Source organism: Tenacibaculum ascidiaceicola (assembly GCF_047470925.1).
Lineage (GTDB): Bacteria > Bacteroidota > Bacteroidia > Flavobacteriales > Flavobacteriaceae > Polaribacter > Polaribacter discolor.
Genome location: NZ_JAZKJP010000002.1, coordinates 173,015 through 230,685, shown reverse-complemented (window position 1 = coordinate 230,685; position 57,671 = coordinate 173,015). Strand labels below are relative to the sequence as shown.

Annotated in this window: 61 protein-coding genes (1 of these 61 cut by a window edge); 42 read left to right on the top strand and 19 right to left on the bottom strand. The window is 31.1% G+C overall.

All coding sequences use genetic code 11. From position 1 onward, the window contains the following. Window positions 1–67: 67 nt before the first annotated feature. Window positions 68–415: a ribonuclease E inhibitor RraB gene (locus VBY68_RS01425; RefSeq protein ID WP_415268632.1), complete on the top strand. Its 348-nt coding sequence runs from the start codon at window positions 68–70 to the stop codon at window positions 413–415. A gap of 96 nt (window positions 416–511) precedes the next feature. Then, window positions 512–808, top strand: a complete 297-nt coding sequence (locus VBY68_RS01420; RefSeq protein WP_274641415.1) for a DUF2185 domain-containing protein — start codon at window positions 512–514, stop codon at window positions 806–808. A 61-nt stretch (window positions 809–869) separates the two neighbouring features. Here VBY68_RS01420 and VBY68_RS01415 read toward each other — a convergent pair whose 3' ends face one another. Together VBY68_RS01415 and VBY68_RS01410 are read right to left on the bottom strand one after the other, a co-directional pair. Beyond that, window positions 870–1,232: a CPBP family glutamic-type intramembrane protease gene (locus VBY68_RS01415; protein ID WP_415268631.1), complete on the bottom strand. Its 363-nt coding sequence runs from the start codon at window positions 1,230–1,232 to the stop codon at window positions 870–872. Further along, the gene (locus tag VBY68_RS01410; protein ID WP_415268630.1) at window positions 1,232–1,579 is read right to left on the bottom strand and encodes a helix-turn-helix domain-containing protein; all 348 of its coding nucleotides are present in this window, start codon (window positions 1,577–1,579) and stop codon (window positions 1,232–1,234) included. The genes VBY68_RS01415 and VBY68_RS01410 overlap by 1 nt, the downstream gene beginning before the upstream one ends. Before the next feature lie 164 nt (window positions 1,580–1,743). On the opposite strand from VBY68_RS01410, the gene VBY68_RS01405 reads away from it, so the two are divergent. From VBY68_RS01405 to VBY68_RS01390, 4 genes are all read left to right on the top strand, one after another. Beyond that, window positions 1,744–3,261, top strand: a complete 1,518-nt coding sequence (locus tag VBY68_RS01405) for a hypothetical protein (RefSeq protein ID WP_415268629.1) — start codon at window positions 1,744–1,746, stop codon at window positions 3,259–3,261. 112 nt (window positions 3,262–3,373) lie between these two features. Beyond that, window positions 3,374–4,306: a tyrosine-type recombinase/integrase gene (locus tag VBY68_RS01400; protein WP_415268628.1), complete on the top strand. Its 933-nt coding sequence runs from the start codon at window positions 3,374–3,376 to the stop codon at window positions 4,304–4,306. Continuing rightward, window positions 4,299–5,216, top strand: coding sequence for a tyrosine-type recombinase/integrase (locus VBY68_RS01395; RefSeq protein WP_415268627.1), 918 nt, complete (start codon window positions 4,299–4,301; stop codon window positions 5,214–5,216). Before VBY68_RS01400 ends, VBY68_RS01395 begins: the two co-directional genes overlap by 8 nt. A gap of 853 nt (window positions 5,217–6,069) precedes the next feature. Next, on the top strand, window positions 6,070–6,303 hold the full coding sequence (locus tag VBY68_RS01390; RefSeq protein WP_415268626.1) for a DUF2188 domain-containing protein: 234 nt from the start codon (window positions 6,070–6,072) through the stop codon (window positions 6,301–6,303). A 406-nt stretch (window positions 6,304–6,709) separates the two neighbouring features. Here the strand turns inward: VBY68_RS01390 and VBY68_RS01385 are convergent, their stop codons facing one another. Continuing rightward, window positions 6,710–7,504 carry a hypothetical protein gene (locus VBY68_RS01385; protein WP_415268625.1) on the bottom strand — a complete coding sequence of 265 codons (795 nt, stop codon included), beginning with the start codon at window positions 7,502–7,504 and terminating at the stop codon, window positions 6,710–6,712. Between the two features lie 436 nt (window positions 7,505–7,940). Here VBY68_RS01385 and VBY68_RS01380 point away from each other — a divergent pair, with 436 nt between their 5' ends. The 4 genes from VBY68_RS01380 to VBY68_RS01365 all read left to right on the top strand — a co-directional run bounded on the left by VBY68_RS01380 (window position 7,941) and on the right by VBY68_RS01365 (window position 13,998). Continuing rightward, complete coding sequence (locus tag VBY68_RS01380) at window positions 7,941–9,428, top strand: putative toxin (RefSeq protein WP_415268624.1); 1,488 nt, start codon at window positions 7,941–7,943, stop codon at window positions 9,426–9,428. Further along, the gene (locus tag VBY68_RS01375; RefSeq protein WP_415268623.1) at window positions 9,425–9,805 is read left to right on the top strand and encodes a hypothetical protein; all 381 of its coding nucleotides are present in this window, start codon (window positions 9,425–9,427) and stop codon (window positions 9,803–9,805) included. Before VBY68_RS01380 ends, VBY68_RS01375 begins: the two co-directional genes overlap by 4 nt. 386 nt (window positions 9,806–10,191) lie before the next feature. Continuing rightward, a complete protein-coding gene (locus VBY68_RS01370) occupies window positions 10,192–10,848 on the top strand; it encodes an IS1 family transposase (RefSeq protein ID WP_415268622.1) in 657 nt (218 codons plus the stop codon). 174 nt (window positions 10,849–11,022) lie between these two features. Next, window positions 11,023–13,998, top strand: a complete 2,976-nt coding sequence (locus VBY68_RS01365) for a DEAD/DEAH box helicase (protein WP_415268621.1) — start codon at window positions 11,023–11,025, stop codon at window positions 13,996–13,998. Between the two features lie 276 nt (window positions 13,999–14,274). Here the strand turns inward: VBY68_RS01365 and rocD are convergent, their stop codons facing one another. Further along, complete coding sequence (gene rocD / locus VBY68_RS01360; protein ID WP_099216080.1) at window positions 14,275–15,519, bottom strand: ornithine--oxo-acid transaminase; 1,245 nt, start codon at window positions 15,517–15,519, stop codon at window positions 14,275–14,277. A gap of 249 nt (window positions 15,520–15,768) precedes the next feature. On the opposite strand from rocD, the gene VBY68_RS01355 reads away from it, so the two are divergent. The 12 genes from VBY68_RS01355 (at window position 15,769) to VBY68_RS01300 (ending at window position 24,481) form a co-directional block, all read left to right on the top strand. Beyond that, the gene (locus VBY68_RS01355) at window positions 15,769–16,245 is read left to right on the top strand and encodes a lipocalin family protein (RefSeq protein ID WP_415268620.1); all 477 of its coding nucleotides are present in this window, start codon (window positions 15,769–15,771) and stop codon (window positions 16,243–16,245) included. A 15-nt stretch (window positions 16,246–16,260) separates the two neighbouring features. Next, window positions 16,261–16,956, top strand: coding sequence for an OmpA family protein (locus tag VBY68_RS01350; protein ID WP_415268619.1), 696 nt, complete (start codon window positions 16,261–16,263; stop codon window positions 16,954–16,956). Between the two features lie 107 nt (window positions 16,957–17,063). After that, window positions 17,064–18,515, top strand: a complete 1,452-nt coding sequence (rlmD, locus tag VBY68_RS01345; protein WP_415268618.1) for a 23S rRNA (uracil(1939)-C(5))-methyltransferase RlmD — start codon at window positions 17,064–17,066, stop codon at window positions 18,513–18,515. A 44-nt stretch (window positions 18,516–18,559) separates the two neighbouring features. Continuing rightward, window positions 18,560–18,859 (top strand): four helix bundle protein, encoded by a 300-nt coding sequence (locus tag VBY68_RS01340; protein ID WP_415268617.1) that lies wholly within the window; start codon window positions 18,560–18,562, stop codon window positions 18,857–18,859. 87 nt (window positions 18,860–18,946) lie between these two features. Then, the gene (locus VBY68_RS01335; protein ID WP_415268616.1) at window positions 18,947–19,423 is read left to right on the top strand and encodes a DUF6452 family protein; all 477 of its coding nucleotides are present in this window, start codon (window positions 18,947–18,949) and stop codon (window positions 19,421–19,423) included. After that, entirely contained in the window at window positions 19,404–20,129 is a 726-nt protein-coding gene (locus VBY68_RS01330) for a DUF6048 family protein (protein WP_274641277.1), read from the top strand. Before VBY68_RS01335 ends, VBY68_RS01330 begins: the two co-directional genes overlap by 20 nt. A gap of 60 nt (window positions 20,130–20,189) precedes the next feature. Continuing rightward, the gene (locus VBY68_RS01325; RefSeq protein ID WP_073183641.1) at window positions 20,190–21,137 is read left to right on the top strand and encodes an isopenicillin N synthase family dioxygenase; all 948 of its coding nucleotides are present in this window, start codon (window positions 20,190–20,192) and stop codon (window positions 21,135–21,137) included. 5 nt (window positions 21,138–21,142) lie between these two features. Beyond that, window positions 21,143–21,466, top strand: coding sequence for a translation initiation factor (locus VBY68_RS01320; RefSeq protein ID WP_099216085.1), 324 nt, complete (start codon window positions 21,143–21,145; stop codon window positions 21,464–21,466). A gap of 147 nt (window positions 21,467–21,613) precedes the next feature. Continuing rightward, a complete protein-coding gene (locus tag VBY68_RS01315) occupies window positions 21,614–22,558 on the top strand; it encodes a DUF1835 domain-containing protein (protein ID WP_415268615.1) in 945 nt (314 codons plus the stop codon). Next, on the top strand, window positions 22,559–23,428 hold the full coding sequence (locus VBY68_RS01310; RefSeq protein ID WP_273695227.1) for a nucleoside phosphorylase: 870 nt from the start codon (window positions 22,559–22,561) through the stop codon (window positions 23,426–23,428). Continuing rightward, on the top strand, window positions 23,429–24,289 hold the full coding sequence (locus VBY68_RS01305) for a substrate-binding domain-containing protein (protein WP_099216088.1): 861 nt from the start codon (window positions 23,429–23,431) through the stop codon (window positions 24,287–24,289). It begins immediately after the preceding gene. Window positions 24,290–24,307: 18 nt separating this feature from the next. Then, entirely contained in the window at window positions 24,308–24,481 is a 174-nt protein-coding gene (locus tag VBY68_RS01300; RefSeq protein ID WP_167444751.1) for a hypothetical protein, read from the top strand. Between the two features lie 265 nt (window positions 24,482–24,746). On the opposite strand, the gene VBY68_RS01295 is transcribed toward VBY68_RS01300, so the two are convergent. Next, a complete protein-coding gene (locus VBY68_RS01295; protein WP_099216089.1) occupies window positions 24,747–25,388 on the bottom strand; it encodes a protein-L-isoaspartate(D-aspartate) O-methyltransferase in 642 nt (213 codons plus the stop codon). A 219-nt stretch (window positions 25,389–25,607) separates the two neighbouring features. Between VBY68_RS01295 and VBY68_RS01290 the strand changes: the two genes are divergently transcribed. Continuing rightward, a complete protein-coding gene (locus VBY68_RS01290) occupies window positions 25,608–26,567 on the top strand; it encodes a Gfo/Idh/MocA family protein (RefSeq protein ID WP_028892569.1) in 960 nt (319 codons plus the stop codon). Between the two features lie 150 nt (window positions 26,568–26,717). Continuing rightward, window positions 26,718–27,605, top strand: a complete 888-nt coding sequence (locus VBY68_RS01285) for a 3-hydroxybutyryl-CoA dehydrogenase (RefSeq protein WP_099216090.1) — start codon at window positions 26,718–26,720, stop codon at window positions 27,603–27,605. 61 nt (window positions 27,606–27,666) lie between these two features. Here the strand turns inward: VBY68_RS01285 and VBY68_RS01280 are convergent, their stop codons facing one another. The 7 genes from VBY68_RS01280 to VBY68_RS01250 form a co-directional block, all read right to left on the bottom strand. Next, window positions 27,667–28,104, bottom strand: coding sequence for a hypothetical protein (locus tag VBY68_RS01280; protein ID WP_415268614.1), 438 nt, complete (start codon window positions 28,102–28,104; stop codon window positions 27,667–27,669). Window positions 28,105–28,122: 18 nt separating this feature from the next. Next, window positions 28,123–28,569 carry a YybH family protein gene (locus VBY68_RS01275; protein WP_415268613.1) on the bottom strand — a complete coding sequence of 149 codons (447 nt, stop codon included), beginning with the start codon at window positions 28,567–28,569 and terminating at the stop codon, window positions 28,123–28,125. A 1-nt stretch (window position 28,570) separates the two neighbouring features. Next, window positions 28,571–29,524 carry an AAA family ATPase gene (locus VBY68_RS01270; protein WP_415268612.1) on the bottom strand — a complete coding sequence of 318 codons (954 nt, stop codon included), beginning with the start codon at window positions 29,522–29,524 and terminating at the stop codon, window positions 28,571–28,573. 100 nt (window positions 29,525–29,624) lie between these two features. Beyond that, window positions 29,625–31,001, bottom strand: coding sequence for a peptidylprolyl isomerase (locus VBY68_RS01265; protein ID WP_415268611.1), 1,377 nt, complete (start codon window positions 30,999–31,001; stop codon window positions 29,625–29,627). Beyond that, complete coding sequence (locus tag VBY68_RS01260; protein ID WP_099216094.1) at window positions 30,964–31,821, bottom strand: hypothetical protein; 858 nt, start codon at window positions 31,819–31,821, stop codon at window positions 30,964–30,966. The genes VBY68_RS01265 and VBY68_RS01260 overlap by 38 nt, the downstream gene beginning before the upstream one ends. 4 nt (window positions 31,822–31,825) lie before the next feature. Then, window positions 31,826–33,424: a peptidylprolyl isomerase gene (locus tag VBY68_RS01255; RefSeq protein ID WP_415268610.1), complete on the bottom strand. Its 1,599-nt coding sequence runs from the start codon at window positions 33,422–33,424 to the stop codon at window positions 31,826–31,828. 9 nt (window positions 33,425–33,433) lie between these two features. Continuing rightward, window positions 33,434–33,715: a DUF493 family protein gene (locus tag VBY68_RS01250; RefSeq protein ID WP_099216096.1), complete on the bottom strand. Its 282-nt coding sequence runs from the start codon at window positions 33,713–33,715 to the stop codon at window positions 33,434–33,436. Between the two features lie 116 nt (window positions 33,716–33,831). On the opposite strand from VBY68_RS01250, the gene VBY68_RS01245 reads away from it, so the two are divergent. The 12 genes from VBY68_RS01245 to VBY68_RS01190 all read left to right on the top strand — a co-directional run bounded on the left by VBY68_RS01245 (window position 33,832) and on the right by VBY68_RS01190 (window position 45,547). Continuing rightward, complete coding sequence (locus VBY68_RS01245; RefSeq protein WP_099216097.1) at window positions 33,832–34,374, top strand: AAA family ATPase; 543 nt, start codon at window positions 33,832–33,834, stop codon at window positions 34,372–34,374. Further along, window positions 34,367–36,253 carry a RecQ family ATP-dependent DNA helicase gene (locus tag VBY68_RS01240; protein WP_415268609.1) on the top strand — a complete coding sequence of 629 codons (1,887 nt, stop codon included), beginning with the start codon at window positions 34,367–34,369 and terminating at the stop codon, window positions 36,251–36,253. The genes VBY68_RS01245 and VBY68_RS01240 overlap by 8 nt, the downstream gene beginning before the upstream one ends. Next, complete coding sequence (gene fmt / locus VBY68_RS01235) at window positions 36,253–37,197, top strand: methionyl-tRNA formyltransferase (protein ID WP_415268608.1); 945 nt, start codon at window positions 36,253–36,255, stop codon at window positions 37,195–37,197. Before VBY68_RS01240 ends, fmt begins: the two co-directional genes overlap by 1 nt. A 187-nt stretch (window positions 37,198–37,384) precedes the next feature. Further along, a complete protein-coding gene (locus VBY68_RS01230; RefSeq protein WP_099216100.1) occupies window positions 37,385–37,657 on the top strand; it encodes an HU family DNA-binding protein in 273 nt (90 codons plus the stop codon). Window positions 37,658–37,778: 121 nt separating this feature from the next. Further along, entirely contained in the window at window positions 37,779–38,549 is a 771-nt protein-coding gene (locus VBY68_RS01225; protein ID WP_124590004.1) for a pentapeptide repeat-containing protein, read from the top strand. 243 nt (window positions 38,550–38,792) lie between these two features. Beyond that, entirely contained in the window at window positions 38,793–39,065 is a 273-nt protein-coding gene (locus VBY68_RS01220) for a DUF4242 domain-containing protein (RefSeq protein ID WP_121147470.1), read from the top strand. A gap of 178 nt (window positions 39,066–39,243) precedes the next feature. Further along, entirely contained in the window at window positions 39,244–39,819 is a 576-nt protein-coding gene (locus VBY68_RS01215; protein ID WP_415268607.1) for a sigma-70 family RNA polymerase sigma factor, read from the top strand. A 51-nt stretch (window positions 39,820–39,870) separates the two neighbouring features. Next, window positions 39,871–40,770, top strand: coding sequence for a sterol desaturase family protein (locus VBY68_RS01210; protein WP_415268606.1), 900 nt, complete (start codon window positions 39,871–39,873; stop codon window positions 40,768–40,770). A gap of 67 nt (window positions 40,771–40,837) precedes the next feature. Beyond that, window positions 40,838–41,272: a MarR family winged helix-turn-helix transcriptional regulator gene (locus tag VBY68_RS01205; protein WP_099216105.1), complete on the top strand. Its 435-nt coding sequence runs from the start codon at window positions 40,838–40,840 to the stop codon at window positions 41,270–41,272. A gap of 1 nt (window position 41,273) precedes the next feature. After that, window positions 41,274–42,701, top strand: coding sequence for a serine hydrolase (locus VBY68_RS01200; protein WP_415268605.1), 1,428 nt, complete (start codon window positions 41,274–41,276; stop codon window positions 42,699–42,701). 10 nt (window positions 42,702–42,711) lie between these two features. Beyond that, window positions 42,712–44,013 carry a serine hydrolase gene (locus tag VBY68_RS01195; protein ID WP_415268604.1) on the top strand — a complete coding sequence of 434 codons (1,302 nt, stop codon included), beginning with the start codon at window positions 42,712–42,714 and terminating at the stop codon, window positions 44,011–44,013. 91 nt (window positions 44,014–44,104) lie between these two features. Continuing rightward, on the top strand, window positions 44,105–45,547 hold the full coding sequence (locus VBY68_RS01190; RefSeq protein WP_415268603.1) for a serine hydrolase: 1,443 nt from the start codon (window positions 44,105–44,107) through the stop codon (window positions 45,545–45,547). 34 nt (window positions 45,548–45,581) lie between these two features. On the opposite strand, the gene VBY68_RS01185 is transcribed toward VBY68_RS01190, so the two are convergent. Then, window positions 45,582–46,763, bottom strand: a complete 1,182-nt coding sequence (locus tag VBY68_RS01185) for a THUMP domain-containing class I SAM-dependent RNA methyltransferase (RefSeq protein WP_099216108.1) — start codon at window positions 46,761–46,763, stop codon at window positions 45,582–45,584. A gap of 112 nt (window positions 46,764–46,875) precedes the next feature. Here VBY68_RS01185 and VBY68_RS01180 point away from each other — a divergent pair, with 112 nt between their 5' ends. Then, the gene (locus VBY68_RS01180; RefSeq protein ID WP_415268602.1) at window positions 46,876–47,604 is read left to right on the top strand and encodes a class I SAM-dependent methyltransferase; all 729 of its coding nucleotides are present in this window, start codon (window positions 46,876–46,878) and stop codon (window positions 47,602–47,604) included. Then, entirely contained in the window at window positions 47,601–48,290 is a 690-nt protein-coding gene (locus tag VBY68_RS01175) for a ZIP family metal transporter (RefSeq protein WP_415268601.1), read from the top strand. The genes VBY68_RS01180 and VBY68_RS01175 overlap by 4 nt, the downstream gene beginning before the upstream one ends. Here VBY68_RS01175 and VBY68_RS01170 read toward each other — a convergent pair. Continuing rightward, window positions 48,258–48,626, bottom strand: coding sequence for a cupin domain-containing protein (locus VBY68_RS01170; RefSeq protein WP_415268600.1), 369 nt, complete (start codon window positions 48,624–48,626; stop codon window positions 48,258–48,260). The two genes, VBY68_RS01175 and VBY68_RS01170, sit on opposite strands and share 33 nt — an antisense overlap. A gap of 354 nt (window positions 48,627–48,980) precedes the next feature. Between VBY68_RS01170 and tssD the strand changes: the two genes are divergently transcribed. The 3 genes from tssD to VBY68_RS01155 all read left to right on the top strand — a co-directional run bounded on the left by tssD (window position 48,981) and on the right by VBY68_RS01155 (window position 52,068). Continuing rightward, window positions 48,981–50,990: a type VI secretion system tube protein TssD gene (gene tssD / locus VBY68_RS01165; RefSeq protein ID WP_415268599.1), complete on the top strand. Its 2,010-nt coding sequence runs from the start codon at window positions 48,981–48,983 to the stop codon at window positions 50,988–50,990. A gap of 1 nt (window position 50,991) precedes the next feature. Then, window positions 50,992–51,555 (top strand): hypothetical protein, encoded by a 564-nt coding sequence (locus VBY68_RS01160; RefSeq protein WP_415268598.1) that lies wholly within the window; start codon window positions 50,992–50,994, stop codon window positions 51,553–51,555. A 75-nt stretch (window positions 51,556–51,630) separates the two neighbouring features. Beyond that, window positions 51,631–52,068, top strand: a complete 438-nt coding sequence (locus VBY68_RS01155; protein ID WP_415268597.1) for a hypothetical protein — start codon at window positions 51,631–51,633, stop codon at window positions 52,066–52,068. Window positions 52,069–52,280: 212 nt separating this feature from the next. Here VBY68_RS01155 and VBY68_RS01150 read toward each other — a convergent pair whose 3' ends face one another. The 4 genes from VBY68_RS01150 to VBY68_RS01135 all read right to left on the bottom strand — a co-directional run bounded on the left by VBY68_RS01150 (window position 52,281) and on the right by VBY68_RS01135 (window position 56,362). Further along, window positions 52,281–52,709 carry a hypothetical protein gene (locus VBY68_RS01150; RefSeq protein WP_415268596.1) on the bottom strand — a complete coding sequence of 143 codons (429 nt, stop codon included), beginning with the start codon at window positions 52,707–52,709 and terminating at the stop codon, window positions 52,281–52,283. A gap of 921 nt (window positions 52,710–53,630) precedes the next feature. Further along, window positions 53,631–54,173, bottom strand: coding sequence for a hypothetical protein (locus tag VBY68_RS01145; RefSeq protein ID WP_415268595.1), 543 nt, complete (start codon window positions 54,171–54,173; stop codon window positions 53,631–53,633). A 66-nt stretch (window positions 54,174–54,239) separates the two neighbouring features. Next, complete coding sequence (locus VBY68_RS01140) at window positions 54,240–54,800, bottom strand: hypothetical protein (RefSeq protein ID WP_099216113.1); 561 nt, start codon at window positions 54,798–54,800, stop codon at window positions 54,240–54,242. A 41-nt stretch (window positions 54,801–54,841) separates the two neighbouring features. After that, window positions 54,842–56,362, bottom strand: coding sequence for a helicase HerA-like domain-containing protein (locus VBY68_RS01135; RefSeq protein ID WP_121147481.1), 1,521 nt, complete (start codon window positions 56,360–56,362; stop codon window positions 54,842–54,844). A gap of 86 nt (window positions 56,363–56,448) precedes the next feature. Here VBY68_RS01135 and VBY68_RS01130 point away from each other — a divergent pair, with 86 nt between their 5' ends. Then, window positions 56,449–57,081, top strand: coding sequence for a 7-carboxy-7-deazaguanine synthase QueE (locus VBY68_RS01130; protein WP_164723437.1), 633 nt, complete (start codon window positions 56,449–56,451; stop codon window positions 57,079–57,081). Between the two features lie 30 nt (window positions 57,082–57,111). Here the strand turns inward: VBY68_RS01130 and VBY68_RS01125 are convergent, their stop codons facing one another. Beyond that, on the bottom strand, window positions 57,112–57,671 hold the 3' portion of the coding sequence (locus VBY68_RS01125) for a cation diffusion facilitator family transporter (RefSeq protein ID WP_028891021.1). Its footprint extends 313 nt past the window's final position; only the last 560 of its 873 coding nucleotides appear in the window; its start codon lies beyond the right edge, outside the window; it ends in the stop codon at window positions 57,112–57,114.

Below are 57,671 nucleotides of genomic sequence, written 5' to 3'. Positions count from 1 at the left end.
TTGGAAGAGAGTTCATTAAATAAAGTATCATTCCTTCAAATCTAAAATGACAATATTTAAAAACAATATGATAACAAAAGATATAATAATAGATTTTTTTAAAAACCTAAAATTAAAAGGTGATTTTAATATTAAAGAGAAATTACTTTGGGGTTATTTTTTTCTTGATAAAGACATTAATAAATTGAAAAAATTATCAAAGAAGTTAGAACAAAATAATTATACGTTTGTAGATATTTTTGAAGCAGAAAAAGAAGAAGCTGAAGATCCGCAAGAATATTATCTACATGTAGAAAAAATAGAACATCATAATGTAGAAACGCTAGATAAAAGAAATAAAGAATTATACCTGTTAGCGGAAAAAAATAATATAGAATATTATGATGGTTTTGACGTAGGAAATGTCACAGATTAAAAGTGCGTAACAAAGTAAAATTATTAAATATGTAGAAAGACTACCATCAACAAATAGAAGTCATAAATACGAAGAAAAATAATTAATTGAATTTATATGGAACTAAATATAGGAGCAATATTTATTAGTAACAAAATTTTAAAAGATAAAGAACCACCTGCTTGGATGTATAGGGAGGAATCAGAAAATGAAGGAGATAGTGGATGGAGAGTTTTTTCAGGAAATGAAGACGATAACTATCTAGACAATCCTGATAACTTTAAATTAGTATCATCAGAACAGCTTATAGCTATAGATGAAAGTATCAAAGCTAATTTACTAGCTCCTTATGGCTTCTCATTTGAGAAAAATCCAGAGACAAATGATTGGGAAATGGTTGATGATGGTGAATAATCATTATATGAAATCAAAAAACCACAGTTACTAACTGTGGTTTTTTTATGCTTTAAAGAGTTTACTTTTTAGTCTGATGTTGCTTGCTAAAAGCTTTGTATAGTACTTTAGCTCTATATATAATATTAATACTAGCAGCCCACATTACAAGAATCACAGCTATAGTCAAGTATATATTGTTGTATTTAACGTGAGCAATCCACCCATATATTATTCCTAAAACAAAATTTAAAAAACCAATAAGCTTATTTAACCCAAAAAGACACTCATTGTAAAGAGGGTTATCTATTATAAATCCTAAAATCTGATAAAACCGCTCCCAACCTTTTTTTAATTGCTTATACTTTTTAGTATTCCCTAAGTGATAAATACCAACTATTAAAGAGGATATGATGATGGCAATAGTATTTATATTATCGAGCATTATGAAAGTTGTTTTTTTACTTCTTTTTGAAACACAAAAGCCTTTAACATAGCTTTAATACTTGTAATATCTTCTTGGTTTAATTGCTGTACTTTATAGAAAAGCTGTAACAGTTCAGTGTCTTTTAATTTACTTGTTACTATTTGTTCGTCAGAACCATATACAAGTGCATCAGTAGTTACTTCCAGAGCATCTGCAATCTTCCTTGTTACTTCAATAGTGGGTGAAGTTAAGTTACGCTCATAGCGTGAAATATGGGTGGAGTGTACATCAATCATTTTACCTAAATCACCTTGTGAAATATTTTTCTCTGTACGTATCTTTTTTAAGTTCTCTCCAAACGACATAACTGTAATTATTAGTTATTAAAACATCAAATATGCTATACAAAACTAGGTATTTATAAACATAAAATATAAGATTGTTGAAAATATTAGTCAGTATATATAATTACAATTAGACAAAATGTATATATTTGTAGTCATATATGTCTATAAAATATTTATTAACAATGCTAGACACCACCAACCCAAATAACTACAGTTACCTAACAAAACACCTAGAAATCCACATTTTAGGAGGTGTTAGAGTAAATAAATTAGAAAGTTTACGGGTAACGGTATCGGTTCAGAAACTAAAAACACAAAGTATAGTACGTCATAGCATAGACTTATATAACGATAATCAAGTAGAAAAGTTTGTACGTAAGCTAGCAGAACGATTAACCATCGGTACGAGTGTTGTACGAAAGACTTTACAAGAATTAACTCACGAGTTAGAAAATTACAGGTTTTTACTACTGGATAAACAAGAACAAGAAAACAAACCATTTTATAAAGAATTAAGTGCTAGTGAAGAAAAAGAAGCCAAAGCCTTTTTGAAAAAGAGGAAGTTGTTAGCTAACACAAATGAGTGCATCGGCAAGAGCGGTGTTATAGGTGAAAGTATAAATCGCCTGCTGATGTATCTCATATTTACAAGCAGAAAAACTAGCAATCCTTTACACTGTATTAGCTTAGGAAGTTCAGGAGCAGGAAAAACACATCTACAATCAAAAGTAGCAGAACTTATCCCTGAAGAAGATAAGGTGGAAATTACGGTACTCTCTGCCAACGCCTTTTATTACTTCAATAGAACAGAATTACAACACAAGCTTATTTTAATAGAAGATCTAGACGGAGCAGAATCGGTATTATACCCACTTAGAGAATTACAATCTAAAAAGAGAATCACAAAAACCGTAGTACATAAAGATAGCAAAGGAACAACGAAGACAATACACTTAACGGTAGAAGGCCCTGTAAGTGTAGCAGGTTGTACCACTCAGGAAAGTATATATGAAGATAATAGCAACCGTAGTTTTTTACTGTACATAGATGAAAGCGAAGAGCAAGACACTAGAATAATGCACTACCAAAGATTAATTACTGCGGGTAAAGTAGATGAAGAAAAAGAACACCAAGCTAGAGAGCTACTAAAAAATGTGCAGAGAGTTTTGAAGCCAATAAAAGTCATCAATCCATATGCAGAATACTTAGAGTTACCACAATCAGTATTTAAACCAAGAAGAACCAACTCACACTATTTGCAGTTCATTAATGCCATAACTTTTTATAAACAATATCAAAGAGAGAAGCAATACAATAAAGAAACAGGAGAAGAATATATCGAAACTACCATCGAAGATATTGAAGAAGCAAACGAACTCATTACTGAAGTATTACTAAGAAAATCAGATACCATCACAGGAGCTTGCAGAAACTACTTAGAAAGACTTAAACAATACTTACAAACCAATAAACAAACTACGTTTACCAATGCTGAAATAAGAAGAAGCTTACACATCAAAGCAAGTACACTAAGGCGTTATCACTTACAACTGTTAGAAGAAGGTTATACCAAGAAAGTTAAAGGAAAACAAGGACAAGCGTATTATTATGAGATTGTAGATATGCAAGAATACACGGAGCTTAAAAGCCAAATAACAGAGGCACTACAACAGGCTATTACCAAAATAAACAAAGAGTAAAAAGCTGCTTACCTGCTTACTAGTTGCTCACTACCTAACTGAACAAGTTAAAAAACTATAAGACAACTACTTATAACCACTTAGCCATAAAACACCAAAAAAGGTCAAGCGCATGAAAAAATTAAAGCTACATAACAAGCATTACAAAACACTATTACAATCCTTTACCGAGTGGTTAGACATTTTAGGCTATGCTCAGGGTACAGTGTATTTAGTCCCTATAAAGGTGCAAGAGTTCTTTTACTGGTTAGAATCCCAAGGGCATCCCCACATTAGTAATGTTACTCCCGCTTTAGTAAGTAACTATTATGAATATTTAAAACAACGTTCCAACCAATACAAAGGAGGTGCTTTAAGTAATACTTATCTCAATATGCACCAAACAGCGCTACGAAAACTACGAGATTATTTAATAGCCCATAATGCAGATACACTTCTTAGAGTTCATTTAATGGCGGAGAAAAATGATACAGAAGAACGCAGTAATATTTTAACCCAATTACAAATAAAAACACTTTTTAAAGCAACAGAATACAGTCATACTTGGTATCGTATACGTTTACGAGATAAAGCTATACTTACTTGCTTATATAGTTGCGGGCTACGTAGGTCAGAAGTCATGAACCTAGATATTAAAGATGTACTTTTTGACCGTGAACGCATCCATATCCGTAAAAGTAAAAACTACAAAGAGCGTTTTGTTCCTTTTAACGCTTACAACTCCCGAATACTAGAAGATTATTTATATGAAGCTCGTCCAAACTTTTACAACTTTGATCGTAGCGATGCTTTTTTTATCAGTACTAAAGGCAGTAGAATTACAGGACAAACCCTCTACAATCGAGTATTAGCAATAGCCAAAGCCACATCTGATAAAGCGATTATAGAAAAGTCGATCACACCTCATATACTACGTCATAGTATTGCAACTCATCTATTAGAAAAAGGAGTGCCTATAGAGAGTATCAAAACATTTTTAGGACATAGTAGCTTAGCATCTACACAACTCTATACACACTTACTAAAAACAATTAGCGATGAATAAAATGAAAAAAAGCACCTCCAATTATGTAGATTTTACCAATTATTTACAAACTCTCGGTTATACCGAAAGAACCACATATACAAAACTACGAGAAGCAATAACCTTTACGAACTGGTGCAACTCACAAGGTAACACGGTTTATGCCATTACCTATCATAACTGTTTGCAATACATTAACCACTTAAAAAAGAAAAAAAACAGTAAAAGTACTATCAATGCTAAATTAGCACATTTACGTACGTACTTTACCCATTTGGTTAACCAAGGACACCGAAAAGACAACCCCATTGAAAATACCACGATCAAAGGAGTAACTGAACCACTTAGTTATACCATCTTAGATACAGAAGAACTGGAAGACCTGTATTACAGTTTTGAAACCGACAATACATACAACACGTATCGCAGATTAACCACCAAGCGCAATAAAATTATTGTAGGCCTTATGGTATATCAAGGGCTTAACACCAGTGACCTTAAAGCCCTTTTAGTAGAGCATGTGCAACTCAGCAAAGGAAAAATCTATGTACCTGCTTGCAATCGTGGCAATGCACGAAGTTTAGAATTAAAATCTTGGCAAATGATGGAACTCATGGAGTATCTCAATGAGATACAACCCTTGCTACTTACCAAAGCAAAAAAACCGTTACATTATCATCAACTTTTCCCGTTCGGTAATCAGTTCAACCTTGTAGGAGAGCTTTTAAAAAAGCTAAAAAAGTACAATCAAAAAGTAACCAGTATCAAACAGATACGAGCCTCAGTCATTACCCATTGGTTAAAACAATATAATTTACGAAAGGTTCAATATTTAGCAGGACACCGTCATATCAGTTCTACAGAGCGTTATCTGCAAGACGATTTAGAAAACCTACACGATATAGTAAACAACTTCCACCCGATAAGCTAAAAAGCAAATCATACAAAGGAGCATCTGCTTAGAAGGCAGACGGCCTATGGTGGATGGATAAAAGCCTACACTTACCACCACCCTTGTACTTTACGGCATCCAAGGCTATTACAGCATATTGTTTTTTGCATCATCCATCGCTCATTCCACACACAAAAATCTGCAAGCAGTATTTTTGTACGCTCCATGTATCCACGTAAAAAAACAAAAAGCTGTAGCCCACGCGCTAGCCCTAAACTACCCCAAGCTATGTTAACATAACGGGCAGTTATAATACTCTTCCACAAGTTCCAGGTAGTTATAACGCCATTATGTATAAATAGCCGCTTCCAGCCCCAGCACGCCACCGCTACTGCCAACCCAACCGCTACACCCAACGCCTGCGCACTATGTTTTGGATATACAGTTGCAAGCAACGCCACCGCACCGAATTTGCATACAAAAAGCGTCGCAAAATCCTCGCTTACTGCAAGTGTTTGCAAGCTCACATCTTTGCTAGTTTTTGCACACAACTCGTTCTATTGACCTCTAGAACCACAATCCGGTGCTCTATGAAGAAAGAGAAATAAATCATTGTGAAAACGCACAAGTATCTGTCATCAAGTCAGCATATTAAACTTAAATTTTAAAGGTATTTACAAAAGATGCCAGTATGACAAATAAAATAAACTGGATAAGTTTTTGAGATAAAAAAATCAGGCTTTTGAAAAGGATTTTTGAGCCTGACTTTAGGTAAAAAATTGTTCTTGTAGGGAGAGCAAATATATAAACTTTACTTAAAATAAAAAGTTAAAAATCCTTAAGGGGATTAGTCTCTCTCTTATGGTATGAGACAAAGGATAAAACAAGTGAAATGGCAAAAAGAAAAACCTATCACGTAACAAAAAATCCTGATGGTACTTGGAAAGGAAAAGTTCAAAATGGTGAAAGAGCTTCCGTAGTTGGAGATACTAAAGCTGACGTTGTTAAAAAGACGACTGATTTAGCCAAAAATCAACAAAACACACAAGTTATCATTCATAAAAAAGATGGTAAGTTCCAAGAAGAAAGAACTTATGGAAATGACCCACATCCACCAAATGGGTAATCTTTTTTAAAAACTAAGGGGAATATCTATAAGGTGTTCCCTTTTTTTATTTACATGAAAAACAAGCCATTTTAAAAAATTAGGATTACCAGCCACACCAACTACCTCTAAATCCTAAGTTTTTAAAACGTTTTAATCAATATGGAAACCCATATATTTAACGTAACTTTGTAACCACTTAGGAGACGTCCTAAGTTCTTTTTCATAGCAATTTTCCCGCTCAATCTTTGGGCGGGTTTATTTTTTGTCGAAATTTTACAGCAGTAAAAGTCATAGATATCCCGTATATGAGTCGTATATAAGCCGTATATGTTCCGACTAAGGTCGAGTGCTAGTGCCATATATCTCCACAAAAAAAGCACCCTCAATCGAGGATGCTAATAACATAAAAAAGCTGTGAATCGAACTAAAATACGTTGGTAACCTTCATCGTATTACCTTGCGATAAAAGATAATCCGTACCGCCCACCTGTTGGTAGAACTCAATCCCCAAACAAGCAATAACGCTTACTTCTGCATCAGTAACTACGCCCCCTGGTATGGTAGCCGTCAACGTGATAGCAGAGCTATTACTGTCCAAAGGCTTTACTGTATCATTTGCTACAATACCAATGCTGTTTTGCTCAGCAACAGTAGGCTCGTAAGTACTTGCTCCATCGTCATACACATAATCAGAAACTAATCCTACTGCAGCTATTAGCTTAAAATGGGTAGCCCCTGTAGGTGCAACAATAAAATTAGCAGGGTTAAAAGCAGGAATCTCATAAGTAACCTCATTACGGTCAGCATTAATACTAGCGGTATAAGGCGCTGTAAAAACCGAGGTTAAACTTAACTTGTTGTTTAAATCTAACCCCGCTAACAACTCTTTGTTCGCTGAAAGTGTTATAGGTCTTTTACCTCTAACTCCTGCACCTTTTAGGTTAATAGTCTTAAAAATCCTTGTCAACTGTGCAGCTAATCTGCTACCTGCCATGATCTGAAGTACACCACTCAAAGCGGTTCTTAATGCCTTACCTACTTTGGCAGCCCCGCCAAACTCGGTATTGTTCTCTCTGGTACGTGCAAAGTTCGGGTCACTTTGTATACGTTCCTTTGTAGGTCCACCCGCCATACGGGCTAAGTACTCACCATTAGAAGTGTAAAACGATACACCCCCGATGTTGCCTACTAACTTAATTAATCCTTTTTGCTTACTCATAACATAAAGATTTAGTGGCTTATCTAAAAAAGATAAGCGGATTATACAATAAAAAAGTCTGGACTAGTCATAGCAATTTGGCTAGTAAACCAACGTAGCATAGCTACATAAATAACAACGTCAAAAACAATGCAAAACACACAAAAGAAATGTTAAAGTTTAGTTGTAAGGTACTTAACAAAAAATTATCTTTGGTCTACGATAATGCAGGCGGGACGTTCTTTTTTATAAAATTGTATATGTAGTCTATGAAAAAAGGGTATGCGGAGAAAAAAAACGCTGTAACTTATTTAATTTTAGGATCAACTACAACAAGCCTCAAAATGGCGCTACGCCCCTGTTTAATGGGAATATATCCGAAACTCATTGGAATACGTTAAGTGTAAACAATACGAGCAACCCTGTAAGTAATCGATATGTTTTTTCCTATGACGCAATGAACCGCATTATAAGTGCTATCGACAATACAGGGCATTATAACTTGCAAAATGTAACCTATGATAAAATGGGTAATATTTTAACGTTAAATAGAAACGGGTATCAAGGAGGTTCTGTGTTTAATGATATGGATAAGTTGGTGTATACCTATAATAATGGAAACCAGTTAATAAAACTACTAGACAACGGAAACGATAACTATGGTTTTAAGGACAGAGCGAATCTTACCACAGAATATACTTACGATGCCAATGGAAATTTAACGAAGAACTTAAATAAAGATATTACAAGTGTAAGTTATAATCACTTAAATATGCCTACAGAGATTAAGTTAAACAACTCTGATACTCAAAAGGTACGTTTTGTATATGCAGCAAATGGAACCAAGCTAAGAAAGATTAAAAACGAAAATGGTTCTGAAACTATAACAGATTATGCAGGAAACTATATTTATGAGAATGGAGATTTAAAGCAGTTCTATCACTCAGAGGGATATGTTGAGCCTAATGGTAGCAATTTTGATTACATATATCAATATAAAGACATTTGGAGGAATGTACGTTTAACATATGCAGATACTAATAATGATGGTGCAGTTACCCAAAATGAGATAAGACAAGAACGAAATTACTATCCTTTTGGTTTACAGCATATTGGGTACAACAATGCTAAAATAGGTGTTATTAGTAACTTTAAAACTTATCAAGGTCAAGAGTTTAATGAAGATTTAGGTCTAAACCTACACGAGTGGAAATATCGTTTTAGTGACCCTGCTGAAGGTCGTTTTTGGCAAATAGACCCTTTATCAGAAAGTTACTTATACAATTCAACGTATGCTTTTGCTGAAAATAAGCTAGGTATGGGAGTTGAATTAGAAGGTTTAGAAATGATAACTTTTGGTCAATTACCTCCTGTTAACACACCTTTGTTAGGAGTGTCAGATGCTATTATATTAAGTGATGGAGGTAAAATCTTAAATACAGGTAGAGTTGGTAGACCAAGTATTACAGAAACCGTTGGTAGAACTACAGAGACAGCTGCTAGACTTTCTAGAAACCAAAAGAGAGGAGCTGCTACCGAGGCAACACAGTTAGCAAAAGAAGGATTATCTAAAAATACTGAGAAATTTACTAGAATAGATCCTAAAACAGGTAAAGAAGGAACAACTATACCAGATGGTGTAAAGCCTAATGGAGGTACTGTGGAAATAAAAAACGTTCAAAAACAATCATTAACTAGACAGCTAAGATTACAACAAGAAGTATCAAAAGGAAGTGGTGTTAAACCAGAATTAATCATTAACAAAGGAGCCAAACTTAGTAAACCTTTACAAAATGCAGGGTTTGATATAAAAACTTATCAAGTTATACCTGGTGTTAAAAAAGACAATACTAATATTCCTTTAAAAAAGAGTAAGACATTACCTACAAAAAAAGTCGAAGAACTACCCATTTTAACAATTAACGGAAAACCAGTACAAGGATGATAAAAGAAGAGCAAAATTTAAAAGCATTAATGTTTAAACAGGCTACAGCATTTTTAGAAGATGCAGAAGAGTTTTTTCCATACGGTACTATTGTAAAAACAAATGGAGAAACCGTGCCAGTTGGAGTTTACGATGGTAATGAGTATATTGAATCTAATGAAATAATAGATATTTTAGAGAAAAACTTATCTTCCCGTATCTTGGATAAAGAAGCCACATTAGCAGGTATTGGTATAGATGTTATTATTAATCATGAAAATGAAAAAGGAGAAGAAGAAAGAAGAAATGCGTTAATGATAAAAACCAGTACAGATGGTATAAATTGGAAGGAAGATTACTATCTATATAGAGTAGAAAGAAAAGTAGTATGGGAATAATCTTCTCTATAGATACAAAAAACCACAGTTAGTAACTGTGGTTTTTTTATTAGGAAATACTTAAGAACTTAATATTATTTTTATTGTTTAAACCTATAGAAATTAAATACTCTTGATTATGTTCTACAGTTCTAAAATCAACATTACCTAACACATATTCTTTTGTAGCTCTATCTCTATAAACTGTTAGTATGACTTGGTAGTGTAGTAAAATAGTACTTATTAAAAATAAGGTTTTATTTTATTTAAAAATCAATAAGTTAAATAAAGATGCCGTTCTAAAATGAACGGTATCTTTTGCTTTTTACAATAGTAAAAATTCGTTAGAAACTATTAAATCTAAGTTTCTTTCTGCTTCATGTAGTAAATTAGCACCTAAAAAAGCTATGAATTGTACAAAGTGTAATTCTTCCAATTCTATTAGAAAGGGATTACAAAATAATAAGCAGCGGTTTTACTGTAAAAATTGCAAAAAATATTTTCAATCAGATTATAGATATCAAGCATACAAATCAGAAACAAATGATTTCATAAAAAAATTACTTAAAGAAGGTTGTGAAGTCAGAAGTATTAGTCGAATACTGAACATTTCTAGTAAAACTGTTTTATCAAGAATTCTAAAAGTAAGTAAAAAGGTTAAGATTCCATACTTTAATACCTTTGGGTGCAAATTTGAAATTGATGAAATGTGGAGTTTTATTGGTAACAAGAAAAATGTTACTTGGATAACCTATGTGTTAGAAAGAGAAACAAAAAGTATTATAGACTTCTATGTGGGTAGAAAATCAAAAGAAACAATAAAACCTTTAATTAATAAAGTTCTCTTACTTCAACCGAGTAAAATTTACACCGATAAATTGAATATTTATCCAAGTTTAATTCCCAAAAAAATTCATAAACAATTTCAGTATTGCACGAACAGAATTGAGCGAATGAATTTGAATTTAAGAACACATATGAAACGGTTAAGTAGAAAAACGATTTGCTTTACAAGAAATCAAAAATATTTAGAAGCACATTTAAAAATCTATTTCTGGACTTAAAATGTGTTTTTAACATATCACACCCTTTAATTTACTGAAAACAAACCCACTATCCTCTCTCCTATTTTTTCGTTAATAAAAAGCTAACAAAAACTATTTTTTCACCCGTTGAATATAGTATTTTCGCACCCTTTCTTACAGAAAAAATCACATTTCAAGGGCACGAGAACAACTATGAACGACGAAAAAAACTGGTTACAATATTATAAAAATAGCTTATCTGATAGTGAAAACTTAGCTATCGACATTAGTAAAATAAAAAACCTTTTTCATCAAAAATCATCTGATTTAAGTAACGCACTCATCAACTCTAAACAAGCAAGTCAACTATTAGATGTTGAAGAACGTAGAATTAATCGATTAAAAGGAATTACTAAAAAAGACAATCCTAAGTGGCATAAAGTAGAAGAAACTAAAATATTAATTGCCCCCTTTCATTTAGTATATCAAACCGACAACACTAAATTCAAACAACGCACTATTCATCCTTTTTGGGTTAGTGCTATTGTAAATCGTTCAGGACAATTATCAGCTCCAAAAGATGGATTTCCTTTAATTGTTCGTAACTATCTAACTCCTATGGCAGATATTAAGAACGATTTTATATTCTCTTCTATCGATACCGTTTTAGATGCTAAAGAATTAGCTTCTCCTGATTTTGAAAATAGCGAAGACCCTGTGCCTTGGGATGAATACTGGAACTATATTAACGAAGTATTTTCTGCGATAACTTTTAGCAACCTATACCGTTATCAAGTAGAACGCTATACCACGCAATATGAGCTTACTTACTTTGCTTTAAGTTCTAAAATTTCTACAGCAAAAAGTATTTTATTTCTGTACGAAAACTTACTTAAAAATACGGATGAATTACCCGTACTCTCTAAAATCATCAACCCATATACTAGAGAACGACAAGAAGCCATTACCGATAACGGATTTTTAGTGTATAACCATTTGCATTTAGGGCAAATGTCAAATAAATTTCCACTTTCTGTTAGTCAGCGTAAAACATTACTATCCTATTTAGTAGCCGAAGAAAATGCAGTTACCGCTGTAAACGGACCTCCTGGAACAGGAAAAACTACACTTTTACAAAGTTTAGTGGCTACCGAGTTTGTAAAAGCTGCTATTAACGGTGAAGAAGCTCCAATAATTTTAGCATGCTCTAACAACAACCAAGCAGTAACCAATATTATTGATAGTTTTATCAATTCTGAAAGCACTATGGAAGAATTAGCCAACCGTTGGATTCCTGATTTTAACGGATATGCTACCTATCTTCCTTCCAGTTCAAAAAGTGAAAAAAAACTGGCCAATATCAATTATTTAAAAGGAAACCTATTTGGTCATGAAGGAACCTTATGTAATCTAGAAAACGAAAAATACATTTCAGAAGCTGAGTATTATTTCTTAACCAATTACTGTAATTACTTTAATACCCAAACAAATTCACTTGACGATGTTTGCAATCATCTACAAGAAGAAATTATTGGGATTCAAAATATTTTAGCAGATGGTGTTGACTACTCAAGAAACTATATTAATGCGGTAAACTATATTAACAGCATACTCGTACACGAAGAAGACCTTGTTCAAAAAAGCACGTTTAAAATCTCCAAACTACAAGAATGGAGAACTGTTTTAAACGATTTAAAAACAGCTACAAAAGACACTGATTTTATTGATAAAGTAAAACACTATTTTATTGACGAAGCTAATTTTGAAACAAGAAATGCTGAACATATTTTTAAGACTACAGCAGAAACATTATTAGATGCTAAAAAAGCAGCTGCATACATAAAAGAATGTACAAATAATGTAAACCTGTTATTGCAATCGCATTTAAGCCTAAAAAATTGGAAGTATGAAAACAACATTAAAGGATTCCCTTTTGTTTCAGAAGAACAAATGTGGGCATACGAATATGAAAAAATAAACTCTAACGATGCAACACAACGTTTCTTTTATGATGAGTTAGATATCGATTTACGTCATAAAGCATTTTTATTAGCAACCCATTACTGGGAAGCTCGTTGGTTACTAGAAACCAGAGAAATGTTGGAGGAAAATACCGAAAAAGGGACAGGAGAATACGCTATCAAAGCAAAATGGAAACGAAGAGCTATGCTTACTCCGTGCTTTGTAGCTACTTTTTATACAGCACCAAGTCACTTTTTATACAGTCAATTTCAAGGAGAAAACGAAAACGGAAAACCTATTTTTGAATACTTACCGCTATACAATTTTTTAGATTTGTTAATTATTGATGAAGCAGGTCAGGTTACTCCAGAAGTAAGTATCCCTGTATTTTCATTAACTCAAAAAGCCTTTGTAATAGGTGATTTAAAACAAATAGAACCTATTTGGTCTATTCCTAAAAAAATTGACCAAGGAAACTTAACAAGTCTTGATATTATTGAAAATCAAAATGACGCACATTTAGATGAGTTAGGTTTTTTAGCTTCTAGCGGAAGCATTATGAAAATGGCTCAAAATGCCTGTGAATTTGAAACTCCCCTACCTGCAAAAAAAGAACAAGGATTGGTTTTGTTAGAGCACAGACGATGTAATGATGAAATTATTAGTTTTTGTAACGAATTGGCGTACGATGGAATTTTAAAACCTATGAAAGGGAAGGCGAAAGAAAACCAAGCATTTCCATCAATGATGGCATATCATATAGAAGGCGTTAGTGAACGCAAATACAACAGTCGTCAAAACATTAGTGAAGTAAAAGCCATAATTTCTTGGTTACAGCAAAACAAAGAAACCATTCAAGAAGCCTACAATGTAGATGCTATTGAACCTGTTTTAGGAATCATTACCCCTTTCGCAAGTCAAAAAGGAGAATTATCTAAAGCTTTAACCGATGCAGGTTATAAAGTAAGCGATATAAAACTAGGCACAGTACATGCGTTACAGGGTGCAGAACGAAATATTATTTTGTTCAGTTCTGTATATTCTAATGATGATGAAGGAACCTTGTTTTTTGAAAAAGACAACAAGCCTAATATGCTAAATGTAGCGGTTTCTAGAGCCAAAGAAAGTTTTATTCTTTTTGGTGATACCCGAATTTTTGATGAAACCAAAAATACGCCTTCTGGAATCTTAAAAAGACACCTAAATATTTATGAAATGGCAAACTAATTATGTTTTTGTACACCAAAAAAAATTACAACTAAAAAAATGTACAACTGTTGTACACTAAAAATTTTGATAAAAAAAATAGTGTACAGTACTTGTACACCAAAAAAATCACCAATTTAAAAAGTGTACAGGAAAGCACCTAACTTGCTATTAAACATTTTTAATAACATTTAGAAAAATGTTAGTTTCATATTTTAGTAATTAAAAACTAATAAATAACAACAAAAAAAGGAACGATATAATCGTTCCTTTTTTTAATATATACAGACTGTAAACTTATTTTTTAAACTCAGTAATAGTCTTCTTAATAATATTAATACAGTCTCTTAATTGTTCTTCGTTCATTACTAATGGTGGTGCAAAACGGATAATGTTTCCGTGTGTTGGTTTTGCTAACAATCCGTTGTCACGTAATTTTAAACAGATATTCCAAGCTGTTTCACTTTCTTCGGTATCGTTAATTACAACAGCATTTAACAATCCTTTACCACGTACTAACGTTACTAATTCGTTTTCTTTAGCAAACTCAGCTAACTCTTCTCTAAATATTTTACCTAAACGCTCAGCATTTTCAGCTAACTTTTCATCTTTAACCACCTCTAAAGCTGCAATAGCTACCGCTGCAGCAACAGGGTTTCCTCCGAAAGTAGAACCGTGGTTACCAGGTTTAATAACATTCATAATGTCATCGTTTGCTAATACTGCAGATACTGGATATGCTCCTCCACTTAAAGCTTTACCTAAAATTAAAATATCTGGTTGAACATCTTCGTGGTTTACTGCTAATAACTGACCTGTACGTGCAATACCTGTTTGTACTTCATCAGCAATAAATAATACATTATGCTTTTCACATAACGCTTTAGCTGCTGCTAAATATCCTTCAGAAGGCACATATACCCCAGCTTCTCCTTGAATAGGTTCAGCCATGAAACCAGCAATATTATTGTTGTTTTCTAATGCTTCTTCTAAAGCTTGTAAATTATCGTATTCAATTTTAATAAACCCTTCAGTGAACGGACCAAAGTTTTTACGTGCTACAGGATCGTTTGAAAAAGAAATAATTGTAGTTGTTCTTCCGTGGAAGTTATTTTTACAAACAATAATTTGTGCTTCATTTTCATTAATTCCTTTTACTTCATACGCCCATTTTCTACAGATTTTTAAAGCAGTTTCTACAGCTTCAGCACCCGTATTCATTGGTAATAATTTATCAAAACCAAAGTATTCTGTTGCAAACTTTTCATACTTTCCTAACATATCGTTATAAAAAGCACGAGAAGTTAACGTTAATGTTTGTGCTTGGTTTACCATTGCACCAACAATTTTTGGATGGCAATGTCCTTGGTTTACTGCAGAGTAAGCTGATAAAAAATCATAATATTTTTTTCCTTCAACATCCCATACATATACTCCTTCTCCTTTACTCAATACTACTGGTAATGGATGGTAGTTATGTGCTCCGTATTTGTTTTCTAAGTCAATCGCTTGTTGCGAAGTTAATTGGTCTAAAACAGCCATTTTTCTTAATTTTTTAAAATTTATAAAATAACCATTCCTTATCTACCTTTATCCTTTCGAAAAAGAAGTTTCGAAAATTCAGCGTGGGAAAGAAATCATCCCTAGCTACAAAATTATTAAATTTAAGTGACTTTCATAGACTTTGAAGGGTCTAAAAATACAAACAACATAACTTTTTTTATGGTTTACAATAAAACCATAGTTAATCAGTTTTTTTTATCTTTAAAGAAATTAACTAAATATCATTTTATGAAAAGAATCTTATTTTTATTACTGCTTTCAATAGCTGTAATTGGGTGTAAATCTACATCTGTAACTAACACTAAACTTGACAATAAAACTGAACGAATGCTAAAAGGTAACTGGACTATTACTGCTGTAAACTTTCCAGGTTCAAACTACCTAAAAGTAAACTCATTTAATTTAGAAGACTCTAACTGCTTTATTGGTAGTAACTGGAGTTTTGTTTCAAACAACAACAAAGGAGAAATGAGCTTAAATAATCCAAGTACAGATTGTAAAGACTTTAGCTCTCCTATTACATGGTATGTTAATAAAGATGGGAACTTTGTATTAAAGATTATTAATAATCACAAAGCCAAAGACGTAAATGCTGGATATATTTTAAGGTTACGTAACGTTACCGAAACTAGTTTTGATTTAATAGATCAAGTTAACGTTGCAGGGCAAGTAAAAGACATTACATATTCATTTCAAAGACAATAATTAAGTAAGAATATTATGAAAAAATCAATCATTTATAGTTTATCAATTTTATTTTTAGCTGGTACTATTTTTACCTCTTGTAAATCTATACAAAACGCTAATAACACTCAAAAAGGTGCTGCTATTGGTACAGCTGCTGGTGCTGTAATAGGTGCTGTAATAGGTAACAATGTAGGAAGCAAAAACAACTCTGAACTAGGTGCCATTTTAGGTGGTGTCGTAGGTGGTGTTGCTGGTGGTGTAATTGGTAACCAAATGGATAAGCAAGCTCGTGAAATTGAAGAAGCTTTACCAGGTGCAGAAGTAGAAAGAGTTGGTGAAGGTATTAAACTTACTTTAGGAGAAAATGCTGTTCGTTTTGCTACTAATAGAGCTACTTTAACAGCTACAGCGCAGGCTAACTTAGATAAATTAGTACCTGTATTTAAAGATTATGAAAACACAAATATTGTAATTTACGGTTATACAGATAGTACTGGTGCTGTTGATTATAACCAAAAACTTTCAGAAAAAAGAGCTAATTCAGTAAGAAACTACTTAGCTGGTAAAGGATTAAACAACAGTCGTTTTGAAACTAAAGGACTAGGTGTTAAAGATCCCATTGCTACTAACGATACTGCTGAAGGAAGAAGTAAAAACAGACGTGTTGAGTTTGCTATTGTTGCAAACGAACAAATGATAAAAGAAGCTAAAAAAGAAGCAGGTCAATAAAAAAGCCTTCACAACAAAGATTAAAGACTACTCTAAATGAGTAGTCTTTTTTTTATCTTCAAACCATATCTTTTCCTAATTTTGCACACCATAAATCATAGTATAGAATGCCAAGAAGAGAGCGAAATAAGTTTGTAAAAAGAGGACAAGTCATTGAAATTTTAATTGAAGACTATGCCTTCGGTGGAAAAGGAATTGGAAGAATACGTTCAGAAGAAGGTGTTTTTGTAGTTTTTGTTCCTAACACTTTACCAGGACAATTAGTAAAAGCACGTGTAGATAAATCAAAAAAGAAGTATGCAGAGTGTAAGTTAGTTGATGTTTTAAAACATTCTGATGATGAAGTACCTGTTCCATATCAAGATATTCCTGGAGCACCTTATATTCAATTACCTATAGATTTACAACACAAATACAAGCAAGAAAGTACTTTATCTTTATTTAAACGCATTGGTAAAGTTGAAAATATTGAAGATCTGTTTGATGAGTTTATTGCTTCTCCAAATGTATTTCACTACCGCAATAAAATGGAATATGGCTTTTCTGCCATTGGTTACGACCGTGAAAATAAAACCGATATAGATGAGTTTACATTAGGTTTTAAACGTCGTGGTGTTTGGTGGATGGGTGATAACCTTGAAAAAGATTCTGGTTTATTTGACAAACAAGTTGAAGATAACATCAAAAACATTAGAGAGTATTGTGAAAAAACTGGTTTAGCGCCTTGGCACGGACCTAAAAAAGAAGGTTTCTTTAGATATTTTGTGGTAAGAAAATCATACAAAACCAACGAATTGTTATTCAACTTAGTAACCACTTCTCACGATTTATCAAAATTTGATTTAGATAAATTCGCCAACTATCTAGTTGAGTTATTTGGCGATAGAGTTGCTGGTTTATTACACACTATTAACGACGAAACTGGTGATAGAACTATTGCTACTTCAGGAAGCGTTAAATTGGTATACGGAAAAGATAAAATTGTAGAAGAGTTATTAGGGTTGAATTTTGAAATTAGCATGAAAAGCTTCTTCCAAACCAACCCTAAATCTGCCGAAAAACTATATACCAAAGTTGTTGATTATGCGTTAGAAAACAAAGATGCAATTGACAATACCGTAGTGATGGATTTATTCTGTGGTACTGGAACCATTGGGCAAATTATTGCTTCAAAGTCGAATAACACTAAAATTGTTGGTGTAGATATTGTAGCCTCTGCTATTGAAGACGCTAAGAAGAATGCAGAACGAAACAATATTGAAGGTTTACAATTTTATGCAGCTGATGTAGGAAAGTTCTTAAATGAACACCCACAATATAAAAACAAAATAAGAACCATTATTTTAGACCCAGCTCGTGCAGGAATTGCGCCAAAAACGCTTAAGAAAATCATAAACTTAAACGCTGATAGAATGGTTTATGTATCTTGTAACCCAGCAACACAAGCTCGTGACACGGAGGAATTGATAAACAACGGATACCAATTAAAAAAGATTAGTTTAGTAGATCAATTTCCACATACATCACACATAGAAACGGTGGTTTTATTTGAAAAATAACATAGTTAAGTTGATGCGTTTAATTGTTTAAAAGTTTATTTGCTATGAAAATTTATTCTTTTGAAAAATTAGAAGTTTGGAAAGAAAGTATTTCACTAACTAAAAATATATATAGTTTAACTGATAGCTTTCCTGCAAATGAAAATTTTGGATTAACATCACAACTAAGAAGAGCTACTATTTTAATAGCCTCTAACTTAGCAGAAGGTACAGCACGAAAAAGTAATAAAGATAAAGCTCATTTTATTACTATTTCTTATAGTTCAGCAATGGAAGTGTTAAATCAGCTCATAATATCAAAAGAACTAAATTATGTTTCTGAAAAAGATTATATTTTAGTCTGAAAAAAGCTAGAAAAGATAACCAATATGTTAAACGCACTAAGAAAATATCAACTTAACGCATAAACAACTAAACAGATAAACAGTTATATGAAAAAATACATTGCTCTATTCATACTTCTAGTAGGTTTAACAGCCTGTGAAAAAGATGATTTCTGTACACAAAACCCAGTAACACCCAATTTAGTGCTTCGTTTTTACGATATGGATAATACGAATGATTTAAAAAGTGTAGAACGCTTATCTGTAATTGCAGAAGGTAAAACTGATAGTCTCTTTACCAATAGAACAACAGATAGTATTGCTATTCCTTTAAACAGTTTATCTCAGAAAACAGTCTACACATTAAAAATGAATGATGTAGATGGTAATATAGCTAACAATAAAACCGCTACGCTTACTATTGAGTATAACCCTGAAGAAGATTTTGTTTCTCGCTCATGTGGTTTCAGAATTATTTTTGAAAATGTTACCTTAAGCCATACAGGTTGGATAGACAATTTATCTACTACAGAAATTCCTTTAATCGACAATCAAGCTAGCGCCCATGTACAAGTATTTCATTAGTTTATGTTTCGTTTTTGTATTTGTGAACGGATATTCACAAATAAACACGTCTAAAAAAGAAACCAAAGAAAAAAAAGATACCGTTACATATAAAACAGGATATGGCTTACGTATCGGATTAGACATTAGTAAACCTGGTCTTGCTATTATTGATAAAAGTTATAGTGGTCTAGAATTAGTGGGTGATTATAGAGTATCTAAAAAATGGTATATCGCTACAGAGCTAGGTTTTGAAGATGAAACTACTTATGAAGACTTTTCTTCTTCTAGTTCAAAAGGAAGTTATATTAGACTTGGAGCAAATTACAATGCTTACGAGAATTGGTTAGACATGAATAACGAAATTTATGTTGGTATGCGTTATGGTTTTGCCATATTTGATCATACCTTAAATAGCTACCAACCTAATGTTTCTTCGGGTACCGAAAATCTACCTCCTTATTTTCCCTCAAACCCAGTTACAACACCTATGTCTGATGACGGACTTACCGCTCATTGGACTGAATTACAACTAGGTATAAAGGCAGAAACTTTTAAAAACCTGTTTATAGGTTTTAGCTTTTCATATAAAATTATGTTAAGTGTTGACGATCAAAAAGGTTTTAAAACACTATACACACCAGGTTTTAATCGTGTTTTTGAAAGTAGTACAGGATTCGGATTCAATTATACAATATCGTACTTAATCCCTTTTGTTAATAAATAAATTATCAGCATACGCTTGATTTTACTAACTTTACTGCCTGAATAATAAAACTTATTAACAATGAATAAAATTCCAAGCGTAAACTTAGCAGATTTTTTATCAGACGATGCTGAAAGAAAACAAAAATTCATCAATGAAATTGGTGACGCTTATGAGAATATAGGATTTGTAGCATTAAAAGGGCACTTTTTAGACGATGAATTAGTAGACAACTTATATGCTGAAATCAAGAAGTTTTTTGATTTACCTACAGATGTAAAAGAAAAATATGAAATTCCAGGTATTGGTGGTCAAAGAGGATATGTTTCTTTTGGTAAAGAAAGTGCTAAAGGAAAAAAAGAAGGAGATTTAAAAGAGTTTTGGCACTTTGGTCAGTATGTTGATGCAGATTCAAAGTATGCTAAAGAATACCCAGAAAATGTAGAGGTTGAAGAATTACCTGAATTTAACAAAGTAGGTAAAGAAGCATACCAAATGTTAGAAAAAACAGCTAAATACGTGTTACGTTCGTTAGCATTACACTTAGGCTTGGAAGAAACATATTTTGATAACTATATTAAAAACGGAAATAGTATTTTACGTCCAATTCACTACCCTCCTATTACTACTGAACCTAAAGGAGCTGTAAGAGCTGCTGCTCATGGAGACATTAACTTAATTACTTTGTTAATGGGAGCACAAGGAAAAGGACTACAAGTACAAAACCATAAAGGAGAATGGATTGATGCTATAGCGGAAGATGATGAATTAATGATTAATGTAGGTGATATGTTATCACGTCATAGTAACAACAAGTTAAAATCAACAATTCACCGTGTAACCAACCCTCCTAAAGAATTATGGGGAACATCTCGTTATTCAATTCCATTTTTTATGCACCCTGTTTCTGATATGAAACTAGATGTTTTAGAAAACTGTATTGATGAAAACAACCCTAAGCAGTTTGAAGATATTACTGCGGGTGAGTTTTTAGATGAGCGTTTACGCGAATTAGGATTGAAAAAATAAATCTAATGGATTTACAAGATCAATTAAAAAATTTATTTCCAGAACATCAGTTTGAAGAAAAACCTGTAGAAAAAAAACCTGATATCTGGTTACAAGAAGAACCTATTCTTTGCAAGTATGAAAAACGAAAAGGGAAACCAGTTACCATCATAGATGGTTATAATGGAGCTACTCAAGATTTTAAAAAACTTGCTAAAGAAATTAAAACTAAGCTAAGTGTTGGCGGTAGTTTTAAAGACGATAAAATCATAATTCAAGGAGATTATAGAGATACTATAATGCAACTTCTTAAAGATAAAGGATTCAACGTAAAACGCGTTGGTGGATAAGTAAAAATGTCGAAGAATTGAATCTTCGACATTTTTTTTATATTTACAACTTTTGTAAAGTGTTAAATACCAACCAATAAATAATAACGTATAAAATAAATCGTTTATTTTATATAAATAAAGAAATCAACAAATTCCCTAGAAATCATGAAACATTCTTTATTACACATAACTAATGGAGACGTCACAACTCAAAGGCTTCAAAAATTAAACATTGAAGGTGATATTATTACATGGCGTGAAATGTTATGTGAAGGAAAAACATCTGTAGACGTAGGTAGTGAAGACTTCTGGAAAACTCGTTTTGACTTTTTAAAAACTACGTATAAAGTTACTAAGAAGAAGTTTATAGATTATACCCTTAAAGAGTACCGTAACCTTTGTAATCAAAAACAACAAGATGAGGTTGTTTTATGGTTTGAATACGATTTGTTTTGTCAAGTAAACATGTTAGCGGTAATAAGCTGGCTAAAAAGATATCGTAAAAACCACAAAATATCTTTGGTTACTAGTGGTAAAATAGATAACTCTAAAAAACTATATGGTTTAGGTGAATTATCTGATGACCAATTAATAGAGCATTTTAATAATAAAATAGAGCTCTCTCAAGACGATATTGAGTATGCAGACTACATTTGGCAATTGTATTGTTCAGATAGTCCGTTACCTCTTGAAAATGCGCATAAATTCAATCCAGAATCACCATTTGTATATTTAGAAAGTGCCATAAAAGCACATTTACTTCGTTTTCCTTCTATTGAAAATGGATTAAACCATATTGAAAATAATATATTAAAAATAGCTAACGAACATACTTTTGCCAACCAAAATGAATTCGTAGCTAATCTTTTAACTCACCAAGAAAACTACGGATTTGGTGACATTCAATACGTTAACAAACTTGAAAGCCTTAAAAAGCTATTTACCTCTTTTGATCCTGTAAAACTTAGCAAAACAGGAAAGAAAGTATTGCAAAACCAAACTAATTATTATGCAAAGATTCGTTCTGATTTTTCGTATCTTGGTGGCGCAAAAAAATACAGCTATCTCTATGTAAACTCTACTGATAAGCTGTTAAAAATAACATCGTAAATGAGTATACAACATTCTGAGCTCATCTTAAATCCAGATGGTAGTATTTACCATTTGAATTTAAGACCTGAACATATTGCTACCGATATCATTTTTGTTGGAGACCAGTATCGCGTCGATAAAGTTACCAAACACTTTGATACCATAGAGTTTAGCACCCAAAAAAGAGAATTTAAAACCACTACTGGTACCTATAAAGGAAAAAGGATTTCTGTAATTTCTACAGGAATAGGTCCTGATAATATTGATATTGTTTTAAACGAGTTAGATGCGTTAGTTAATATCGACTTAAACACACGTCAAGCTAAAGAAAAGCATACACAGTTAAATATTACCAGAATTGGAACTTCGGGTTCTTTGCATGCAGACATTCCTGTTGATAGCTTTTTATTAAGCTCTCATGGATTAGATTTAAACGGAATGCTTCAATCATATCAAGTAGATAAAATTTCACACCCTGATATTGAAGAAGCTTTTATAAAACATACCAGCTGGAGTACAAAAAAATCGTACCCATTAATTGTTTCTAACGGAAAAGCTTTAGAAGATAAGTTAATATCTGACAAAGTATACAAAGGTATAACTGCTACTGCTGGTGGATTTTATGGGCCTCAAGGACGTGTTTTACGTTTACCTTTACAAGACCCTGATTTAAATAAAAAGATTGATAGTTTTAACTACAACAACAATCGAATTACCAACCTAGAAATGGAAACTTCTGCTATTTACGGATTAGCTAAATTACTAGGACACAATGCTGCTTCAATGAACGCTATTATTGCTAATAGAGCAAACGGAACGTTTAGTGAAGATCCATACAAAGTAGTAAATGATTTGATTGTATACACTCTTGAGAAATTAGTTAAATAAATGCTGAAATTAAAAATAGGTGGTGTTCCAGAACATTTTAATTATCCATGGTACATCACTTTAAAAAATAAAGAATACACCAAAGAAGGAATAAACTTACGCTGGAAAGATTATCCTGGAGGTACAGGAGCTATGGCGAAAGCTTTACGCTCTGGTGAAGTTGATATTGCCTTAGTACTTACTGAAGGAATTATAAAGGATATTATTAACGGAAATCCGTCAAAAATTACACAAACCTTTGTAAAAAGCCCGCTTGTTTGGGGAATCCATGTAGCTGCCAATTCTAAATTTAAAACTATTGACGATTTAGAACACGCAACTGTAGCTATTAGTCGCTTTGGTTCAGGTTCTCAACTTATGGCAATTGTAAATGCTCATAACAATGGTTGGGACATTAATAAATTACAATTTAAAGTAGTTGGAGATTTGCAAGGAGGAATTGATGCTTTAACTAATGGAGAAGCAGACTATTTTATGTGGGAACACTTTACCACCAAACCATTGGTAGACAATGGTACTTTTAGAAGAGTTGGTAATTGCCCTACTCCATGGCCTTGTTTTGTTATTGCTGTTCGTGATGAAGTATTAGAAAATCATTTTGAAGAAGTAAAAAAAGTACACGATATAATTAATAATTGTACTAAAGACTTTAAGGATTTTGATAATATTGATGAAGTTCTTTCTAACAGGTATGAACAACAAATAGAAGATATTCAAGAATGGTTATCTATTACTGAATGGAATGACGGTGAAGCTATTTCTGAAAATTTAATTTCGGACATACAAAATAAAATGGTAGAGTTTAACGTTATTGAAAAGAAGGAAAATTCTGGTGACTTAATCAGAAATATGTATATTTGATTTTTATAAAACGGAATAATGATGAAAAAAGTAGTATTTATTGCAATTTGTACTGTTAGTTTATTAGGTTTTTCTTCTTGCGGAAGTACTAGTCCTTGTGGATTAGCAAAAACTAATCAAAACAAACAAAAACAACATCAACAACAAGAGATAGTAGTTGCAGATGCAACTGAAGTAGCAATCGCTGAATAAGTTGATGTTTCTTTATTCAAATTCAATAAATCCGCTTTTTTAGGCGGATTTTTTATTTTTAACTATTATGGCATAAAAAAATCCTTTTCTAAATAGAAAAGGACTTAATGTATTTTATATTGATTTTTACTTTGCTATAATTTCTCCTAATAATGCACCTTTTTCAAAGGCAAACACCATTACTAATAATAGTAAGATTGCTGCACCTGTAACAACATAATACTTAGTTTTATTTTCTTTTTTCATAATATATAATTCAGTTTAATTAATTCTTCTTTTTTAACATAGGTACAAACCTGAAACCACCTAGTTCGTGCTTTTCAAATTCTTTTGGCGACTTTCTTATAAAAAGTGTCATTACCTGCTCTTTATCTCCCACAGGAATCAACAACCTACCTCCTACTTTAATCTGTCCTAATAGTGCTTTAGGCACATATGGTGCTCCTGCTGTAACAATAATTTTATCAAAAGGAGCTTCTTCTGGCAACCCTTTATAACCATCACCAAAAATAAATCGTTTAGGTTTATAACCTAACTTTGGTAAAAACATCGAAGTTTTTTTAAACAGCTCATGTTGTCGTTCTATTGAATACACCTCTGCATCCAACTCTAACAATACTGCTGTTTGATAACCAGATCCTGTTCCAATCTCTAATACTTTATCGCCTGGTTTTATTTCTAATACTTGTGATTGAAATGCCACAGTATAAGGCTGAGATATTGTTTGTTCAGCAGCAATAGGGAATGCTTTATCTTGATAAGCATGTGCTTCAAAACTACTATCCATAAACAAATGTCTTGGAATTTTTCTAATAGCCTTTAACACTTTTTCATCATTAATTCCTTTTGCTTCTAAAACGTTTGCTAATTGATTTCTAAGTCCTTGATGTTTGGTTGTATCCTTCATTCTTACATTAATCTACCAATAGGTATTACTAGCTAAATTACTATAAAACCTATAATTTCTTATTTAAAATACCCTTTATGGGGCTCACTAATTATAAAATTTCGGCAGGATAAAAGTAGTAATAAATCTGTATAAAAGTGTATCTTTGTTTGCGTTGATTTTTTGTGGAAATCATTTCTTTTTCAACAAACCAATCAAATAACTAATAATCTTTCACTTATGTTAAAAGCTGGAGTTTTAGGCGCAGGTCACTTAGGAAAAATCCATTTGCGTTTGTTACAACAATCAGAAAAATACGAATTAGTAGGGTTTTATGACCCTTTTACAGAAAACGCACAAAAAGTAGCTGATGAGTTTGGCTATAAATTATTCGATTCAGTAGAAGCATTAATTGATGCTGTTGAAGTAGTTGATATTGTTACTCCTACTCTTTCTCACTTTGATTGTGCTAAACAAGCCATTGAAAAAGGGAAGCATATTTTTATTGAAAAGCCTATTACTAATACAGTATTAGAAGCAGAAGCTATAAGAACTTTAGCTAGTCAACATCATGTTCGTGGTCAAGTTGGACATGTAGAGCGTTTTAACCCTGCTTTTATGGCTGTAAAAGACTTGATTGACACACCAATGTTTATTGAAACACATCGTTTAGCTGAATTTAACCCTCGAGGAACAGATGTTCCTGTTGTTTTAGATTTAATGATTCATGATATTGACATTATTTTATCTGTGGTAAATTCAAAAGTAAAGAATGTGCATGCAAGTGGAGTATCAGTTATTTCAGAAACTCCTGACATTGCCAATGCACGTATTGAATTTGAAAACGGTTGTGTTGCAAACCTAACAGCAAGTAGAATTTCAATGAAAAACATGCGTAAAAGTCGTTTTTTCCAAAGAGATGCTTATATCTCTGTAAACTTTTTAGAAAAGCAATCTGAAGTTGTTAGAATGAAAGATGTGCCAGAAAAACCTGATGAGTTTGCTATGATTTTGCAGAATGCTGAGGGAGTTAAAAAGCAAATTTATTACGATAATCCTGAAGTAGTTGCAAACAACGCTATTTTAGATGAATTAGAGTCGTTTGCAGATGCTATTAAGAATAACACTACTCCTATTGTTTCGTTACGTCAAGGTACTGAAGCTTTACGTGTAGCACATCAGATTATAGATTGTTTTTAGAATAAAGTAAATAAGTAATAACCGCGTTAGGGATTGCAGTGAAAATCCTTTTTTATTATTCTGAGTGAATCGAAGAATACAACAAAAAAGATTGTAGCGGAAAGCCCGACCCGCAGGGGAACGCCCATATAAATATCAAAACACAACAACATGAAAAATATCGCCGTAATTGGAGCAGGAACAATGGGAAATGGAATTGCGCATACTTTTGCTCAATTTGGATACAATGTTCAACTTATCGACATTTCGCAAGCTGCCTTAGATAGAGGGCTAGCAACCATTACTAAAAACTTAGACAGAATGGTAGCGAAAGAAAAAATTACCGAAGACGATAAAAATAATACTTTAAATAACATTACTACACATACTTCTATTAAAGAAGGTGTTCAAAACACTAGTTTAGTTGTTGAGGCAGCTACTGAAAATGTAGATTTAAAACTTAAGATTTTTAAAGATTTAGATGAAGCTTGTGCTGAAGATACTATTTTAGCTACCAACACTTCATCAATCTCAATTACTCAAATTGCAGCAGCTACCAATAGACCTGAAAAAGTAATTGGAATGCACTTTATGAATCCTGTACCAATTATGAAATTGGTTGAAATTATTAGAGGATACAACACTTCTGATGAAGTAATGGACTTTACAGTTGATTTAACTAAGAAAATTAATAAGGTTCCTGTTGAAGTAAACGATTACCCAGGTTTTGTTGCCAACCGTATTTTAATGCCAATGATTAACGAAAGTATTGAAACTTTATACAACGGTGTTGCTGGTGTTGCTGAAATTGATACTGTAATGAAATTAGGAATGGCACATCCAATGGGACCATTACAATTAGCTGATTTTATTGGGTTAGATGTTTGTTTATCTATTTTAAACGTAATGTATGACGGATTTAAAAACCCTAAGTATGCTCCATGTCCGTTATTAGTAAACATGGTTGCAGCAGGAAAATTAGGAGTAAAATCTGGTGAAGGCTTTTACGATTACTCAGAAAGTAGAAAGGCAGAGAAAGTAGCGAAGATGTTTTCGTAAACTCTAACTTACATTATATAAAAAAGGGAGTTTCTAATAGAAACTCCTTTTTTTGTTAATCTTAATTAATTTTCCATTCGTCAGCCCTACCTTTAACAGGCTTATTCCATAAATCTCTTCTCATGGCCAAAGCTGTTCTGAAAAAATTTTCTTCATTTGGACTATTAATAAATCTTCTTATATTTTTCAAAACATCATCTGAAGCATAAAGTAATGAATTATAATAAAATTCTTCCAACTTCTGTTTGAAATACCTAACAAGCTCTTCTTCTTCTGTAATACTTTTGTGATTAGGATCGTTAATTTCAAACTGATTAATAGAACTGGGATTTAACAAACATCTCATAAAAATTAGAGTACTACGATATTTTCCTTCATTTATATTTTGAACCCTCATTACCGTTTCTCTTCTTCTTTCTAATAAATGCTTAATCCACCCACCTAAGATTCCTCCAATTCCTAATAAACTTATAATACTTATTATATCTTTTAGATCCATTCTATAAATTTAAATACATTAACACGAAGTATCAGCGATGATTTTCCATTCTCCTTGTATCTTCTTAAATATAATCATAAAAACGCCATCAGCGTCACCTACAGGTCTTTTTAAATGATATTCTCCCATTACAGAATAAGCCCCATCGATAATTTTGGAGATATCGTTTATTTTAAAAGTTAAAGTACCTGAGTGCTCTTTTGTTGGGTATCCTTTTTTATAATTATCTAAGGTATTGTGCCAACCAAAAGTTATTCCATTACGTCCATAAAATTTTAATGAATCGCTCTTCCAATATCCTTGCATAAAGCCTTCTAAATCGTGATTAGACCAAGCTTTTTCTTGTGCTTTCATTACTGATAGAATCTCTTGCTTTTCTGTTTCTTCTGAGACAGTTTGAGTTGCTTCTTGTTTACACGCAACAAATAGTGCCAATAAAAAAATGACAGTTAATAACTTCTTCATCTTAAAATAATGAATTTATAATTTCTTTTGTAGTAATCCCTTCAGCTTCTGCTTTGTAGTTCTTTACAATTCTGTGTGATAAAATAGGAATAGCTACTGCTTGTACATCTTCAATATCAGGTGAGTATTTTCCGTGTACTGCTGCGTGTGCTTTAGCTGCTAAAATTAAGTTTTGAGAAGCTCTAGGACCTGCTCCCCAATCGATATATTTTTTGATTAATTCTGTTGCTTTATCAGAGTTAGGACGTGTTTTACCTACCAATCTAACAGCATACTCAACTACATTATCTGCCACAGGTATTTTACGGATTAACTTTTGGACTTCAATAATTTCTTCTGAAGAAAAAATTGCATTCACTTTTTGTTCAGCTATTGAGGTAGTATTTTTTACCACTTGTACTTCTTCTTCAAAACTTGGATATTCCAAGTTAATTGAAAACATAAAACGGTCTAATTGTGCTTCTGGTAACGGATATGTTCCTTCTTGCTCAATTGGGTTTTGCGTAGCTAACACAAAAAACGGCAATTCTAACTTATAATGATGTCCTGCTACAGTTACCGACTTTTCCTGCATAGCTTCTAATAAAGCCGCTTGTGTTTTAGGAGGTGTACGGTTAATCTCATCTGCTAAAATAATATTCGAAAAAATAGGTCCTTTTATAAATTTAAAATGACGTGTTTCATCTAGTATTTCACTACCTAAAATATCAGAAGGCATTAAGTCTGGGGTAAACTGAATTCTATTAAAGTTAAGGCCTAATGCGCTAGAAATTGTATTTACTAATAAGGTTTTTGCCAGTCCAGGCACTCCTATTAACAGCGAATGTCCTCCACAAAAAATTGATAGTAATGTATAATTTACAGCTTCTTGCTGCCCTATTATAACCTTACCTATTTCTTGTTGTAGTTGGCTGTACTTTTCTACTAATGTGTTTACTGCTGTTACGTCAGACATAAATCAAGTTTTTCTTTGTTCAAAAAAATTTAATTACAAACTTTTATAAAATGAAATTCCCGCTTTCGCGGGAATGACAATATACTAAATTTATTACTTCTTATTTGTTTTCTTTTTTCCAATCTTTCTTAAAAGTACACTTCTTATAATCGTTGCTTAATTTTAAGTAAGTTTCTTGGATTTTTTCTTTCGTCCATTTTGTAATTTCTTCCTCTTTTTTCTTAGCTAAAGCAAACTGTTGCATTCTTACATAGTCTTCTACTAAATCAGCTTTATGTGTGTCTGTTTTCTCTTTTAATAAGATTACTTTATACATCTTTTCACCTTCACGAGTTTCATCGTAATAAACATCACATAATTCACCTTGTTTTAATTCACTAATTCTTGCAAATAAATCTGGTGGCATTCTTGTTAACTCAAAAGTAGGCTCTTGTGTATAAGGGTTCATTATGATACCTGCACTATTTTTTGTTTCTTCATCTTCAGAATACTTCTTAACAGCCTCTTCAAAAGTTATTTTTCCTTCTTTAATATCAGCTACTATCTTTTCTATTTCCTCTTTAGTTTCATTTAGCTTTTCTTCAGAAACTTCAGGCTGCATTAAAATATGTGATACTTCACGTTGATTCCCTTTTATTTTATGCAACTGAAGTATATGATATCCAAAAGCAGATTTAATAGGCTCAGAAATTTGATTTACATCTAATGAAAAAGCAGTTTCTTTAAACTCTTTAATAAACGGACTATCTTTAGTAATTACATATTTACCTCCGTTTTGAGCAACTCCAGGATCTTCTGAATTGATAATTGCTTTTAACTTAAAGCTAGCACCATTTTCTATCTCTTTTTTAATCTCTTTTAGCTTGTTAATTACACGCTCTTTCTCTTCTTCTGTTGGCTCTGCTTTTATTACTAATTGTTGTAATTGAACTTCAGCAGGTATTTCAGGAAGCTCTCCTTTATCTTCTAGTCCTTTGAAATAAATACGAATTTCTTCAGGAGTTACATCAATATTTTCAGTAATTTTTTGCTGTTCTTTTTCAATTAATAGATTTTCTCTTTGAACTCTTCCTAATTCTTTCTTTAAATCTTCAACATCATTAAAACCATAAGCTTCAACTACTTTTTCTTCACTTCCATATTCTTGTGTAAAGAAAGCAATACTTCTATCTACTCTACTATCTATTTCTGATTGAGATACTGTAACACTATCAATAACCGCATGGTGAGCTAATAACTTTTGCTGCATTAATTCTTCTAACATTTCACAGTCAGAAATCTTTACCTTTCCTTCACTTCTTAACTCTACCTCTTGCTTAAACTTATCTATATCAGAATCTAAAACAATGTTTTTACCTACTACAACAGCAACACCATCTATTTTAGTTCCTTGAGCGTTTAATGTTGTTAAGCTTGCTAAAAACAACGTAAATGCTATACTAATATTCTTTAAAGTTCTTGTTTTCAATTGCATCATTTATCAGCGTTTTTTCAATATCTCGTATTAATTCTAATTTTCTTTTATGTAAAATAATTTGCTTTATTCTAGGGCTTACATAGCTTAATGGAGCCGTAGCATTTTTTGGTAACATATTTTTTACAGCGACCAAATATACTCCTAAACTATCTTCTTTTTGTATGAATTTTGATATTTTTAACAAGTTTTCTTTCGTTTCGTTACGAAAAGGTGGAATTTTTTTCTTTAAATAGTCAAAAGTTACCCAAGTTGAATCTTGCAAGCGATACGATTTAAAATTTAATAAATGTCTCTCTAAATCTTCTTTATCTTCTTCTTTTTCTGATTTAAACTGTTTTATTGTTTCTTTTTTATCCAAGTAGTTTTTACCAAAGTGTACATATTCAAACTGTAGTAATTCTTCACTTACTTTAAAATTCTCTTTATTTTCTTGGTAATACAAAGCTATTTCCTCCTCAGTAACAACTGTATCTAATTGTTGTTTTATTAAACGCTCTTTATACCCATTAATGTATAAGCTCTTTTTATAATCGTTAACTAAGCTTTGTATTTCTTCACTGTTTACTTCTGATATATTTTCTTCGGCTTTTACATACAATAATTCTTGCTTTGCCCAAGAATTAATTAATCCTTTCACTATAACTAAACTATCTTTAGGTGAAAGGTTTTTTGGTAATAAACCTGCAATATCTTTCTTATACAAATGTTTATTATAAACAGTAGCTATTGGTCTTTCATTTGTAACCTTTTTAGTTTTTAAACTTATAAGATCACATGAAACTATTACTAATAAGGTAATTAAATAAATATATTTTCTCACTATACTATTGGTTATACGTATTCTTTAATTTTCTTAATGCCCCTTTTCTTACTCTAACCATATTGTTTTTTCGTAGCTCTTTAATCCATTTCTGTTCTAGCTCGTCTTGATAATCACTTATTACTTGCCCCCTTATATCATCAAGTTCTTTGCCATATTTTACTTTGTTCGCAATATAAAAAGATTTTAAGCCTAAGGTATCTTTTGATGCCTTATTCCATATTTTTTTTTGCATTAAATCAAATAATAGTAAACCTTCTTTATACTCTAACAATGTGTTTCTATATTCTAAATTTGTTTGAAACAAATTTTCTTTAAAAGAACTTAATAATGCTTTTCGTTTAAAATCTCTAAAACTTTCTGCTATAGTCTTGTTTTTAAATTTTATAAACTCTAAAAAATCTTTTTGAGTAAACTTTTTCTTATTAACAGAAAGTAATACAGCATTTAGCTCTTTTATCTTTAACTCCTCTTTTTTATTTTTTTGAAAAATTATCAATGCTTTAGGATATTCTTTAATTTGATATTTATCCTTAAGCTTCCTAAGTAATGCCTGATCGGATACCTTAACCCTTTTAGATTGTTTTACCTTTCTGGTTAACTCAGTTTTCATTTCTGAAAAAGGCGGTACTGGATAGTTTTTTATGAGTTTAACTATATGCCAACCATACACTGTTTTAAATGGTTTACTATAATCTCCTGGTTCTTTTAAGTTTCTTACATTATTTTCAAACTCCTCAACCATTTTTCCTGTTCCAAACCTTGGTAATTTACCTCCATTTTTGGCTGCATTAGTATCTTCTGAGTGTTCTTTTACTACTTCTTCAAATGGTTTTCCTGATTCTAAAAGTTTATATAACGAATGAATTTTTGACTCGCTTTTTGGTGAGTTTCTAACTAAAATATGAGCTGCTTCAAACTCTCCTTTTGATGGTCTTATACCTGTTACTTTTACAATATGCCACCCAAATCTTGTTTTAAAAGGTTCAGAAACTTCTCCTAGTTTTGTTTTATATACTGCCGTTTCAAAGGGATATACCATTTGAAAAGCTTTAAAATAACCTAAATTTCCTCCGTTAATTTTTGCTGATGGATCTTCTGAAACTTCTTTTGCTACTTTCTCAAAATCTTCTCCTTTTAAAATACGGTTTCTATATGTTTCAATCTTGTTTTTTAAAAACAATGTATCTACTGCTAACCCTTCGCTTGGATATCTTACTAAAATGTGACTTGCTTTAACTTCATTTTTAGTGCGATAATAAGCTTCTTCTACTAGTTCACTTAATGTTTCTGAATCATACAAATAAGGCGCTAATAATTCTTTTTTATAGGTTTCTAGCTCTCTTTGGTATGATTTTACGGTGTCTAGTTTTAAATTATAAGCTTCTTTTACTTTCAACTTATAATTAATAAACAGTTCTAAATAACTTTCAATAGTATTAGCTTCTTTATCCTCAGCAATAGTTAAATTCTTTTCATACATCTGCTTAAACTCTGATACCAATATTGGATCATCATTAATACGAAACAATTCCAAATCTTTTTGACCAAAAGAAGGAAACGTAATATAAAAAACAGCAGTTATGAAAAGTATTTTTTTCATGCTATAAATTTACAAAGAAATAATTCCTTTTATAGCTTCTGCTTTTTTATAATATGAAATAACCTCGTCTGAACTTTTAACAGTTATATGTATCGATACACTCACGTACTTTCCTGTTTTAGACTTTTTGGTATTAATAACTGCCCCTCCGTTATCAAATAAATCTTGTACTTCTTGTACTTGATTACCATCAGTAGGAACTATAAATTTATATAAATACTTAGCAGGAAACGTTGTGGTATCTTCTAATTGTGATTTTAACTTTGCGTAAAAGGCTTCTCTATCTTGCATAACTCAAAAATTACTGTTCTTATTAAAATTCATCAAAAAATATAGAAATTGTAATGATGAAGCACAAAATTACACTATTTATTATATTTATAACTTGAAACTTTTATTTTTGCCCCATGCAACAAAAAATAGTTTTAATAGGTGGTCCTGGTACTGGTAAATCCTCTATTTTAAGAGAATTTATTAACCGTGGATATGAATGTATGCCAGAGATTTCAAGAGAAGTTACTCTAAAAGCTCAAAAAGATGGAATTGATCAACTTTTTTTAGAGCAACCTTTATTATTTAGCCAACTATTATTAGAAGGAAGGGAGCAACAGTACATAGATGCTCATCAAAGAGATGCTGAGATTATCTTTTTTGATAGAGGAATTCCTGATGTACATGCTTATATGAATTATTTAGGATCTGACTATCCAGATATTTTTATTGAAAAAAGCAATAAGTATTTATATAGCAAAGTATTTATGTGTGCCCCTTGGGAAGCCATATATAGATCTGATAATGAACGTTACGAGACTTTCGAACAGTCAGTAAAAATAGACACCTTTTTAAAAGAGGCTTACGAGGAAGTAGGTTATAATATTATTGACGTTCCTTTTGGTTCGATACATGAGCGCTGTGACTTTATTTTACATTCGTTAAAACACGATGTATGATGAATCACTACAAATATTAAAACATTATTGGGGTTATAATTCATTTAGAAAACCGCAACAAGAAATAATTACTGAAGTTTTAGCAGGAAACAATGTTGTTTCTTTACTTCCTACAGGAGGTGGAAAATCTATCTGCTTTCAAGTACCTGCATTGGTTAAAGAAGGAGTTTGTATAGTAGTTTCTCCTTTAATTTCCTTAATGCAAGATCAAGTTTCTAACCTTGTTGATAAAGGTATAAAAGCAACTTTAATACCTTCTGGAAGTACGCAAGATGAGATAATTACATTATTTGATAATATCCGATTTGGAAACACTAAGTTTTTATACATTTCTCCTGAACGATTACAATCTCGTTTTATTCAAGAAAAAATAAAGCAATTAAATGTAAATTTAATTGCTATTGATGAAGCACATTGTATTTCTGAATGGGGGCATGATTTTCGTCCATCTTATCAAAACATTACTATTTTAAAGGAACTACAACCTACCTCTCCAATAATTGCTTTAACTGCTACAGCAACTCAAAAAGTAATTTCAGACATTATTTCTTCTCTTGAATTAGAAAAACCTATATTATTTAAAAAATCTTTTTTTAGAGAAAATTTAGCCTATCAAATTTTTAAAACTGAAGATAAATTTGGCAAACTCAATCAGATTTTCACCAAAACAAAGGCTCCTGCAATTGTATATGTTAATACTCGTAGTAAGACAAAGGAAATTAGTAGTTATTTAAATGCACAAGGCTTTAAGAGTTCTTTTTACCATGGTGGTTTATCTTCTGTAGAGAAAAAAATAGCTTTTGATAATTGGATGTCTGAAAAAACTCCAATTATTGTTGCCACGAATGCCTTTGGAATGGGAATAGATAAACCCAATGTTAGAGTGGTTGTACATATTAGCTTACCTTCTTCTATAGAAAATTATATCCAAGAAGCAGGTCGTGGAGGTCGCGATGGAATAAAATCTTTCTCTGTAGTATTAACAAACAATAGTGATATTTCTTTAAGTAATGAATTACTTGAAAAATCATTACCAACCATTGAAGAAATAAAAATTATTCATCAAAAACTATATCAGCATTTTCAAATTACGAAAGGAGAATTAATAGAAACTGCTTTTGATTTTAATTTTTTAGGCTTTTGTAGTAAATACAATTTTATACCTAATAAAACATTTAATGCACTTCAAATACTTACTAATAATGGAGTTATAGAATTAAACCATAGTTTTCAACAAAAATCTACCGTTCAATTTTTAGCTTCAAGTAAACAAGTTATATCACATACAAATCAAAACACCCAAGCAAAAAATTTTGTTCAACAAATGTTACGTATGTATGGTGGTATTTTTGAAACTCCTGTAAAAATTGATGAATTTTATATTGCTAAAAAATTAGAAACTACATCTTGGTTTGTAATTGACACATTGGAAAAGTTAGCTCAAAAAGAACTAATCTCCTATACTAAAACTACTAATAATGCTGAACTTTTCTTTTTACAACCTAGAGAAGATGATAAAACCATCAACCGAATTTCTGTAAACATCAAACACTATATTAAACAGAAAAAAAAGAAAAATAGAGATTTACTTCAGTTCATAGAAAATAATTCAGTTTGCAGAAGTGTACAACTACTCTCCTATTTTGATGAACATCACTCTCAAAACTGTGGAATTTGTGATGTTTGTTTACAGAAAAAAAATAAAACTAGTATCAATCAAAAAGATATTCTTTCTAACTTACAAAAAGGAAAAACCTATACAGTTACTGAAATCTGCTCGCTATTAAATGAAAAAGAAGCAAACATTTTAATACTTTTGCGAGAGCTTCTTTCCGAAGAAAAAATGCACACAAAAAACAATAAATACTTTTTAAAATAATGAGAGATTTACGCATCGTTTTTATGGGAACTCCTGATTTTGCTGCTACTATTTTACAGCATTTAGTGGAGAATGATTATAATGTAGTTGGTGTTATCACAGCAGCCGATAAACCTGCTGGTAGAGGTCGTAAGCTTAATCAATCAGCTGTAAAAAAATATGCTTTATCTCAAAACTTGCCTATTCTTCAACCTAAAAACTTAAAGAGCGAAGAATTTCAAGAAGATTTAAAAAAGTGGAATGCTAATTTACAAGTAGTTGTAGCTTTTAGAATGTTACCAAAGTCAGTTTGGGCAATGCCTGAATTTGGCACCTTTAATTTACATGCTTCATTGTTACCAGAATATCGTGGTGCTGCTCCTATTAACTGGGCTATCATAAATGGTGAAACAAAAACGGGGGTTACTACTTTCTTTATTGATGATAAAATTGATACTGGTGAAATTATTCTACAAAGTGAGGTAACAATTGAAGAAGATGAAATTGTTGGTGAATTACACGACAGATTAATGCGTTTAGGGGCTAAACTAGTTGCTGAAACCTTAGACTTAATAGCTAAAGGTGATGTAACAACTACTAAACAACCTGAACTAGAAGAAAAATCTGCACCAAAATTATATCCACGTAATTGTAAAATAGATTGGTCTAAATCTTTAAATGATATTTACAATCATATTCGCGGATTAAACCCATATCCTGCTGCTTGGACTACTATAGTTAACGGAGAGGATGAACTTTCAGCTAAAATATATGGAGTTAGCAAAGAGCCTTCTTCACATAATCATGATATTGGTACTATTGTTACTTCTAAAAAAGAACTAAAAGTAGCTGTAACAGATGGTTACTTAAATATTCATCAAATTAAAATTTCTGGTAAAAAATTAATGGATGCTCAAAGTTTATTAAACGGTTATCAGTTTAATAAAGGGGCAAAAGTGCTGTAGCCCTTTATTTATAGGGTTTTAACGTTTTTAACAAAAAACGGCTAGTGGTTATTAACAATTCAAGGCAACTTATTAACAAAACAGTATTTTTTTTAAGTCAAATCTTGCACAATCCCGCATTCCGTCTATATTTGTTGAGCTATTGAAGCAAAAAAAACATTAATTAATTTTAAAATCTATTTAAATTATGAACAAATCAGATTTAATCGATGCGATGGCTGCTGATGCAGGAATTTCAAAAGCTGCTGCTAAAGCTGCATTAGACTCTTTAACTGATAACGTAACAAAAACTTTAAAGAAAGGTGATAAAGTTGCTTTAGTTGGATGGGGAACTTGGTCTGTTTCTAAGAGAGCTGCTAGAACTGGTAGAAACCCTCAAACAGGAAAAGAAATTAAGATTGCTGCTAAAAATGTAGTTAAGTTTAAAGCTGGTGCTGGTTTAAGCAATTCAGTAAACTAATATTTTCCACGAAACATATTACAAACAGCATTTAGGCAACTAAATGCTGTTTTTTTTATATCTAAGTGTCACAAAAAATAAATACTGGTTGTCTATTATATAGAACTTAAAACCTTTTAAAATGAAAAATATAGTTACTGTTATCGGACTTTTATTTTGCTTTTCTACAGCTTTTGCCCAAAGAACCTTCAATGCATCAGATATTATGAAAGATGTTAAAAACGGAAAAGCGGTAGAAATTTCTAATGCCACTATTAAAGGTACATTAGACTTTACTTTTATGGATGAAGCCTTACCTAAATTACCTAAAAGAAAAAGTTGGTGGAACAATGGTGGATCTAATACAATTGAAAAACAAATTACCAATAAAATCTCTTTTGTTAATTGTGTTTTTGATGATGATGTGTTAGCTTACATTCCTCATGAAAAAAGCGGATATACCTTTGTAGCTAACTTTGAAGACGTGGTTGTATTTAAAGACTGTACTTTTGAACAAAAAGCTATGTTTAAATACTCTGATTTTGAAAGAAACACTAATTTTTCTAATACTAAGTTTAAAGGAGATTCTACCTTTAAATATGCAAAATTTGATAGAGATATTACTTTTGAAAATACATCTTTTGAAGAACCAGCTACTTTTAAATATGCAGATTTTAAACGTTTTGTAAGCTTTAAAAACTCTGTTTTTAATGAGAGTGCTATTTTTAAATATACTGAGTTTAAAGACGGGGTATCATTTAGAAATGTAAAATTTGAAGAAGACTTAAATATTAAATATACCAAAGTATCTGGTGAGTTTGATATCACAGGAATGGAAGTAGCTTTTGATATAGACTCAAAATACACTAAAATAAATGGAAAAAGTTTTAATAAGTATTTAATGAAAAGATAAACTTTATTCTATCCTCCTATATATAAGAAGTTAAAAAAATACACTTAAGCTAAAGGGCAAAAACTCGTAATATCTATTACGAGTTTTTGCCCTTTAAAATTTAGGTTGACTCTTATTATTAATTACACTAACTTAGTATACAACTTCTTACCCTCAAACCTACAACTACTAATGGAGTCCAGAAACCATTCAAAAACGGGGTAAATCCGAAAAACCAAACGAGTAGGAATTAAATTTAATGTCATGCCTAAATATGTTATTGAACGAGAGCTCGCAGGAGCTAGCGACTTAACCCCTGAGCAACTAAAAGAAATTTCACAGAATTCTTGTGGGATTTTAGATGAATTAGGACCTAAAATACAGTGGGTTCATAGTTATGTAGCAGAAGACAAAATATATTGTATTTACAATGCACCTGATAAGGAGATGATTCTTAAACATGCAGAAAAAGGAGGTTTTCCTGCAAACAAAATCAATCAAGTTTCAACTATTATTGACCCTATTACTGCTGAGTAATCATTATTAAAACACTAAAAAAAAACCTCGTAAGAATTCTTACGAGGTTTGTTTTACTTTCTAATAAACTGGGTAATTATTTAAAAATCATAAACTTTTTTTACCTTTAAAACCTAATTTGAATTGTAACCTGTTTTTATATAAGCAACAACTACTTTAATCATCATAGCAAAAAATAATGACATTCAATAAAATTTGGAATATTCATAAAGACCATTTACTAAATTTTGTCAATACTAAAGTTAATGACAAACATATTGCAGATGATATTCTACAGGAAGTTAGCTTAAAACTATATAAGAGTTTTGCTAAAGAAATAGAAATAAAAGATTATAAGAATTGGCTTTTTCAAGTTACCAGAAATACAATTGCTGATTATTATAGAAAGCAAGTAAAACAAGATAAAATTGTAATAAATCAGCCTGAAACAAATATTAATTTTGATCCTTGTGTTTGTGACTTGTCCTCTTTTATTATTCAACAATACCTTCCTAAAAAATATAGTGAACCTCTTTATTTAAGTGGTATCGAACAAAAACCTCAACAAGAAATTGCTGACACTCTAAACCTAAGCTTAACAGCAACAAAATCTAGAATACAGAGAGGACGTAAAAAGCTAAAAGAATTAGCTATTGAATGTGTTGATATTTCTTATAATAATAAAGGCCAAATAACTGATTTTACACTAAAGAAAAACTGTGAACTCCCACAAGAATTAAAAAATGAAATGAAAAGAATAAACTTTATACCATAATCTTGCATCTTTTTACTTCCTGCTGACGACTACAAAGGAAAGTAAAAACATATGAAACATAAAAAAACATCTTTATTTGCTGTCCCTTTTTTATTAATGTCAACTGCTATATTCAGTTATTTAACCCTAATAAATAAATGGAACTTTGAAATAGCCTCTTATGCTATTTTCTTTTTTACACTTTTATACATTTTAGTTTTAGAACGTGTTATTCCTTTAAAAAGAAAATGGACTCCTCAAAAAAACTCACTTTGGACAGATATTAAGCATTTAATTTTCTCTACAGCTATATTTGATGCTTTTGGAAAAACACTCGCCCTATCAATAACCATTTATGTTCGAGAAAATAGTTTTACTCTATTCAACTTCTGGGACACTCTCCCTTTTTGGACTTGTTATATTATCGCTAATTTAATTGGTGATCTTCTTCCATATTTATACCATCGTATTAGTCATAAAGGTAACTCCAACTCATATCTAAGTCTCTTACTCTGGAAAATTCATTCAATTCATCATTTACCAACAAGTTTGAACTGGTTTAAAACGAATTGGATACATCCTCTTAATATGTTTTTAAACACATTTTTAAAGATGGCTCCTATTCTACTTTTAGGGTTCAGTAAAGAAGTTATTTTTTTAGTAGGAATTGCACATACAGTTATTGCCTATATTTCACACGCCAACATTCAAACAAGAAAAAGTTTTTGGGATTATCTTATTGTTACACCTCAAATCCACCATTTTCATCATAGTACAGATTTGGAAGAAGCTAAAAATTTCAGCAATATTTTTCCTTTTTGGGACTTGTTATTTGGTACCTATTACAACCGAAAGGGAGCTGTTAAAGAAGTAGGAGTTATGAAAAGTTCTAATATTAATTATCCAGAACATCATGCATATTATAAGCAAATAGTATTTCCTATAACAACTTTAAAAGAATGTTGTAAATAAAAAATCACACATAAATATATTTGATATATCAAATATATTTATATTTTTGCTTGACATATCAAATAAAATGAATTTTAATACACCAACAACTACTGTTTTATATTCCATAGAAGAAACTATAAAAGCATATCGTAAGCTCAGTCAACATAATATCACCCAAGTTATTCCTGATATTACTGTAGATCAGGCTCTAATTTTATTAATGCTAGAAAATAATAATAAAACTCAAACAGAAATTGCCGATTTAGTTTTTAAAGACTATGCCTCTATGACACGTATAGTGAAACTAATGATATCTAAAAACTATTTAATTAAAACAACGGATAGAAAAGACAAGCGAAAAGCTAAGTTAGAAATTACAGATAATGGAAAAGAAATTATAAAAAAACTAAAGCCTGTAATACAAAAAAACAGACAAACTGCCTTAAATAATGTATCTAATAAAGAATTAGAACAGTTATACAAAACTTTAAAAAAAATAACTAAAAATTGCAATTCTTAAAATGAAGAGATTAATCTATTTACTTGTACTTACAATTACTTTTTCTTGCACAAAGAAGAAATCCACTCTTATTAAAAATCAAAAAATAAATCAAATTGCTAATTACTTAGACTCTTTAAATGGATTTAGTGGTAGTGTTTTAATTGCTAAAAATGACAGCATCTTATTCAAGAAAGCATATGGGTTTGCTCATCTGGGACACAAAATAAAAAACAATACAGAAACTAAATTTTCGTACGCTTCTATAGGCAAATCTTTTACTGCTGTTGTTATATTTCAATTAATTCAAGAAGGAAAATTATCATTACAAGATAATATCGGTAAGTTTCTTCCTAACTATCAAAATAAAGAAGCTAGAGATTCTGTTACTATAGAGTTATTACTAAAACATAGAAGTGGATTACCTAATTATTTTCATTCCGAAAAGTTCTTAAATACCTCTAAAGATAAATATAGAACTACGGAGCAACTTTCTCTTCTGTATGAAAATGAGCCTTTAGAGTTTAAACCTAACAAACAATTTGCATATAGAAATACTAATTATATTGTACTAGGTAGAATTATAGAAGCCATCACAAAATTGCCTTATAATGAGTACGTACAAGAGCATATATTCTCTATAGCTGGTATGCAAAACACAGGTAATTTTGATATTGATCATACTATTGAAAATGCTTCTGAAAACTATACTCTTTCAAACAGTTACCCTAACCAATTACAAAAAACAATTTTTATGGGAGGTGTAAAAGGTACTCCAGCTGGAGGTGGATACACAAACGTGGATGACTTATATAATTTTACATTAGCTTTTAAAAACAATAAGCTTTTAAACAAAACCTATACCGACCTTATGAAAAAAGAACCAAAAAACGATTGGTATGGGTACGGAATGCAGTTTGCAGGAGCTAAAGGTTCAGGAATTTATGGTCACAGTGGAGGACATTTCGGTACTGGTGCTGAATGGCGAGTTTTTGAAAAACAAAATTACATCGTAATACTTTTAACTAATAAAGATCTAGATCAAGGCTTTTTTGATGCTCGTTTTTTTATAGAAAAAACAATCTCAGGCACAACTCCAAAGCTAGACAACTACTTTTTTACTAAAAAGATAATTAAAACTTGTTTGAATAACAGTATTGAAGAAGCTAAAACAGAAATTAAAAACTCAAAATTCAAACTTTCTGAAATAAACTTAAACGCTAAAGGCTATGAAATGATAAAAAGAGGCTTTTATAAAAAAGCTATTAATTTATTTATGCTTGAAGTATTCTCTTTCCCTGAGTCTTATGATGCATACGATTCTTTAGGAGAAGCTTATATGGAAAATGGTCAAATAAAAAAAGCTATCAAAAATTATCAAAAAAGCCTCGAGCTTAACCCTAATAATACAAATGCTGTAGAGAAACTAAAAAAATTAAAATCTATTTAATTGTAATTAAATGAAATACTACACTATTCTACTCATACTAATTACACCATTAGCTTTTGCTCAACAAGAGACAACATTAGAAAGTTACATGGATGCTCAAGCAAGTATTAATCATTTCTCAGGAACAGTATTAGTAACTAAAAATGACTCCATCTTATTAAAAAAAGCGTATGGAACTGCTGATTATGAATGGAAAGTTCCAAATACAATTGATACAAAATTTAGTTTAGCTTCAGTATCAAAACAATTTACAGCTGTTGCTATCATGCAGTTAATAGAAAAAGGAAAGATCTCATTAGATGATAAACTTACTAAGTATTATCCAAACTTTCCTAAAGGAGACCAAATAACAATTAAAATGATGTTGACACATAATGCTGGATTCCAGATGGATTATGACGAGCTATACCTTGCTAAAACATCATTAGATAAAGATTCTGTGGCAAATTACATTATGCAAAAGCCTTTGTTGTTTAAACCAGGTTCAAATACAGCATACAGTAATATTGGATATTATTTACTTGCACGTATTATTGAAAAAATTTCTAATCAATCCTATACAGCATATCTTAAAGTAAATCTATTTGATAAAGCTAAAATGTACAATACAGGTGTAAGCACCAATAGTTCAATCGTTTTTAAATCTGCTAAAACCTATTACAAAAAAGACAATACACTCATAAAAAACCCTTACATAAACTGGAATTTTAATATTGGGCATGACGGTATCTACTCTACTGTAGAAGATTTATACCTTTGGAATAAAGCTCTTTTTAACAGTACAACTATACTAAACGAAGTCTCTAAAAAAAAGGTACTTACCTCATATAATGATCAAAAATTTGGTTTTGGCTTAATGGTAAATCCTTTTTATAATCAAAACCATAAATTAATAGCCCACGATGGAGGATTTTATGGAGCCATGACTTCGTTTAATAAATTTACCAATGATAACATTTTTATTACCGTATTATCTAACAATCAATCCCCTTCATATTTAATTGCTTACGGACTTGCTGCAATTCTTTTCAAAAAGTCTGTCGAGCTTCCATACAAACATCAACTAGTAAAGATAAACCCTATACTATATAACGAGTATGCTGGAAAATATGGAAGCGTTACAATTCTTAAAAGGAATAAAAAACTATACTACTCTAATTATGATACTGAATTATTACCTGAGTCTGATGTCAAGTTTTTTATTGCTAATAATTATAAGACTATTGAATTTATTAAAAACAAAAAAGGTAAAGTCACCAAAATTATAGTTAGAAAAGCTGGTGTCGCTGAAATTAAAAAGAAAACTAGTTAATTAAATAGTACTCTATCGAAGCCTTAAACATTATTTAAAAGAGTTGTTTCAGCTCTTTTAAGAATATGGATAAAAAACGTAAGCCCTAAAAATGAAAAAAATAACTTATTCCCTTTTACTTATAATCATACTTTCTTGTACAAATAAGAAACTTACATCTATTAAAGATTCTAATGTAAATAAAATTACTAATTACTTAGACTCTTTAGATGGGTTTAGTGGAGCAATTTTAATTGCTAAAAATGACAGCATCTTATTCAAGAAAGCTTATGGATATGCTCATTTAGGTCTTAAAGTTAAAAATAGAACAGATACAAAATTCAATCAAGGTTCTATTGGTAAGTCATTTACTGCTGTAGCAATATTACAGTTAATACAAAAAGGTAAATTATCATTACAAGACAATATTGGAAAATTTCTTCCAAATTACCCTAATAAAACTGTTAGAGATTCTGTAACAATAGCTCACCTTTTAACACATACAAGTGGACTGCCACATTTTTTTGCCAGAGAATCCTTTATCAGAGGGTCTAAAGATTTATTTAGACTTACAAATGACTTTAGTTCTCTATATGAAAATGAACCAATGGAATCCAAACCAGGTAAAATATTTTCATATCGTAATACTAATTACTTAATACTAGGTAAAATAATTGAAGTTGTATCTGGTACAAATTATAATAATTATTTAGAAAGCAGTATTTATTCCATTGCTTCGATGAAAAATACAGGAAACTATGACTTAGATCATCCTATTGACAATGCCGCAGAGGGTTATACAACTTCTGAAGTCCACCCGAATAAGCTTAAAATAAATATTCATACGTATCCTGTAAGAGGCGGTGCTCATGGAGGCGGATATACCACCTTAGATGATTTGTATAAGTTTTCTAAGGCTTTAAAAGACTATAAACTACTTAATAAAGAATACACTAAACTATTCACTACTCCTTTAAAAAAAGACAGTTATTATGGTTATGGAATGCAATTCCCTAATCCAGAAGAAGGCACTATATATGGACATACTGGAGGGCATTATGGTGTAGGTAACGAGTGGCGTGTTTATAAACAAAAAGGATACTCAGTTATAATTCTAACAAACAAAGACGCTGATAAAGGTTTTTTAGATGCTCGCTACTTTATTCAAAAAACTATTTCTGGAAACACTTCAAAACTAAACAATTACTTTTTTACCAAAGAAGTCATAAAAACTTGTTTAAATGAAGACATTGAACAAGCAAAAGCTTTAATCCGAAAATCAAAATTTAAAATTTTTGAAATTGACTTAAATACGAAAGGTTACGAAATGATAAAAAAAGGTTTTTATAAAAAAGCAATCGACTTATTTACACTTGAAATACTATCTCATCCTGAATCATACAATGCATACGATTCTTTAGGAGAAGCCTACATGAAAGACGGACAGATAAAAAAAGCTATCAAAAATTATCAAAAGAGTTTAGAAATAAACCCTGAGAACTTAAATGGAAGGGAGAAGTTACGCGAATTATTGGCTATGAATAATTGGCACTAACAAAAACTCCGCTAAAAAAGCGGAGTTTTTATTTTTATTCTTCTTCATCGTTAAATGAAGTATTCTTCTTTGCTTTTTTACTTCCTTCGTAGAGTTCGTACTTTACAAAACGACAATCTAAATCAGCATTCTTAAGCGGAATTCTTTTCGACGTTCGTAAACCTACATGCTTTAAAGCTTGAATATCCGATGTGATTAACCACGCTGTTGAATTTGGATAATTATTCTTTAAAGTATCTCCTATTTTTGTGTAAAACTCTTCTACATCAATATTTAAACGCTCACCATAAGGCGGATTGAACAAAATTGTAGTTTTACCAAACACTTCTTTCTTAGAGTTAAAGAAGTTTACGTGATGTACTCCTATAAACTCTTCTAAATTTGCATTGATAATATTCTGTTGTGCTTTTCTAACTGCTGATGGAGCCTTATCAAAGCCCATTATTTTAAAATGCGAACTTCGTATTTTTTTCAACAACGAATCTTGAATAACAAAGTATAAATCTTCATCATAATCCTTCCAATTTTCAAAAGCAAAATGCTTACGGTTAATGTTTGCAGGAATTTGATTCGCTATCATTGCTGCTTCAATCAAAATAGTACCTGAACCACACATTGGGTCAATAAAATTCTCTTCACCTTTATATCCTGAAAGCAAAATTAATCCTGCTGCCAATACCTCATTAATCGGCGCAATATTTGTTGCACTTCTATAACCACGCTTGTGTAACGATTCACCTGAAGAATCTAACGAAATAGTTAACCATTCTTTATGAATATGAATATGAACTTTTACATCTGGATACTTTAAATCTACATTCGGACGCTTTTTATACTTATGCATAAAATAATCTGCAATAGCATCCTTCGATTTCAAACTAATATAGTGCGAGTTTGAAGTAAAGTTTTTTGAGTTTACTACCGAACCAATAGCAAATGTTCCATCAACATCTAAAAATCGTTCCCATTTTATACGTTGAATTGCTTCGTATAAATCTTCTTCATCAAAAATTTTACTGCGTTTAATCGGTTTTAAAATACGAATAGCAGTACGTAAAGCTATATTAGCTTTATACATAAAACCTTTATCACCTCTAAAAGTAACACTACGTACTCCCTCCTTCACTTCCATTGCTCCCAGCAGTCGTAACTCATCTGCTAAAACTCCTTCTAAACCTGCCATGGTTATGGCAGTCATTTTAAAATCTTTTTCCATGTAACTGTAAAATTTCATTGCAAAAGTACAGCTAATTTTGGGTTGTTGTGAATCTTTTCTACTTTGAATATAAAAAACGTAAGTTTTGCGTATTTTTGCAGACCTTATAGTTATGAATACAACAACAGATTGGTTTACTTCGTGGTTTAATACACCATACTATCATATTTTATACAAGCATAGAAACGATGCCGATGCACAGTTTTTTATGCGAAACATTACTTCTTTTTTACAGTTACCTAAATTGAGTCGTATTGCTGATTTACCCTGCGGAAAAGGGCGTCATGCAGTGTACTTAAACTCGTTGGGTTATGATGTTGTGGGAGGTGATTTAAGTGAAAACAGTATTGAACATGCCAAACAATTTGAGAATGACACGCTTCATTTTGAAGTTTGGGACATGCGAAAGCCTATCGAAAGTAAATACGATGCTGTATTTAATCTTTTTACCAGTTTTGGTTACTTTGAAGATGATAACGAAGACATTGCTGTTTTAAGAAGTATTAAAAACGGACTAAAAGAAAACGGTGTTTTTGTGTTAGACTTTTTAAATGTTGAAAAAGTAAAAAACACACTAGTAAAAGAAGAAGTAAAGACTATTGATAGCATTGAATTCAATATTAAAAAAGAAATCAAAGACGGATTTATCTTAAAACATATTTCTTTTACTGCTGAAGGAAAATCACATTCATATACTGAACGTGTAAAATTTTTAACTTTAGAAAAACTACAATCGTATTTTGATAGTGTCGGCTTACAAGTAACACATGTTTTTGGCGATTACAATCTTAATGAGTTTAATTCACAATCTTCTGACCGCTTAATTATTGTTGCTAAATGAGTTACTTATTGCTAATTATTTCTGTTTTAGTAGGTGTTTTATTCGTTTTTACACTAAAACCTAGTAACACCTTCGTTCGCTTATTATTAGCCTTTAGTGGTGCTTATTTACTTTCGGTAACTATTTTACATTTATTACCCGAAGTATATCACCATACCGATGATACTAAATTAATAGGTATTTTAATTTTAATAGGAATTATTATTCAATCGGTATTAGAATCATTCTCAAAAGGAGCTGAACACGGGCATATACATTTACATTCTGACTCGTCTAAATTTCCTTGGTTACTTTTTGTGAGTTTATGTATTCATGCTTTTTCAGAAGGATTACCAATTCATCATGCAGATGATAACTTATTATGGGCAATTATTGTACATAAAATTCCAATTGCAATAGTTTTAACCACCTTTTTGTTACAAACAAAGTATTCAAAGAAAACAATCTTTTTCTTTTTAACTGTATTTGCATTAATGAGTCCTTTAGGTATTTTAGTATCTAATAAAGTTCCTTTAATAGAACAATATCATACAGAAATTACAGCTTTAATAGTTGGAGTATTTTTACACATTTCAACCATTATTCTTTTTGAAAGTACTGAAAACCACAAATTCAACTACAAAAAATTTGCTGCTATTATTTTAGGAATATTACTAACTATCTTCTCTATGCACCAACCCCATTGAGAAAGCAGGTAAACAAACTGCTAAATACTCACAAGGTTCTGTAAATGGATTGGAATATTGAATACGTGTATTTTTTTCAATTTTAATAGATTGTCCTGCTTCTAACACCACAATTTCACCTTCAATATTAAATTGCTTTTTTCCTTTAATTATATAGGTATATTCTTCAAATTCTGGTTTTTGAAAAGGTTCACTCCAACCTGGAGGAGCTATCATATGTGCAATACTTACTTTTGAATTTCCATCAGTAGCATTTCCAAAATGTTCTTCGATTAATTTTCCGTCGGTAGTTGGCACTACAAACGGACTTTTTTGAATGGTATATTTTTTACTCATATCGTTTTACTTATTTCTTTCGAATTTTTAATATTTAAGTCTAAAACTTCTTTATAACTTTATGTAACAGTAGCACACTATTAACCATTAAATCAGCAATAAAATTAAAATTATTTCTTTTCAGTTATAACCTAAACAGTACTTAAAATTGATATAAATAGACAAAATAATAAGTAGTCTTTAAGTACACAAGATTACTGATACACCCACAAGTTTCGTACAAAAATAATTGATTGTTCTTAAAAGACAGCACTTTACAGTAAGTATCTTAAAAATCAAGGCACTACCTATTTATTTTTAGATATATTTTTTATCTTTAAACTCAAAAATTGTTGTGCCCCCAAAAAAATATCTATGAACATAAAAGCTAAACTTTTTGTGTGTGGAGAAGAACGAGAATTAATCTCTACCAGTTTAAATTATATTAGACTTACTGACTGGAACGGTAAACCTACATCAGCCTTAATGAATGGTAGTTTTACGGTTACTTACGAATCTCAAATGTATGATGACACCTATGCTGAGTGGATTATTGCCGATAGAACGCAAAATAAAAAGATAGAATATCCTGCTAATTTATACCAATTAAGAGATGGCAAGGTAATCTTTTATGAGGATGATTTTGATGGAGTAGAATTATTCCAATACAACTTTCAAGATGGTGCACTTATCAACTACTATGAGGTTTTTGATAACCAAAAAGGTATGTATGTTACCCTAACTATCTCTCCTGCTATGCAAGATTATCGTTTTTTTAATAATAGTTCAGATTGGCGTAGAAAAAGTAGAACTCGTTATATAAAACCATGGCAAGAGAGTTTTATACCGCCTATAGAAGAAACTACATATAAGCCGAAAGAAGATACAACACCTCGTATTATAAAAGTAAACTGGGTTAATAAGAGCAATGAAATTGTAAATAGTAGTCATTACGAAGAAAACTTAGGTCTTGAAATAGATTTGAATAACCCTAATGGAGGAAAGGTAAAAATTAGTATTACAAAAAAAGACAACACCAATTTTGATAATAATACTAAAGAAATAGTATTGGAAGAATATGTTACAGGTAACAAAGTAGCTATAACCGATTTTAAAATAAAGAAAGAGTGGGAAGATTTTAAAAATGTAGAAATAGATGAACTGGTTGCTACTGCTACTTATTTTAACAGTACTAAAGAAAGTACTTCTTTAGAAATTATAGCACCGCCTAAAGTAATTGTAGACTTTAGACCTAGCAAAAATTACAGTGGGGAATACGGTTTTGATTATATAAGACATCAAAAAGAGAAAGATGATTATATTACTTATGAAGATATTGTAGGACCTAATCAGTACAATGATTTTAAACTAAAAAAACGAGTAAAAAAATTTAAAAAAGACCCTCTTAAATATAAAAAACTAAAAGATAATGAGTATAAAACGCTTACATTTCCTTGGTATAAGGATAGTGCAGGTAAAGAAAATGAGTACATACAAAGTTGGTTAACTTTATATCCACACCAAACCGTAACATTAAGCTTACAATTAGAAACGATAAACAACCCTAAGAAGTTAGATATTTGTTTAGAATACAATACCGAATTATTTAAGTTAAGTACAGATACTATACCTGCTCAAAGTAAAAAGAAAAAAAGATTAGACGACTTTTTAACCGTTGAATGTTTAAAAGAGTTTAGTACCAATCAAACCATTAAGGTTATGTATGGTAACCAACAATTAGGGCAACTAAACATTTTAGCCAATGCTAAAAGTAAACGTAAAAAATTAGATGTCGTTTTTGTAGAGGTTAAAACTCAATTAGTTTCAGGAACAATAATTAAAGGAGCATCCAAAGGAAAAAGAGTGTTTTTAACCCAATATTTACAACAAGCCTTAATTAAACCCAATATTATAATTGAAGATTTGGATTTAATATCTGACAAGACCTTTAATACAAAAGTTGATCCAAAAGGTCAGGGGTATATTAAGAATAGAACAGGCTTACACGATTATTTAAATGGTAAAATGGATGCTAAATACAACAACTATTTAAAAGTTTATTTTATTGGCGATCAATGTCCAGTTCTTGATAAGCTTGGGAAAAAGACAAATAGAAGAGTTAACGGACAGTCTAAAGACTTTAATTCGGACGCAGTTGTATTGTTTAAAGGACATAATGTGGCTACAGTAGCTCACGAAGCCTTGCATGCTTTAGGTTTGTATCATACTTTTTCTTCAAAAGCAAATTATACATATAAAAAAGGAGAAACCTATAATATTATGGATTATTCGCATTGGGGTATTTATGGTAATAAAAAAAGAATATTAACATGGCTTTGGCAATGGAAAAAATTGTGGAATAATACACTAGTAAAATCAGAATAGAATGAAACAGTTACTTTTAATTACTTTAACAATAGTTTTTACCTCTTGTAATGCTCAAAAAATAACAACTATGAAAAAATTTGATATAGAAAAATTTAATAAATATAAAGACACAATTCGTAATGAATATTACCATGTTTTAGGTGATGGAACTATTGTAGAACAAATGGAACTTAAAGAAGTTTTTGCAGAAACTATTAAGCAAAAAGAATCTTTTTTTGAAGTAAAAAATCAATACTATAAAAATGGAAACCTTAAAATAACAGGAAAATATTTTAATTCTAGTTTCCAAAAGGGCATATGGAGAGAGTACGACGAGAAAGGTAATTTGATAAAAGAAACCAATTATGACAAAGGTTACAATTATACATGGGAAGATTTATTAAAGTTACTTAAAGAACGTGAGGTAAACGTAAGAGACACGAATAATACAACGATTAGAAAAGATGATGGAGAATGGTGGGTTTATTATGTGAAAGGACTTTATATTTATAATATCCGTATTAATGGAAAAACAGGAAAAATCACATTGGATGATAAAGATATTTTTGAAGAAGGTTCATAAAGTTAAAAACTATTAAGAACTTATTTTATTGAATGGTAAATGCCCAGTTCTTGATGAAAAAAATAGGCAAAAAATATGAAAAATTGTATAATAGTTTTTATAGGGATATTACTTCTTTCTTGTAAAATAATCACAAACCAACCCCAAAAAGAAAGAGAATTACCATTTAGAGCTATAGATTATTCAGTAAAATGGGAAGGAAAGGCAAAGTTAGTTGCAACATACAAAGAAGCACTAAGGATAGGGTTAACTAAGAAAAGTAATAAAAACGAAAGGTTTTATTCGAAAAATGCAGTTTATTTATTTGAAGTTGGAGGCGGTTGCTTTGGGGCAAGTCCGAGTGAAATATCGGTTACACTAAAAAACAATATAATAAATATAAATTGGGAAGAACCTAATGAACTTTGTCCTGAAGTAGGAGAAATGTCAGCTTTTTGGGGCGAAATTATTATAAATAAAAAAGACTACCCTAACTATGAGCGTTTAAAGGTAAAATACTACTGGGAAGAATGAATTTGAAGAAGGCTCGTAAAGTTAAAAACTATTAAGAACTTATTTTATTAAATGATAAACCCCAACAGTTCTTGATAAAAATGAGAACAAGACATACATAACAGTAAAATAAGGAGCAGTTATCGTTAATAATATTTGTTTTATTGCGTGTTTCAGTAATTAAGTTAGTTAATAAGATAACAGTAAATTATACAGTGTTCTAGTACGTTTTATTATTTACTCTTTTCTTTAAATATAAAATTCTCTATTTTATTATTACTATATTTTTTATTTCCAATCACTTTGTCATTTTCTATTTTCAAAACTAAGCCCTCTAAGAATTTATATTCTATTTCTTCTGGTTTACTATAAATTTTAATAATAGAATCCTGTGTCAGCTCCCATTTATATTTTAGTTTTGAAGTAATATACTCTGAACCGCAACTAGAAATATCTTTTTCGGTTATTAGTACTTGTTCTTTGGAGAAGTTTAATATTAAATACTTTTGTACTCCAGCACAAGGGTTTGGTTCGGGAGTTTCCTCACATCCGTAACCAATATTTGATACATATTCTTTGTTAGTTAATATGTCAGTTTTATTTTGAGCCTCTAAATTCAAAAATATGTTTGTGAATAGTAAAAATAGTATAAATCTTTTCATTATAATTTCCCATTTAGTTGGGTTAAATGTACTACAACTTGTTTGTGTAAACACTTTCAGTATTTTTATACAACAATAAAAATAGTATAAACGTACTTTTTGCAATTTTTTAGTATTAGCTAATATAACAAAAAAAGGAAATTAATAACGAATTTTAAGCGTTTGTGTGTTAAAACATAAGTTATTACAAGCCTAAAACAGATGAGTATATAGAAGTTACGCTTGAAGGGAAAACAGGGAAAGAAATTAAACGAAGAGATTTAGAGTTTATAGGTAATTAAGTAATTATTATTAACAACTTTTACTTCAAAAATATAGAAAGTTCTATTCCTTCAGCTATAAAAATATAATGTACTTGTTTAAAAAAACAAAAAAGAGCACCCTAAAAGAATGCTCAATCTTTTCCATGCACAGTTACTAGCCCCCCAGCTGTATTACTGTACATTTCGGTTAGTGATTATTAACACAAAATTAACAATTTTATCTTATTACAAAACTAGAATTAATATAAATAAAGAGTCCTTCATTTAGAAGCATAATTCTTAGAAAAACTTCCAAAAAACTATAAAATAGAACCATACTCTGTAAACTTCTCCTTTGTATATCAAAGTATATATAAGTTGCTAACATTACGGCGTACTCCGTTGATACTACGCTATGGGTAGTTGAGATCACGGCATGGGTTGCTAATACTACGGCATACTCCGAAGACACCGCGGCATGGGTCGTTGATATCACGGCGTGGGTCGCTAATACTACGGCATACTCCGAAGACACTACGGCATGGGTCGTTGATATCACGGCGTGAGTCGCTAATACTACGGCATGCTCCGAAGATACCACGGCATGGGTCGCTGATATCACGGCACCCCCCTTTAGCATCAAGGCATTAGGTAAATAAAAAAATGAGTGGTATCTCTTTTAGTTCTTTTTTTCAGACTCCCAAATTGGTAGAAGACTTCTTTTAACACTTTTAAACCTATCTGGCATGTTTTTAAAAGGAGTAACAACAAAGGTAAAACTGTTATCGGCACTAAACCTCCAATAATTTCCTCTTAACGCTCCATCTTCTGTTTTAACATTCCAATCAGGAATATTAATTAAAGAGAATTCTTTGGTTTCTTTATTAAAATCTAGCGCAAAATCTCTTAATACATTTTCAGAAGGATACTTCAGTGTAATTTTTGCGTTTAAACTACCCTCATCAGTAACATATAAAGTACATGATTTTGATGGATAGCTTTCTATTTCTTTCCTCCAGTTTCTTGCTACCACTTTTTTTAGTTCTGAACTAACTTGCATACTATCTGCTTCATTGGCTATAAGTGCAAATATATTTTCTTGAACTATGATTACTGTTTGCTCATTTGGGTTTATGGTAACGGTTGTTTTCTCCGCCCCTATTCTACTATTTTCTCCAAAGAAAACTCCCAATACAAAAAATGCTATTTTTATTACTTCCATCTTTTAAAATTATATAGCTATTATTTATTGAAAAGCCGAAACAAATGTTTCGGCTTCGAATATATTTTAGTTAAACCAAATGGTAAATGATTTAATTTTGGCTAAATCTGGAATTTGATCTTTGGTTACTTTTTGAGTACTAAATTCTTTTAAACCTAAATCTTCATTATCAATCGTTATTGTTGCATTTAGATCATCAATAAATAAAGTTGCCGATGAAAATGATGATTCTACTTTGCTTACTTTAGTATTTGCATTAATTTCTTGAAAAGTAGATTTTATATTTACTCCTGATTTTGTTTTAAAACGCTCATCAAAAATCTCAATACTCTTAATTGTTGATGTAGAGTCTAATTGTTCTTTTGGAGTAATTGTTAACAAGTGCTTTCCTCCTTTTTCATATATTAAATACTTATCGTCTTCTTGAAAAAAGTTTTCACCTTTAGCTCCTTCACTTAGTACTTTAACTACTGAGTCTTGCTTAAATACGTTTTCTATTTCGTTAACAGTTGTTTTAGTAGTTAACTTCCCTACTTTTCCTTTAGCAATATCAAACTTGCTATTACCACACTGGATGAATAGTACTGATATTACTGCGATAACTAAAGGTTTCATTAATGTTCTCATTTTTCTTCTTTTATATTTAAAACGTCTATTTCTTGTATTTCTTATTTTATTACTTTTTTCAAAATTCCAAAGGCTGCTCTTATAAAAGTAGCACTTGTTAATACCTTCACTATTGGATTCATACGTGTACTTCTACTACGTGTTGATGAACTTCTTCTTGTCTTTTCTTCTTCCTCTTTGCGTGCTTCTTCTGTTTTCTTCTCGTTAATTTTTTCTATCTTCTCGTTTAGCATTTCGTAAGCACTCTCCCTATCAATAGTATCGTTGTATTTCGGAATTAGTCTTGAATTATCTAAAACTTGTTTGATTTCCTTTTCTGTTAATACATCCATTCTACTCATAGGTGCACGTAACATTGTTCGTGCTAATGGTGTTGGAATTCCTTTTTCATTTAATACAGAAATCAACGCCTCACCTATTCCCAACTGTGTTAATACTTCTTTAGTATCGTAATATTCAGAATCTGGATAATTTTCTGCGGCTAATTTAATTGCTTTTCTATCTTTTGCTGTAAATGCACGTAAAGCATGTTGAATCTTCATTCCTAACTGTGCTAATACATCTTCTGGAACATCTTTTGGATTTTGTGTTACAAAATACAATCCTATTCCTTTAGATCGAATTAATTTTACAATGCTTTCTATTTGACTTAACAACGCTTTTGAAGCTTCATCAAACACTAAGTGAGCCTCATCTATAAAAATTACCAATTCTGGTCGCCCACTATCCCCTTGCTCTGGAAAAGTTTCATATACCTCAGCTAGTAACTGTAACATAAAGGTTGAAAACAATTTTGGCCTATCTTGAATATCTGTTAAACGTAATACAGAAATAACACCACGTCCGTTTTCATCAATACGAGTTAAATCGTCAACTTCAAATGATTTTTCTCCGAAAAATAAATCTCCTCCTTGTTGCTCTATTTCAACAATTTTTCTAAGAATTGCCCCTGTACTTGCGGTAGAAATTCGTCCGTATTCTTTTTTAATTTCTTCTTTTCCTTCATTGGTTATATATTGAAGAATTTTCTTGAAATCTTTTAAGTCTAATAAAGGTAATTGGTTATCATCACAGTATTTAAAAATAATCGCTACAATACCAGATTGTGTTTCAGTCAAATCTAAAATACGTGATAATAAGACAGGTCCAAACTCAGAAACCGTAGCACGTAAACGAACTCCGTTTTGTTCTGAAATTGATAAAATTTCTATTGGAAATTTTGTTGGAGTAAATGGTATTCCGATTTTTTCGTGGCGTTCATCAATCTTAGCATGCCCAGGGCTTGGTTGTGCTAATCCGCTTAAGTCTCCTTTTACATCCATTAACAATACAGGAATTCCTTTTTCTGACATGTTTTCTGCCAGCACTTGCAAGGTTTTTGTTTTCCCTGTTCCTGTTGCTCCAGCTATTAATCCGTGACGGTTTAATGTTTTTAAAGGAATATTTACATGAGCATTTGTTACAGTTTCTTCTCCTAACATTCCTGCTCCGAGTGTAATAAACTCTCCTTTTGTTGTATAGCCTTCTTTGATGTAATTGAAAAACTCTTGGGTTTTACTCATTATTTATGACCTTTTTTGTGATAAAAACACGTAAAAGTAACAAAAATCATTCATTAATTTTTAATGTTGCCTATCTTTGCACCCTTATGTTGAAAAAAGAAGTACAAGAGTTAATTAATACAGGAGAAATGCTTCCGTTAATGGAAGAGTTTTATACGATTCAGGGAGAAGGAGCACACACTGGTACTGCTGCTTATTTTATTCGTATTGGTGGTTGCGATGTAGGTTGCCACTGGTGTGATGTAAAAGAAAGCTGGGATGCTAATTTACATCCACCTACAAAAACGGATATTATTGTTGAAAACGCAAAGAAATATGCTGAAACTGTAGTTATTACAGGTGGAGAGCCTTTAATGTGGAGTTTGGATTATATTACGCAACAACTTCAAGAAAAAGGTATTAAAACACATATTGAAACTTCTGGAGCTTACGATTTTTCTGGTGTTTGGGATTGGTTTTGTTTATCACCTAAAAAAACCAAATTACCTTTGGAACGTGCTTACCAAGAAGCGGATGAGTTGAAAATGATTATTCATAATAAAAATGATTTTCAGTTTGCTGAGGAACAGGCTGCTAAAGTTGGTAAAAAATGTAAGTTGTTTTTACAACCTGAATGGAGTAAAAAGGAAAAAATGACACCGCAAATTATTGATTATGTGATGGAGCATCCACAATGGAAAATTTCCTTACAAACTCATAAATACTTAAATATACCATAAACAAAAAAGCAACCTAATTGGGTTGCTTTTTTAGTATTCACTTGGCTCTATATGAATTAAAACATGTCCTAAATTTGGGAGTTTTTCTCTTAAATAGTCTTTTAATTTATGAGCAATTTCATGTCCTTCTTTTACTGTAATGGTACTGTTTACAATGGCATGTAAATCTACATGATATTTCATTCCTGCTTTACGAACAAAGCATTTTTCTGTTCCTAAAACACCTGCTACTTCCATAGATTTCTCTCTTATTTCTTCTATCAAATCATCATATACATGTTCATCCATTATTTCACCCAGCGCTGGTCTGAAAATTAAATAACTATTGTATAGAATAAAAAACGAAGCCAATAAAGCTGCCCAATCATCAGCTGTTTCATAACCTTCTTTAAAAATAAGTGCTATAGAAATTCCTATAAATGCCATTACAGAAGTAATTGCATCACTTCGATGGTGCCACGCATCTGCTTTTAAGGAAGAACTATTAGTTTCTTTACTTTTTCTGATAACCACTTGAAAAGATATTTCTTTCCAAATAATAATTGCCCCTAAAACGAGTAAAGTCCATGGTTTCGGAGTTTTGTGGGGTG

Excerpts from the sequence above, each read along its gene's own strand:
- VBY68_RS01425 (WP_415268632.1), top strand. The coding sequence starts at position 68 with ATGATAACAAAAGATATAATAATAGATTTTTTTAAAAACCTAAAATTA.
- VBY68_RS01185 (WP_099216108.1), bottom strand. The coding sequence starts at position 46,763 with ATGGAAAAAGATTTTAAAATGACTGCCATAACCATGGCAGGTTTAGAA.
- VBY68_RS01300 (WP_167444751.1), top strand. The coding sequence starts at position 24,308 with ATGATGAAAAAAGTAGTATTTATTGCAATTTGTACTGTTAGTTTATTA.
- VBY68_RS01135 (WP_121147481.1), bottom strand. The coding sequence starts at position 56,362 with ATGAGTAAAACCCAAGAGTTTTTCAATTACATCAAAGAAGGCTATACA.
- VBY68_RS01350 (WP_415268619.1), top strand. The coding sequence starts at position 16,261 with ATGAAAAAATCAATCATTTATAGTTTATCAATTTTATTTTTAGCTGGT.
- rocD (WP_099216080.1), bottom strand. The coding sequence starts at position 15,519 with ATGGCTGTTTTAGACCAATTAACTTCGCAACAAGCGATTGACTTAGAA.
- VBY68_RS01410 (WP_415268630.1), bottom strand. The coding sequence starts at position 1,579 with ATGTCGTTTGGAGAGAACTTAAAAAAGATACGTACAGAGAAAAATATT.
- VBY68_RS01285 (WP_099216090.1), top strand. The coding sequence starts at position 26,718 with ATGAAAAATATCGCCGTAATTGGAGCAGGAACAATGGGAAATGGAATT.
- VBY68_RS01145 (WP_415268595.1), bottom strand. The coding sequence starts at position 54,173 with ATGGAAGTAATAAAAATAGCATTTTTTGTATTGGGAGTTTTCTTTGGA.
- VBY68_RS01220 (WP_121147470.1), top strand. The coding sequence starts at position 38,793 with ATGCCTAAATATGTTATTGAACGAGAGCTCGCAGGAGCTAGCGACTTA.
- VBY68_RS01355 (WP_415268620.1), top strand. The coding sequence starts at position 15,769 with ATGAAAAGAATCTTATTTTTATTACTGCTTTCAATAGCTGTAATTGGG.
- VBY68_RS01130 (WP_164723437.1), top strand. The coding sequence starts at position 56,449 with ATGTTGAAAAAAGAAGTACAAGAGTTAATTAATACAGGAGAAATGCTT.
- VBY68_RS01340 (WP_415268617.1), top strand. The coding sequence starts at position 18,560 with ATGAAAATTTATTCTTTTGAAAAATTAGAAGTTTGGAAAGAAAGTATT.
- VBY68_RS01170 (WP_415268600.1), bottom strand. The coding sequence starts at position 48,626 with ATGAGTAAAAAATATACCATTCAAAAAAGTCCGTTTGTAGTGCCAACT.
- VBY68_RS01275 (WP_415268613.1), bottom strand. The coding sequence starts at position 28,569 with ATGAAGAAGTTATTAACTGTCATTTTTTTATTGGCACTATTTGTTGCG.
- VBY68_RS01390 (WP_415268626.1), top strand. The coding sequence starts at position 6,070 with ATGGCAAAAAGAAAAACCTATCACGTAACAAAAAATCCTGATGGTACT.
- VBY68_RS01150 (WP_415268596.1), bottom strand. The coding sequence starts at position 52,709 with ATGAAAAGATTTATACTATTTTTACTATTCACAAACATATTTTTGAAT.
- VBY68_RS01190 (WP_415268603.1), top strand. The coding sequence starts at position 44,105 with ATGAAAAAAATAACTTATTCCCTTTTACTTATAATCATACTTTCTTGT.
- VBY68_RS01270 (WP_415268612.1), bottom strand. The coding sequence starts at position 29,524 with ATGTCTGACGTAACAGCAGTAAACACATTAGTAGAAAAGTACAGCCAA.
- VBY68_RS01210 (WP_415268606.1), top strand. The coding sequence starts at position 39,871 with ATGAAACATAAAAAAACATCTTTATTTGCTGTCCCTTTTTTATTAATG.
- VBY68_RS01365 (WP_415268621.1), top strand. The coding sequence starts at position 11,023 with ATGAACGACGAAAAAAACTGGTTACAATATTATAAAAATAGCTTATCT.
- VBY68_RS01310 (WP_273695227.1), top strand. The coding sequence starts at position 22,559 with ATGAGTATACAACATTCTGAGCTCATCTTAAATCCAGATGGTAGTATT.
- VBY68_RS01415 (WP_415268631.1), bottom strand. The coding sequence starts at position 1,232 with ATGCTCGATAATATAAATACTATTGCCATCATCATATCCTCTTTAATA.
- tssD (WP_415268599.1), top strand. The coding sequence starts at position 48,981 with ATGAACATAAAAGCTAAACTTTTTGTGTGTGGAGAAGAACGAGAATTA.
- VBY68_RS01160 (WP_415268598.1), top strand. The coding sequence starts at position 50,992 with ATGAAACAGTTACTTTTAATTACTTTAACAATAGTTTTTACCTCTTGT.
- VBY68_RS01200 (WP_415268605.1), top strand. The coding sequence starts at position 41,274 with ATGAAGAGATTAATCTATTTACTTGTACTTACAATTACTTTTTCTTGC.
- VBY68_RS01395 (WP_415268627.1), top strand. The coding sequence starts at position 4,299 with ATGAATAAAATGAAAAAAAGCACCTCCAATTATGTAGATTTTACCAAT.
- VBY68_RS01230 (WP_099216100.1), top strand. The coding sequence starts at position 37,385 with ATGAACAAATCAGATTTAATCGATGCGATGGCTGCTGATGCAGGAATT.
- VBY68_RS01180 (WP_415268602.1), top strand. The coding sequence starts at position 46,876 with ATGAATACAACAACAGATTGGTTTACTTCGTGGTTTAATACACCATAC.
- VBY68_RS01250 (WP_099216096.1), bottom strand. The coding sequence starts at position 33,715 with ATGCAAGATAGAGAAGCCTTTTACGCAAAGTTAAAATCACAATTAGAA.
- VBY68_RS01320 (WP_099216085.1), top strand. The coding sequence starts at position 21,143 with ATGGATTTACAAGATCAATTAAAAAATTTATTTCCAGAACATCAGTTT.
- VBY68_RS01380 (WP_415268624.1), top strand. The coding sequence starts at position 7,941 with ATGAACCGCATTATAAGTGCTATCGACAATACAGGGCATTATAACTTG.
- VBY68_RS01155 (WP_415268597.1), top strand. The coding sequence starts at position 51,631 with ATGAAAAATTGTATAATAGTTTTTATAGGGATATTACTTCTTTCTTGT.
- VBY68_RS01245 (WP_099216097.1), top strand. The coding sequence starts at position 33,832 with ATGCAACAAAAAATAGTTTTAATAGGTGGTCCTGGTACTGGTAAATCC.
- VBY68_RS01175 (WP_415268601.1), top strand. The coding sequence starts at position 47,601 with ATGAGTTACTTATTGCTAATTATTTCTGTTTTAGTAGGTGTTTTATTC.
- VBY68_RS01385 (WP_415268625.1), bottom strand. The coding sequence starts at position 7,504 with ATGAGTAAGCAAAAAGGATTAATTAAGTTAGTAGGCAACATCGGGGGT.
- rlmD (WP_415268618.1), top strand. The coding sequence starts at position 17,064 with ATGCCAAGAAGAGAGCGAAATAAGTTTGTAAAAAGAGGACAAGTCATT.
- VBY68_RS01305 (WP_099216088.1), top strand. The coding sequence starts at position 23,429 with ATGCTGAAATTAAAAATAGGTGGTGTTCCAGAACATTTTAATTATCCA.
- fmt (WP_415268608.1), top strand. The coding sequence starts at position 36,253 with ATGAGAGATTTACGCATCGTTTTTATGGGAACTCCTGATTTTGCTGCT.
- VBY68_RS01315 (WP_415268615.1), top strand. The coding sequence starts at position 21,614 with ATGAAACATTCTTTATTACACATAACTAATGGAGACGTCACAACTCAA.
- VBY68_RS01265 (WP_415268611.1), bottom strand. The coding sequence starts at position 31,001 with ATGATGCAATTGAAAACAAGAACTTTAAAGAATATTAGTATAGCATTT.
- VBY68_RS01370 (WP_415268622.1), top strand. The coding sequence starts at position 10,192 with ATGAATTGTACAAAGTGTAATTCTTCCAATTCTATTAGAAAGGGATTA.
- VBY68_RS01330 (WP_274641277.1), top strand. The coding sequence starts at position 19,404 with ATGTACAAGTATTTCATTAGTTTATGTTTCGTTTTTGTATTTGTGAAC.
- VBY68_RS01255 (WP_415268610.1), bottom strand. The coding sequence starts at position 33,424 with ATGAAAAAAATACTTTTCATAACTGCTGTTTTTTATATTACGTTTCCT.
- VBY68_RS01140 (WP_099216113.1), bottom strand. The coding sequence starts at position 54,800 with ATGAGAACATTAATGAAACCTTTAGTTATCGCAGTAATATCAGTACTA.
- VBY68_RS01335 (WP_415268616.1), top strand. The coding sequence starts at position 18,947 with ATGAAAAAATACATTGCTCTATTCATACTTCTAGTAGGTTTAACAGCC.
- VBY68_RS01215 (WP_415268607.1), top strand. The coding sequence starts at position 39,244 with ATGACATTCAATAAAATTTGGAATATTCATAAAGACCATTTACTAAAT.
- VBY68_RS01240 (WP_415268609.1), top strand. The coding sequence starts at position 34,367 with ATGTATGATGAATCACTACAAATATTAAAACATTATTGGGGTTATAAT.
- VBY68_RS01400 (WP_415268628.1), top strand. The coding sequence starts at position 3,374 with ATGAAAAAATTAAAGCTACATAACAAGCATTACAAAACACTATTACAA.
- VBY68_RS01290 (WP_028892569.1), top strand. The coding sequence starts at position 25,608 with ATGTTAAAAGCTGGAGTTTTAGGCGCAGGTCACTTAGGAAAAATCCAT.
- VBY68_RS01195 (WP_415268604.1), top strand. The coding sequence starts at position 42,712 with ATGAAATACTACACTATTCTACTCATACTAATTACACCATTAGCTTTT.
- VBY68_RS01225 (WP_124590004.1), top strand. The coding sequence starts at position 37,779 with ATGAAAAATATAGTTACTGTTATCGGACTTTTATTTTGCTTTTCTACA.
- VBY68_RS01295 (WP_099216089.1), bottom strand. The coding sequence starts at position 25,388 with ATGAAGGATACAACCAAACATCAAGGACTTAGAAATCAATTAGCAAAC.
- VBY68_RS01280 (WP_415268614.1), bottom strand. The coding sequence starts at position 28,104 with ATGGATCTAAAAGATATAATAAGTATTATAAGTTTATTAGGAATTGGA.
- VBY68_RS01375 (WP_415268623.1), top strand. The coding sequence starts at position 9,425 with ATGATAAAAGAAGAGCAAAATTTAAAAGCATTAATGTTTAAACAGGCT.
- VBY68_RS01405 (WP_415268629.1), top strand. The coding sequence starts at position 1,744 with ATGCTAGACACCACCAACCCAAATAACTACAGTTACCTAACAAAACAC.
- VBY68_RS01420 (WP_274641415.1), top strand. The coding sequence starts at position 512 with ATGGAACTAAATATAGGAGCAATATTTATTAGTAACAAAATTTTAAAA.
- VBY68_RS01205 (WP_099216105.1), top strand. The coding sequence starts at position 40,838 with ATGAATTTTAATACACCAACAACTACTGTTTTATATTCCATAGAAGAA.
- VBY68_RS01325 (WP_073183641.1), top strand. The coding sequence starts at position 20,190 with ATGAATAAAATTCCAAGCGTAAACTTAGCAGATTTTTTATCAGACGAT.